The 43,611-nt window shown below is 67.6% G+C and carries 39 protein-coding genes (1 of these 39 cut by a window edge); 22 read left to right on the top strand and 17 right to left on the bottom strand.

Translation table 11 applies throughout. The features are described from left to right. From HW466_RS09820 to phaR, 3 genes are all read left to right on the top strand, one after another. A partial coding sequence (locus HW466_RS09820; RefSeq protein ID WP_481968797.1) for a thiolase family protein occupies positions 1–474 on the top strand: 474 nt, incomplete at its 5' end. Between the two features lie 118 nt (positions 475–592). Further along, positions 593–1,333, top strand: coding sequence for a 3-ketoacyl-ACP reductase (locus HW466_RS09815; protein ID WP_059451434.1), 741 nt, complete (start codon positions 593–595; stop codon positions 1,331–1,333). A 118-nt stretch (positions 1,334–1,451) separates the two neighbouring features. Then, positions 1,452–2,018 (top strand): polyhydroxyalkanoate synthesis repressor PhaR, encoded by a 567-nt coding sequence (gene phaR / locus HW466_RS09810; RefSeq protein ID WP_011549704.1) that lies wholly within the window; start codon positions 1,452–1,454, stop codon positions 2,016–2,018. A 156-nt stretch (positions 2,019–2,174) separates the two neighbouring features. On the opposite strand, the gene HW466_RS09805 is transcribed toward phaR, so the two are convergent. Beyond that, entirely contained in the window at positions 2,175–2,429 is a 255-nt protein-coding gene (locus tag HW466_RS09805) for a hypothetical protein (protein WP_059451433.1), read from the bottom strand. A gap of 215 nt (positions 2,430–2,644) precedes the next feature. On the opposite strand from HW466_RS09805, the gene rimO reads away from it, so the two are divergent. The 4 genes from rimO to HW466_RS09785 all read left to right on the top strand — a co-directional run bounded on the left by rimO (position 2,645) and on the right by HW466_RS09785 (position 6,793). Then, complete coding sequence (rimO, locus tag HW466_RS09800; protein WP_059451432.1) at positions 2,645–4,006, top strand: 30S ribosomal protein S12 methylthiotransferase RimO; 1,362 nt, start codon at positions 2,645–2,647, stop codon at positions 4,004–4,006. Positions 4,007–4,009: 3 nt separating this feature from the next. Continuing rightward, the gene (locus HW466_RS09795; RefSeq protein WP_174905800.1) at positions 4,010–4,936 is read left to right on the top strand and encodes a sugar kinase; all 927 of its coding nucleotides are present in this window, start codon (positions 4,010–4,012) and stop codon (positions 4,934–4,936) included. A 16-nt stretch (positions 4,937–4,952) separates the two neighbouring features. Next, complete coding sequence (locus HW466_RS09790) at positions 4,953–5,495, top strand: hypothetical protein (RefSeq protein ID WP_059544752.1); 543 nt, start codon at positions 4,953–4,955, stop codon at positions 5,493–5,495. Between the two features lie 113 nt (positions 5,496–5,608). Continuing rightward, positions 5,609–6,793 (top strand): cystathionine beta-lyase, encoded by a 1,185-nt coding sequence (locus HW466_RS09785; protein WP_059502161.1) that lies wholly within the window; start codon positions 5,609–5,611, stop codon positions 6,791–6,793. Between the two features lie 84 nt (positions 6,794–6,877). Here HW466_RS09785 and serB read toward each other — a convergent pair whose 3' ends face one another. Together serB and HW466_RS09775 are read right to left on the bottom strand one after the other, a co-directional pair. Next, positions 6,878–7,723, bottom strand: a complete 846-nt coding sequence (gene serB / locus HW466_RS09780; protein ID WP_059502159.1) for a phosphoserine phosphatase SerB — start codon at positions 7,721–7,723, stop codon at positions 6,878–6,880. A gap of 189 nt (positions 7,724–7,912) precedes the next feature. Further along, on the bottom strand, positions 7,913–8,854 hold the full coding sequence (locus HW466_RS09775; protein ID WP_060346299.1) for a LysR family transcriptional regulator: 942 nt from the start codon (positions 8,852–8,854) through the stop codon (positions 7,913–7,915). 123 nt (positions 8,855–8,977) lie between these two features. Between HW466_RS09775 and HW466_RS09770 the strand changes: the two genes are divergently transcribed. From HW466_RS09770 to HW466_RS09760, 3 genes are all read left to right on the top strand, one after another. Continuing rightward, a complete protein-coding gene (locus HW466_RS09770) occupies positions 8,978–9,994 on the top strand; it encodes a zinc-binding alcohol dehydrogenase family protein (protein WP_151006661.1) in 1,017 nt (338 codons plus the stop codon). Between the two features lie 248 nt (positions 9,995–10,242). Then, positions 10,243–10,794, top strand: a complete 552-nt coding sequence (locus HW466_RS09765; RefSeq protein WP_059544796.1) for a DUF6013 family protein — start codon at positions 10,243–10,245, stop codon at positions 10,792–10,794. Positions 10,795–11,055: 261 nt separating this feature from the next. Then, positions 11,056–11,529, top strand: coding sequence for a PliI family lysozyme inhibitor of I-type lysozyme (locus HW466_RS09760; RefSeq protein WP_060127644.1), 474 nt, complete (start codon positions 11,056–11,058; stop codon positions 11,527–11,529). A gap of 31 nt (positions 11,530–11,560) precedes the next feature. Here HW466_RS09760 and HW466_RS09755 read toward each other — a convergent pair whose 3' ends face one another. Next, the gene (locus HW466_RS09755; protein WP_059502150.1) at positions 11,561–12,364 is read right to left on the bottom strand and encodes an ABC transporter permease; all 804 of its coding nucleotides are present in this window, start codon (positions 12,362–12,364) and stop codon (positions 11,561–11,563) included. Then, entirely contained in the window at positions 12,361–13,062 is a 702-nt protein-coding gene (locus HW466_RS09750; protein WP_151006808.1) for an ABC transporter ATP-binding protein, read from the bottom strand. The genes HW466_RS09755 and HW466_RS09750 overlap by 4 nt, the downstream gene beginning before the upstream one ends. 153 nt (positions 13,063–13,215) lie before the next feature. Here HW466_RS09750 and HW466_RS09745 point away from each other — a divergent pair, with 153 nt between their 5' ends. Continuing rightward, positions 13,216–15,522 (top strand): AsmA family protein, encoded by a 2,307-nt coding sequence (locus HW466_RS09745; RefSeq protein ID WP_174905801.1) that lies wholly within the window; start codon positions 13,216–13,218, stop codon positions 15,520–15,522. Between the two features lie 131 nt (positions 15,523–15,653). Then, the gene (locus HW466_RS09740; protein WP_059451421.1) at positions 15,654–17,246 is read left to right on the top strand and encodes an ABC-F family ATPase; all 1,593 of its coding nucleotides are present in this window, start codon (positions 15,654–15,656) and stop codon (positions 17,244–17,246) included. Between the two features lie 225 nt (positions 17,247–17,471). Here HW466_RS09740 and HW466_RS09735 read toward each other — a convergent pair whose 3' ends face one another. After that, positions 17,472–18,518: a zinc-dependent alcohol dehydrogenase family protein gene (locus HW466_RS09735; protein WP_059502146.1), complete on the bottom strand. Its 1,047-nt coding sequence runs from the start codon at positions 18,516–18,518 to the stop codon at positions 17,472–17,474. A 133-nt stretch (positions 18,519–18,651) separates the two neighbouring features. Here HW466_RS09735 and HW466_RS09730 point away from each other — a divergent pair, with 133 nt between their 5' ends. Next, the gene (locus tag HW466_RS09730; protein ID WP_059451419.1) at positions 18,652–19,116 is read left to right on the top strand and encodes an Lrp/AsnC family transcriptional regulator; all 465 of its coding nucleotides are present in this window, start codon (positions 18,652–18,654) and stop codon (positions 19,114–19,116) included. A 34-nt stretch (positions 19,117–19,150) separates the two neighbouring features. Here the strand turns inward: HW466_RS09730 and HW466_RS09725 are convergent, their stop codons facing one another. Beyond that, on the bottom strand, positions 19,151–19,516 hold the full coding sequence (locus HW466_RS09725) for a hypothetical protein (protein ID WP_059451418.1): 366 nt from the start codon (positions 19,514–19,516) through the stop codon (positions 19,151–19,153). 268 nt (positions 19,517–19,784) lie between these two features. Here HW466_RS09725 and HW466_RS09720 point away from each other — a divergent pair, with 268 nt between their 5' ends. The 3 genes from HW466_RS09720 (at position 19,785) to HW466_RS09710 (ending at position 23,248) form a co-directional block, all read left to right on the top strand. Next, a complete protein-coding gene (locus HW466_RS09720) occupies positions 19,785–21,221 on the top strand; it encodes an aldehyde dehydrogenase family protein (protein ID WP_059798158.1) in 1,437 nt (478 codons plus the stop codon). 129 nt (positions 21,222–21,350) lie between these two features. Further along, positions 21,351–22,541: an NAD(P)H-dependent flavin oxidoreductase gene (locus tag HW466_RS09715; RefSeq protein ID WP_059451607.1), complete on the top strand. Its 1,191-nt coding sequence runs from the start codon at positions 21,351–21,353 to the stop codon at positions 22,539–22,541. 65 nt (positions 22,542–22,606) lie between these two features. Then, positions 22,607–23,248 (top strand): OmpW/AlkL family protein, encoded by a 642-nt coding sequence (locus tag HW466_RS09710; protein ID WP_059451416.1) that lies wholly within the window; start codon positions 22,607–22,609, stop codon positions 23,246–23,248. Positions 23,249–23,323: 75 nt separating this feature from the next. Here HW466_RS09710 and HW466_RS09705 read toward each other — a convergent pair whose 3' ends face one another. After that, positions 23,324–23,527, bottom strand: coding sequence for a DUF1289 domain-containing protein (locus tag HW466_RS09705; RefSeq protein WP_027784516.1), 204 nt, complete (start codon positions 23,525–23,527; stop codon positions 23,324–23,326). 361 nt (positions 23,528–23,888) lie between these two features. Here HW466_RS09705 and HW466_RS09700 point away from each other — a divergent pair, with 361 nt between their 5' ends. The 4 genes from HW466_RS09700 to HW466_RS09685 all read left to right on the top strand — a co-directional run bounded on the left by HW466_RS09700 (position 23,889) and on the right by HW466_RS09685 (position 27,974). Continuing rightward, the gene (locus HW466_RS09700) at positions 23,889–24,983 is read left to right on the top strand and encodes a polyamine ABC transporter substrate-binding protein (protein ID WP_059544735.1); all 1,095 of its coding nucleotides are present in this window, start codon (positions 23,889–23,891) and stop codon (positions 24,981–24,983) included. A gap of 86 nt (positions 24,984–25,069) precedes the next feature. Beyond that, on the top strand, positions 25,070–26,230 hold the full coding sequence (locus HW466_RS09695) for an ABC transporter ATP-binding protein (RefSeq protein ID WP_059451414.1): 1,161 nt from the start codon (positions 25,070–25,072) through the stop codon (positions 26,228–26,230). Then, positions 26,227–27,156 carry an ABC transporter permease subunit gene (locus tag HW466_RS09690; RefSeq protein WP_059451413.1) on the top strand — a complete coding sequence of 310 codons (930 nt, stop codon included), beginning with the start codon at positions 26,227–26,229 and terminating at the stop codon, positions 27,154–27,156. Before HW466_RS09695 ends, HW466_RS09690 begins: the two co-directional genes overlap by 4 nt. Next, complete coding sequence (locus HW466_RS09685) at positions 27,153–27,974, top strand: ABC transporter permease subunit (RefSeq protein ID WP_059451412.1); 822 nt, start codon at positions 27,153–27,155, stop codon at positions 27,972–27,974. Before HW466_RS09690 ends, HW466_RS09685 begins: the two co-directional genes overlap by 4 nt. An 85-nt stretch (positions 27,975–28,059) precedes the next feature. Here HW466_RS09685 and HW466_RS09680 read toward each other — a convergent pair whose 3' ends face one another. The 4 genes from HW466_RS09680 to HW466_RS09665 form a co-directional block, all read right to left on the bottom strand. Then, complete coding sequence (locus tag HW466_RS09680; RefSeq protein ID WP_174905802.1) at positions 28,060–29,670, bottom strand: RICIN domain-containing protein; 1,611 nt, start codon at positions 29,668–29,670, stop codon at positions 28,060–28,062. 138 nt (positions 29,671–29,808) lie between these two features. Continuing rightward, positions 29,809–30,615: a sulfite exporter TauE/SafE family protein gene (locus HW466_RS09675; RefSeq protein WP_059502141.1), complete on the bottom strand. Its 807-nt coding sequence runs from the start codon at positions 30,613–30,615 to the stop codon at positions 29,809–29,811. A gap of 18 nt (positions 30,616–30,633) precedes the next feature. Further along, positions 30,634–32,325 (bottom strand): bifunctional protein tyrosine phosphatase family protein/NAD(P)/FAD-dependent oxidoreductase, encoded by a 1,692-nt coding sequence (locus tag HW466_RS09670; RefSeq protein WP_174905803.1) that lies wholly within the window; start codon positions 32,323–32,325, stop codon positions 30,634–30,636. A gap of 27 nt (positions 32,326–32,352) precedes the next feature. Further along, positions 32,353–33,237 carry an MBL fold metallo-hydrolase gene (locus HW466_RS09665; protein WP_059451408.1) on the bottom strand — a complete coding sequence of 295 codons (885 nt, stop codon included), beginning with the start codon at positions 33,235–33,237 and terminating at the stop codon, positions 32,353–32,355. Positions 33,238–33,486: 249 nt separating this feature from the next. Between HW466_RS09665 and HW466_RS09660 the strand changes: the two genes are divergently transcribed. Further along, the gene (locus HW466_RS09660; protein WP_151006305.1) at positions 33,487–34,899 is read left to right on the top strand and encodes a sigma-54 interaction domain-containing protein; all 1,413 of its coding nucleotides are present in this window, start codon (positions 33,487–33,489) and stop codon (positions 34,897–34,899) included. A 69-nt stretch (positions 34,900–34,968) separates the two neighbouring features. Here HW466_RS09660 and HW466_RS09655 read toward each other — a convergent pair whose 3' ends face one another. From HW466_RS09655 to HW466_RS09640, 4 genes are all read right to left on the bottom strand, one after another. Next, on the bottom strand, positions 34,969–35,997 hold the full coding sequence (locus HW466_RS09655) for a MerR family transcriptional regulator (protein WP_059502134.1): 1,029 nt from the start codon (positions 35,995–35,997) through the stop codon (positions 34,969–34,971). 123 nt (positions 35,998–36,120) lie between these two features. Beyond that, a complete protein-coding gene (locus tag HW466_RS09650) occupies positions 36,121–37,707 on the bottom strand; it encodes an efflux transporter outer membrane subunit (RefSeq protein ID WP_174905804.1) in 1,587 nt (528 codons plus the stop codon). A 2-nt stretch (positions 37,708–37,709) separates the two neighbouring features. Further along, complete coding sequence (locus tag HW466_RS09645; RefSeq protein ID WP_151006353.1) at positions 37,710–40,856, bottom strand: efflux RND transporter permease subunit; 3,147 nt, start codon at positions 40,854–40,856, stop codon at positions 37,710–37,712. Next, positions 40,853–41,962 carry an efflux RND transporter periplasmic adaptor subunit gene (locus HW466_RS09640; protein ID WP_174905805.1) on the bottom strand — a complete coding sequence of 370 codons (1,110 nt, stop codon included), beginning with the start codon at positions 41,960–41,962 and terminating at the stop codon, positions 40,853–40,855. The genes HW466_RS09645 and HW466_RS09640 overlap by 4 nt, the downstream gene beginning before the upstream one ends. 195 nt (positions 41,963–42,157) lie before the next feature. Between HW466_RS09640 and HW466_RS09635 the strand changes: the two genes are divergently transcribed. After that, positions 42,158–42,778, top strand: a complete 621-nt coding sequence (locus HW466_RS09635) for a TetR/AcrR family transcriptional regulator (protein ID WP_059451402.1) — start codon at positions 42,158–42,160, stop codon at positions 42,776–42,778. Between the two features lie 82 nt (positions 42,779–42,860). Here HW466_RS09635 and HW466_RS09630 read toward each other — a convergent pair whose 3' ends face one another. Beyond that, positions 42,861–43,611 carry the 3' portion of a ClcB-like voltage-gated chloride channel protein gene (locus HW466_RS09630; protein WP_196483220.1) on the bottom strand. The gene runs 983 nt beyond the window's last position, so the window shows 751 of its 1,734 coding nt (coding positions 984–1,734); its start codon lies off the right edge, out of view — the gene reads right to left on this strand; its stop codon occupies positions 42,861–42,863.

Here is a 43,611-nt window from a genome sequence, read left to right as displayed (position 1 = left end):
GCGAAGGACGGCTCGGTGACGGCGGCGAACGCGTCGGGGCTGAACGACGGCGCGGCGGCGGTGCTGGTGATGTCGGCGCAGAAGGCGGCGGCGCTCGGGCTGACGCCGCTTGCGCGGATCAAGGCATACGCGAACGCGGGCGTGGATCCGAGCGTGATGGGCATGGGTCCGGTGCCGGCGTCGCGCCGCTGCCTGGAGCGTGCGGGCTGGACGCCGGGCGACCTGGACCTGATGGAAATCAACGAGGCATTCGCGGCGCAGGCGCTGGCGGTGCACAAGCAGATGGGCTGGGACACGTCGAAGGTGAACGTGAACGGCGGGGCGATCGCGATCGGTCACCCGATCGGCGCATCGGGCTGCCGGATCCTGGTGACGCTGCTGCACGAGATGGTCAAGCGCGATGCGAAGCGCGGGCTGGCGTCGCTGTGCATCGGCGGCGGGATGGGCGTCGCGCTCGCGGTCGAGCGTCCGTAACCGTTCTTCGTCACCGTCAAACCAATCCGGGCACCGGCCGATTGCTGCTTCGGCCGGCGCCACGTGAAGTCAGAGGGGCCTGCGGCGGCTCTCGAAACCAAAAAATGGAGTGAGATTTATGTCTCAGCGAATTGCGTACGTAACGGGCGGGATGGGCGGCATCGGCACCAGCATCTGCCAGCGTCTGTCGAAAGACGGCTTCAAGGTGGTCGCAGGTTGCGGCCCGAATTCGCCGCGCCGGGTGAAATGGCTCGAGGAGCAGAAGGCGCTCGGCTACGATTTCATCGCGTCGGAAGGCAACGTGGGCGACTGGGACTCGACCAAGGCAGCATTCGACAAGGTCAAGGCCGAAGTCGGCGAGATCGACGTGCTGGTCAACAACGCGGGCATCACGCGCGACGTCGTGTTCCGCAAGATGACGCACGAGGACTGGACGGCCGTGATCGACACGAACCTGACGAGCCTGTTCAACGTGACGAAGCAGGTGATCGACGGGATGGTCGAGCGCGGCTGGGGGCGGATCATCAACATTTCGTCGGTGAACGGCCAGAAGGGGCAATTCGGCCAGACGAACTACTCGACCGCGAAGGCCGGGATCCACGGCTTCACGATGGCGCTTGCGCAGGAAGTCGCAACGAAGGGCGTGACGGTCAACACCGTGTCGCCCGGCTACATCGGCACCGACATGGTGAAGGCGATCCGCCCGGACGTGCTCGAGAAGATCGTCGCGACGATCCCGGTGCGTCGTCTTGGCGCGCCCGAGGAAATCGGTTCGATCGTCGCGTGGCTCGCGTCGAACGATTCGGGTTTCGCGACCGGCGCCGACTTCTCGCTGAACGGCGGCCTGCATATGGGCTGAACGCCCGGCTGCGCGCGCCGCTTCGGCCGCGCGGCCTGGCGTTTCCGAAGGCCCCCGCCTCCCGGAACCGGGCGGCGGGGATTCGTCACTTGCGCTACGCTGCACTCAAAGGCGTTACATGACTACTACAAAGAAAACGGCCGAGCGGCTCATCAAGAAGTACCCGAACCGCCGGCTCTACGATACCGAGACGAGCACGTACATCACGCTGACCGACGTCAAGCAGCTCGTGCTGGAACAGGAGGACTTCAAGGTCGTCGACGCGAAATCCAACGAAGACCTGACGCGCAGCATCCTGCTGCAGATCATCCTCGAGGAAGAGAGCGGCGGCGTGCCGATGTTCTCGTCGTCGATGCTGTCGCAGATCATCCGTTTCTACGGTCATGCGATGCAGGGCATGATGGGCACGTACCTGGAAAAGAACATCCAGGCGTTCATCGACATCCAGAACAAGCTCGCGGATCAATCGAAGAACCTGTACGAAGGCAACGCGATGAATCCGGAAGTCTGGTCGCAGTTCATGAACATGCAGGCGCCGATGATGCAAGGGATGATGACGAGCTACATCGAGCAGTCGAAGAACATGTTCGTGCAGATGCAGGAGCAGATGCAGAACCAGGCGAAGTCGATGTTCAGCACGTTCCCGTTCAAGCAACCGGGCGCGCCGGAGCCGGAAAAGAAGTAATTGCGACGCTTGCGCGGCAGGCCGGTCGGGGCGGCACATGCCGCCACCCGACGGCTCGCGTGCGCGACGCGCGGCGCCGTGATGCAGCCGCTCGCCGTTGCGTCTGGGCACGTCGCGATGCGTAGCGGCAAAGCCCGCGCGGTTCGCCGGGCGGGCTCAAAGTGCCGGATCGAAATCCTGGTGGTCGTCAGCGGGAGGAAGATCGAGCACGAGCTTTACCGCGCAGTAGTTCGCCTTCAGCGAAAACACGCGGCCGATCACCAGAAACGTCTGGTGCGAATTGTCGAGTTCGACGAAGTCGCCCGGCTGCGGCACGTGGGCGCCCTGGTCATAGGAAAAGCTGGTGCTGGTCTGCTCGCCGATGGTCTCGGCGGCGTGCTCGGTGAATTCGATCGTGATGTGGGTGGTCATGCGAACCCCGTTGGGTAAGTGAAGAGAATTGACGGTGCGATTTTCGCATAGGGGCGTGGGGAGGCTTCGGCGATCGTTGTGCGCGACATGCGGTGATCGTGCCCGTCGTTTCGTCATCGTCGGTCTGAAAGGGCTCGATCAGCGGCCGGTTTTGCCTCGCTGACCCATAAATAGCTGTAAACTCACGCTTTTGCCGCCACGCCCCCACATTCCAGATGTCCCAGTCCCCCAAAGTAGGCTTCGTGTCGCTCGGGTGCCCGAAGGCGCTCGTCGATTCCGAACAAATCATCACCCAGCTGCGCGCCGAGGGTTATGAAATCTCCGGCACTTACGACGGTGCCGACCTCGTCGTCGTCAACACCTGCGGCTTCATCGACGAAGCGGTGCAGGAAAGCCTCGACGCGATCGGCGAAGCGCTGACCGAGAACGGCAAGGTGATCGTCACCGGCTGCCTCGGCGCGAAGTCGAGCGCCAGCGGCTCGAACCTCATCGAGGAGGTCCACCCGAAGGTGCTCGCCGTCACCGGCCCGCACGCGGTGGGCGAAGTGATGCAGGCCGTGCACTCGCACCTGCCGAAGCCGCACGATCCGTTCGTCGACCTCGTGCCGGCCGCCGGCATCAAGCTCACGCCGCGCCATTACGCATACCTGAAGATCTCCGAAGGCTGCAACCACCGCTGCACGTTCTGCATCATCCCGTCGATGCGCGGCGACCTCGTGTCGCGTCCGGTCGCGGAAGTGATGCTCGAGGCGGAGAACCTGTTCAAGTCGGGCGTGAAGGAACTGCTCGTGATCTCGCAGGACACGAGCGCGTACGGTGTCGACGTGAAGTACCGCACGGGCTTCTGGAACGGCAAGCCGATCAAGACGCGCATGACCGATCTGGTCGCCGCGCTCGGCGAACTCGCCGCGCAGTACGGCGCCTGGGTGCGCCTGCACTACGTGTATCCGTATCCGAGCGTCGACGAAGTCATTCCGCTGATGGCCGAAGGCCCGTTCAAGGGCCACGTGCTGCCGTATCTCGACGTGCCGTTCCAGCACGCGCATCCGGAAGTGTTGAAGCGCATGAAGCGCCCGGCGAACGCCGAGAAGGTGCTCGAGCGCGTGCAGAAGTGGCGCGAGATCTGCCCGGACCTGACGATCCGCAGCACGTTCATCGCCGGCTTCCCCGGCGAGACGGAAGCCCAGTTCGAAACGCTGCTCGACTTCATCCGCGAGGCGGAACTCGATCGTGTCGGCTGCTTTGCGTATTCGCCGGTCGAAGGCGCAACCGCGAACGAGCTCGACGGCGCGCTGCCGGACGACGTCCGCGAAGAGCGTCGCGCGCGCTTCATGGAAGTCGCCGAGGAAGTGTCGGCACGGCGCATCCAGCGCAAGGTCGGCAAGACGCTCAAGGTGCTGATCGACGAAGTCGGCGAGGAAGGCGGCATCGGTCGCACGGCGGCCGATGCGCCGGAGATCGACGGCGTGGTCTACGTCGAGCCGGCGACGAAGGCGTCGAAGCGCTACAAGGTCGGCGATTTCGTGTCGGTGAAGATCACCGGCGCGGACGGCCACGACCTGTGGGGCGAGGTCTAAGCGATGTCCGCAGCATTCCCGCAGATCCTCGCGCTCGGCGAGGCGATGATCGAGTTCAACCAGTCGCAGCCGGGCCGTCCCGAATTCCTTCAGGGCTTCGGCGGCGACACGTCGAACTTCTGCATCGCCGCAGCGCGCCAGGGTGCGTCGACGGGCTTCGTGTCCGCGATCGGCGACGATCCGTTCGGCCGCCTGCTGGCCGACATGTGGACGGCCGAGCAGGTCGACACGACGTACGTGCGGACCGACCGCTCGGCGCCGACCGGCGTGTATTTCGTCACGCACGGCGCTAACGGCCATCAGTTCGACTATCTGCGCGCGGGCTCCGCGGCGAGCCGCTACTCGGTGGCCGACCTGCCGTTCGACGCGCTGGCCGCGGCGAAGGCCGTTCACCTGTCGGGCATCAGCCTCGCGATCAGCACGAGCGCATGCGACGCCGCGTTCGCGGCGATCGACCATGCGCGCAGCAACGGCGCGCAGGTCAGCTTCGACACGAACCTGCGCCTGAAGCTGTGGCCGCTGCCGCGTGCCCGCGCGGTGATTCGCGAGGCGCTGCGCCAGACGGACATCTGCCTGCCGAGCTGGGACGACGTCACGGCGCTCACGGGCGCGAACGATCGCGACGCGATCGTCGATGCGATGCTCGAACATGGGCCACGGGTCGTCGCGCTGAAACTCGGCAAGGAAGGCGCGTACGTCGCGACGCCGAACGAACGGCGCGTGGTGCCGGGCTTCGCGGTCGAGGCCGTCGACGCGACGGGCGCGGGCGACTGCTTCGGCGGCGCGTTCGTCGCGCGGATCGTCGCGGGCGACGATCCGTTCGCGGCCGCGCGCTACGCGAACGCGGCCGCGGCGCTGTCGACGACCGGTTACGGCGCGGTCGCCCCGATTCCGTACCGCGAAGCGGTGGAACGCCTGATGCAGGGCTAGCAAGGAGCAATACAACGTGGGTCGATATTCGGAATGGCAACGGGCGCTGGTGATCGCGGGGGCGTTGGCGGTGGGCTTCACGATGCCGGGCGTGGTTGCGGCGCAGGCCGGCGCGCCGAACGCGCAGCAGGATGAAGCGGCGCCCGCGCGGCCGCTGCGGCCGAATCCCGAGTTCGCCCGCCTGCCGCGCTACGAGGGCACGCTCGGCGACAGGCCGATCGTCGTGCATCTCGGGCCGAAGACGGACGAGGAGGGCGTGCACGGCGAATACCAGTTCGCGGACACGGGCGAGGTGGTATTGCTCGCCGGCGATCGCGACGGCGACACGCTCGAAATCGAGGAATCGAACGACGGCACGAACATCACGGGCGTGTGGATCGGCCGCTTCGACGCGACGGGCGACCTGAAGGCCGACCGGATGAACTCGGACGAATCGGATCCGCAACCGGTCGTGCTGCGCCTGGCGCCGGGCAAGCGGGCGGCGCTGCAGGTGCGCGATGGCCGCGTGCGGGAGATCGAGACGGTCGGCGGCATCGTCAACCTGCGCACCGACGACTGAGCGCGCGCTGGCTCGGTGCGCGCGGCGCGCATTGTACCGGGCCAAGCACGCCGATTTTGGCTACCCTAGCGCTATATTCCGCAACCGAACGGCCTTTCGCCGGGCCTCCTGCCATGACAGCATCCACTTCGAAGCGCGCACTCCAGACCCGCATCGTTCAACCCGACGACAACATTCCGGAAGGCTTCCGCTCGTTCGTCCCGCCGGTCGAGCGTGCATCGACGGTCGTGTTCCCCGATCTCGCGACGATGCGCGCGCTGGTGTGGCACAACGACAACCAGTGGCGCTATGGACTGCACGCGACGCCGACGTCGCTCGCGCTCGCGCAGCGGCTCGCCGAGATCGAGGGCGGCACGCATGCGCTGCTGCAGCCGTCGGGCCTCGCGGCGATCATGAACGTCTATTTCGGGCTCGTGAAGGCGGGCGACGACGTGCTGATCCCGCACAACGTGTACGGGCCGAACGCCGATTTCGGCAACTGGCTCGCGAAGGATTTCGGCATCACCGCGCGCTTCTACGATCCGCTGGTCGGCGCGGGCATCGCCGAGCTGATCCAGCCGAACACGCGGCTGATCTGGATCGAGGCGCCGGGCTCGGTGACGATGGAAGTGCCCGACGTGCGCGCGATCACGACGGTCGCGCAGGCGCACGGCATCGTCACCGCGATCGACAACACGTATTCGGCCGGCCTCGCGTTCAAGCCGTTCGACCATGGCGTCGACATCTCGGTGCAGGCGCTGACCAAGTATCAATCGGGCGGCAGCGACGTGCTGATGGGCGCGACCATCACCGCGAACGCGGCGCTGCACGCACAACTGAAGCTCGCGCGCATGCGTTGCGGCATCGGTGTGTCGGTCGACGATTGCTCGCTCGTGCTGCGCAGCCTGCCGAGCATGCAGGTGCGCTTCGATGCGCATGGCAAGAGCGCGCTCGCGCTCGCGCAATGGCTGAAGGCGCGCCCGGAGATCGCGGCCGTGCTGCATCCGCAACTGCCGGACTGTCCGGGGCATGCATCGTTCATGCGCGACTTCACCGGCGCGGGCGGGTTGTTCTCGGTGGTGTTCGACGAACGCTACAGCAGCGAGCAGATCGATCGTTTCGTCGAGGCGCTCGAGCTGTTCGCGATCGGCTGGAGCTGGGGCGGTGCATGCAGCCTCGCGATGCCTTACGACGTGGCGTCGATGCGTGCGGAGTGGCCGCATCGCGGCACGCTGGTGCGCTTCTACGTCGGTCTCGAAGACGAAGCCGACTTGCGCGCGGACATCGAGCGCGCGCTGCAGGCTACGCTCGGCAAATAACGGAACCGAAGCGAAAAACGAAACGCCCGCGCGATGCCATGTCGCGCGGGCGTGTTTTCTTGGGCGGCGTTCGCCGACCGGAAATCAGAACAGCCGCAGCAGCCCGTCGAGGCCGACGTGGTCGAATGCGACGGTAGCCGCATCGCGCACGACCGGCTTTGCGTGGAACGCGACCGACAGCCCGGCTTCGGCCATCATCTTCAGATCGTTCGACCCGTCGCCCATCGCGATCGCGCGGCTCGGCTCGATGCCGAGCGATGCGCAGGTATCGCGCAGCATGCGCGCCTTCACGTCCGCGTTGACGATTTCGCCGAGCACCTTACCGGTCAGCTTGCCGTCGACGATCTCGAGCGTGTTCGCGTGCGCGTAGTCGAGGCCCAGGCGCGCCTTCAGGCGCTCGGTGAAGAACGTGAAGCCGCCCGATACGAGCAGCGTCTTCAGTCCCGCGGCTTTCACGCCGGCGAGCATCGTCTCCGCGCCCGGCGACAATTGCAGCCGCTCCTCGTACACGCGTTCGAGTGCCTGCGCGTCGAGGCCCGCGAGCAGCGCGACGCGGCGCGTCAGGCTCTCGTTGAAGTCGCGGATCTCGCCGCGCATCGATGCCTCGGTGATCTCCGCGACCTGCGTCTTCAGCCCGCAGAAATCGGCGATCTCGTCGATGCACTCGATCGTGATCAGCGTCGAATCCATGTCCATCACCACGAGCCCGAACTCGCCGAGCGTGCGGCCTGCTTCGACGAAACCGAAGTCGAGCGCGTGCGTGCCGCAGTACGCGTCGATGTCGAGCCGCTGCGCGGGGTTTGCGTTCTCGATACGCAGCGCGTGATCGTCGGTCTGCACGATGCGGGTGCCGCGCGACAGCGCGAGCAGCGGTTTGTGGTGCGCGTCCGACAACGGCGCGAGACTCTGGATGACGAGGTTGTGGGTCATGACGGAATGATTGGAAGCGAATGAAACGCGTGCGTGGCCGGTGTGCGGCCGCCTGCGAGCGCGGGGCCGGTCAGGCGTCGGGCCGGCGCGTCGCGAACGCGCCATTGTAGCCGGTTGGTGTCGGCGCGCGACCGGATCGCCGCCGATGCCCGGCCGGGGCCGCCGCATGCTCTGCTCACGGGATGGCGCCTAGCGTGCGTCCGCGCGATCCCAGTACGGCGGATCGCCGAAATGCTCGGCCAGGAACGCGATGAACGCGAGCGTCTTGAGCGGCACGTGCGCGCGGCTCGGATAGACGGCCCAGATCGCGACGTCGTTCGCGAACGGGTAGTCGTCGAGCACCGTGACGAGCGCGCCGCTCGCGAGCAGAGGGCCGACGTCCCAGGTCGACTTGATCGCGATGCCGAAGCCGTCCACGAGCGCTTCGCGGATCGCCTCGCCGTTGCTCGCGACGAGGCGGCCGCCGACCCGCACGGTGAGCGGGCCCTGCGGCGTGACGAACGACCAGTCGCGCTGGTCGCCGAGGATCACGCATTCGTGCTGCGCGAGGTCGGCCGGGTGGCGCGGCATCCCGTGTTCGGCGAGATACGCGGGCGAGCAGCACAGCACGCGCCGGTTGGTGGCGAGCTTGCGCGCGACCAGCGTCGAGTCCTTCAGCGCGCCGAGGCGGATCGCGACGTCGTAGCCGTCGTCGACCAGGTCGACGATCTCGTCGGACAGCCGCAGGTCGAGCGACACGGACGGGTAGCGCCGCAGGAACGCGGGAATCACGGGCGCGACGTGCTGGCGTCCGAACGACGACGACATCGACACCTTCAGCCGTCCGTAGGGCTCGCTGCGGCCGCGACCGACCGATGCGCGCGCGGCGTCGGCCGCCGACAGCAGCGCCTCGGCGCGCGCCATGAAGACCTCGCCGTCCTGCGTGAGGCTGATGCGGCGCGTGGTGCGATGCAGCAACCGCGCGCCGAGCTGGCGCTCCAGCTGCGCGATGCGCGCGCTCGCGACCGCGGCCGACACGCCGAATTCGCGGCCGGCCGCGCTCACGTTCGCGAGCAGCGCCGCGCGCACGAACAGGCCGACGTCGAGCAGGTCGAGCGGCTTGTCGGGGGCCGGAATCGGATCGGCTGCCATTGTTCTGAAATTCCTGAAAATGTTTCAGGAAATATAGCGGTTTTCTCGAAGGATCGGGGAGCCTACGATGGCATGCAAGGGGTCGCGCCGCGGCCCGCCCGATTATCGTGAAGGAGTTTCGTGATGAAAGCCGTTGGACTGACCCGTTATCTGCCGATCGACGACCCGCAGGCGCTCGTCGACGTTGAACTGCCGCAACCCGTGCCGAGCCCGCGCGACCTGCTGGTGAAGGTCGAGGCGATCTCCGTGAACCCGGTCGACACCAAGGTGCGCGCGCCGAAGCCGCAGGTCGAGCAAACCCCGCGCGTGCTCGGCTGGGATGCGGCCGGCACGGTCGTCGCGGTCGGTGCCGAGGTGACGATGTTCCGCCCCGGCGACGAGGTGTTCTACGCGGGCAGCATCACGCGCGCCGGCGCGAACAGCGAATTCCACACGGTCGACGAGCGGATCGCGGCGATCAAGCCGCGCTCGCTCGACTTCGCGGCGTCGGCCGCGTTGCCGCTCACCGCGCTGACCGCGTGGGAGGCGCTGTTCGACCGGCTGCGCGTGTCGCCGCAGGGCGCGGACGCGGGCAAGTCGGTGCTGATCATCGGCGGCGCGGGCGGCGTGGGCTCGATCGCGATCCAGCTGGCGAAGACGCTCGGCAAGCTGCGCGTGATCGCGACCGCGTCGCGGCCGGCATCGGCCGAATGGGTGCGCTCGCTCGGCGCTGACGACGTGGTCGACCATTTCGGCGACCTGCCTGCGCAACTGCGCGAAATCGGCCATGCGAACGTCGACTACGTGCTGATCTTCAACGACACGGATCGTCATTTTCCTGCCGCGGCGGAAATAATCCGGCCGCAGGGCGGCATTTGCACGATCGTCGAGAACGACAAGCCGATTCCGGTCGAGTTGCTGAAGGCGAAGAGCGCCGCGTTTCACTGGGAGTTCATGTTCACGCGTGCGATGTTCGAGACGCCGGACATGATCGAGCAGCACAAGATCCTGAGCGAGGTGGCGAGGCTCGTCGACGGCGGCACGCTGCGCACGACGCTCGGCGAGCAGCTCGGCCCGATCAACGCTGCGAACCTGCGGCGCGCGCACCAGCTGCTCGAGGCCGGGCGCGCGATCGGCAAGCTGGTGCTGAGCGGCTTCTGAGTGCTTCCGGGCCGGTTGCTTTTCGCCCGGCCGACGAAGGGACTTCCTTCGCGGCGGAAACCTCGAGCGGCCCTGCGTTTTTCCGACACGCAAGCTTGCCCGTACGGGATAGGGCGTCGCGAACGCAAGCGGGGTAACACCCGATGCGTTTGCGGCGCACTGCATGCCGCTTGGCGGTAGACTGACGACGCATCATGCATCGAAAACCGCGCGGCACGCGCGTGCCGCCGCATTACAAGGAGGTCAGCATGAGCCATCGCAGCTTGTCAGTCGCCGTATCGTGGTCTGCCGTGTTCGCGGCGGCGTGCGTGAGCGCGAGCGTATTCGCGGCGCCGCCGGTCAAGGGCAGCCTGAAGGGCGGCGGCACGGGGCAGCTCGAATACACCGTCAAGGTCGACTCGAAGACCTTCGGCAATACGCAGGAGACCCGCAAGATCCGCTCGGGCGAAACGGACGACTTCAACTGGAAGTCGGTGCCGCCGGGCGGCGCGGTCGCGATGCCTGACGGTTGCCCCAACGCCGACAACCTGCCGCGCGACGCGAACGGCGCGATGGTGCGCCAGACCCAGGTGCGGCTCGCGCCGTCGGTCGACGCGAAGGGCATCGCGAACGTGCAGATGAGCTTCCAGGCCGCCGCGCCGAAAGGCACGCGCAACGTGAGCGCGGGCGGCAAGTCGCTGCAATGCCCGGACGTCGTGTCGGTGAGCCAGGTCAAGTGGGTGTCGCTTTCGACCAATGGCGGGTCCAAGTCCGTCACGATGAGCGACGGCACGAAGGTGACTGTGTCGATCAAGCGCTGAGCGGGCGCGCGCGGGCCGGTGACGCACCCGGTGCGCGCGCAACCAGTCGCGGTGCGCATTTACGCGATTCGGGCATGGTTGCGCGTTGCGGATTCGTGGCGCGCGCGTCGGACCTTTCCACCGACGGACCTTCGATCTCGTCACGCGTCGTACGCGTGGTGCGGGCCGGCAGCGTGGCCACACGCGCGTGGCGGTTTGCGTGACGTCACGCGGATGTCACGTTATCCTGCCGCATTCTCCATCTTCCCTGAACGACATTCCATGAAACATTGCATGCGCGTGCTGCTGTCGGCTGCTGCGTTCGTTGCCGCCCATGCGCAGGCGGCCGACGATTGCAGCTTCGTGAAGAAGGTCGAGCTGCCGTCGCGACAGCAGATTGCCGTCGTGTCGAGCGGCGCGCTCGAACCGTGCTCGACCGGCAGTTATGCGGTGCGCGTGTATTCGACCGCGCATGCCGCACCGGGCTTCGATACGGACGACTACGTAACGGGCGTGCTGCATGCGCGCGACGGCACCGTCGCCGATGCATTCACGGCCGACCTCGGCGCGCGTGCGCCGCAGGCGCTCGTCGTCACGACGCGCTCGGCCGGCAGCGGCGGTTACGTCGGTGCGCAGGCCTATGTGACGACGCCGCGCGCGGTGCGGCTCGTCGCATCGGTCGACGGGCTTGCGCCCGACGCCGACGTCGCGGCCGCGTTGCGCCAGGCCATTGGCAAACGCCGCGCCGCACGCTGAGCGGACGCCGCGTGCATCGCGGCGGCGCCGGTCAATGCGCGCGTTCCTCGAGGCGCGATGCAAGAAAGCGGTGATCGGCCGAGAACAACCGGCGATACGTCATCAGCACCGCGCCAACGGTGCCGAGCGCGGACGCCGCGGCGATCAGGAACATGATCACGATCTGGTAGCGCACGGCCTGCAGCGGCGACTGGCCCGCCAGCACCTGGCCGGTCATCATGCCGGGCAGGCTCACGACGCCGACGACGGCCATCTGGTTGAGCGTCGGCAGCATGCCCGCGCGCACGGCCTGCCGCGCGGCGTCCTGCGCGGCTTCCCAGCGTGTCGCACCAAGCGCCAGCGCCGTCTCGACGCGGTCGCGTCGTGCGGTCAGTTCTTCCATCATCCGTTCGACACCGAGTGACACGCCCGTGAGCGTATTGCCGAGGATCATCCCGAGGATCGGGATCGCATATTGCGGCGTGTACCAGGGATGGATGCGGATCACGACGAACAGGCCGACGGCTGCGACGAACCAGCTGCTGAACCAGATCGACGCGATGCTGTCGACGCGCTGTCCGCGATAGGTGCGCTTGCCTCGGCCGGCGCCCGCGAAGCCTGCAATGAGCGTCATCAGCGCGGTGAGCGGCAGCACGACGGTCCAGTGCGGATGGCCGAACACCCAGCCGAGCACGTAGCCGATCGCCAGCAACTGCACGACGGTGCGCACGGCGGCGAGCGCGAGCTTGCGGCCGAGGCCCAGCGACAGCGCGGCCGAGATCGCGCCGTTGACCGCGACGAGCGCGGCGGCGATGCCGACGTCGACGAGACTCAGGTCCTGCAGTGCCGGGCTCATGGCTGCGCCTCCGTCGCGTTCGCGGCGTGCAGCACGCCGGCCTGCATCACGAGCCGCGTCGTGCCGATCCGCGCGGCTTGCGCCGGATCGTGCGAGATCCACATGTACGCGCGTGCATCGGGTGCCGCGTCGAACCACGCGCCGACGAGCGCTTCGATCGCGCGCGTCGAGTCGGGGTCGAGCGCGGACGTCGGCTCGTCGAGCAACAGCACGTCGGGGTCGAGCTGCAGCACGCGCAGAAGTGCGGCGATCTGCGCTTCGCCGCCCGACAGTTCGCTCGCCCGCTTGTCGAGGAAATCGGCGCCGCGACCGGCGCGAGCCGCGAGCGCTTCCGCGCGGGCGCGATCGAACGTCACGTCGCGATAGATCGCGAGTGAATACGGATAGCGCAATTGCGCTTCGACGGTCCCGTCCATCTGCGCGGGCCGCTGGCGCACGTAGGCGACGCTGCGCCGGTAGCGCGGAATTGCCGCGCGCCTGATCCGCTTGCCGCGCCACAGGATATGACCGCCGTCGAGCGGGTCGAGCAGCGCGAGTGCGCGCAGCAGCACGCTCTTGCCGGAGCCCGACGGTCCCGTGATAGCAATTCGCGATCCCGCGGCGAGGCTGAAATCGGTCGGCGCGAGCAGCGTCTTGCCGCTGCTGGCGTCGCGGCGCGTAATGTGCTGCGCATCGATGATGCCGTTCGAGGCTGTCATGTCACAGATGAAAAAAAGCGTTAACGGCGCCGAAGCGTTGCCGCGGCGTGCGCCATAATACCCATTGAAAAGCCGCCGGTGTCGTGCTTCGTTCGCTCACGCAAGTGAGCCCGACATGGCGTGCAAACTTTGCAGAACAACAACGGAACCGCCATGACGCTAGCACGAGCCATCGGCAAATCGGCTGCCTGGATCGTCGGTATCGTCGCACTGATCATCGCGGCGGCTGGCATCTTCATCGTCACGTTCGACTGGAACCGCGCGAAACCGTGGGTCAACGAACATGTGAGTACCGCACTTGGCCGCCCGTTCGCGATCAACGGCGATCTCAAGGTCGGCTGGCGCCGCCCCGACGGCGAGACCGGCTGGCGCGCATGGGTGCCCTGGCCGAGTTTCTCCGCCACGCAGCTCGAGATCGGCAACCCCGACTGGGCGAAAGGGCCCAAGTTCGTCACGCTCGATGCAGCGCATTTCGATCTCGCGATTCTTCCGCTCCTCGCGCACGAAATCGTCATTCCGTCGATCAACGTCGTCAATCCTGCCGTCGACCTCGAGCGGCTCGCCGACGGCCGCAATACGTGGACTTTCCAGTTCAAGCAGTCGTCGCAGCCGTCGCCGTGGAAGGTGCGGCTCAACAGATTCGGTTTCGCGAAGGGCGTCGTCACGTATCGCGATGCGATCACGAAGGCCGATCTGACGGTCGCGATCGATACGCTCGGCCAGCCGATTCCGCTGGGCGACGTGCTGAAGGAGCAGGAGCAAACGTCGCGCGCGGCATCGGCGCAGCGCATCGGCAAGAGCGGTGCCGCGCGAATGAGCGCGAAGGCGAAGGCCGAGGCCGCGTCGGGTGCGTCGGGTGCGTCGGCGGCGCCAGGCACGAGCGCGGCATCGGCCGCAGCGGCGCCGGGTGCGTCCGCTGCCGCGCCGGCTTCTTCGGGTTCGTCCGCGTCGAAGACCGCAACGGCGTCCGGCGCGAGCGGTGCGTCCGGTGCGTCGGGCGCCGCTGCGCCCGCGAAGCCGGCGGGCCCGACGTATGCGTTCGGGTTCAAGGTCGACGGCCGGTACAAGAACGTGCCGATCAGCGGCACCGGCAAGGTGGGCGGCGTGCTGGCGCTCGAGAACACGACGCAACCGTTCCCGCTGCAGGCCGACGTGAAGGCCGGCGACACGAGGCTCGCGATCGTCGGCACGCTCACCGATCCGACGCATCTCGCGGCACTGGACCTGCGTCTGTGGCTGCAGGGCACGTCGATGTCCCACCTCTACCAGATCACCGGCATCACGCTGCCGGACACGCCGCCGTATGCAACCGAGGGGCGCCTGATCGGCAACATCAAGCAGCACGCGAGCACGTTCCGCTACGAGGACTTCAACGGCCGCGTCGGCGGCAGCGACCTGCGCGGTACGCTCACCTGGGCGCAGCGCGAGCCGCGGCCGAAGCTGTCGGGCGAACTCGTGTCGAATCTGTTGCAGTTCTCCGATCTTGCGCCGGTCATCGGCGCCGACTCGGCCGCGAGCAAGGCCAAGCGCGGCGACACGACGCGCCAGCCGCCGGACCGCGTGCTGCCGGTCGCGACGTTCCGCACCGAGCGCTGGAGCGCGATCGACGCGGACGTGAAGTTCACCGGGCGCAAGCTCGTGAAGAGCGCGCAGCTGCCGATCACGAACCTGTACACGCACATCCTGCTGCAGGACGGCGTGCTGTCGCTCGAACCGCTGCAGTTCGGCGTCGCCGGCGGCACGCTCGCGACGAACGCGCAGCTCGACGGCAGCCGCACGCCGCTCAAGGGCCGCTTTACGCTGGCCGCGCGTCACCTGAGGCTCAAGCAGTTGTTCCCGACGCAGAAGGTGATGCAGACCGCGCTCGGCGAAATCAACGGCGACGCGTCGCTATCGGCGACCGGCAACTCGCCGGCGGCGCTCGCGGCGACATCGACCGGCGAAGTGAAGGCGCTCGTCACGAACGGCCGCATCAGCCTGCTGCTGATGGAGGCGGCTGGCCTGAACGTCGCCAACGTCGTGTACGAAAAGCTGTTCGGCACCCGCGACGTGAACATCAACTGCGCGGCGATGGACTTTGTCGCGAACGACGGCATGCTCGAGCCGAAGGTGTTCGCGCTCGATACGGACGACGCGCTGATCAACGTCGACGGTCCGATCAACCTGCGCGACGAATCGATCGACCTGAAGATCCATCCGCATACGAAGGGTTTCCGTGTCTTCTCGTTGCGCTCGCCGTTGTACGCGAAGGGCACGTTCAAGAACCCGAAGGTCGGTGTCGATGCAGGCGCGCTCGCGCTGCGCGCCGGCGCGATGGTCGGGCTGGGCCTGATCAACCCGTTCGCGGCGCTGATTCCGCTGATCGCGCCGAGCAACAACCGCGACGTGCCGTGCTCGGAGCTGTTCGGGCAGATGAAGGCCAAGGCGGCGCAGAAGGCGGCGGTGAAGGCCGGCAAGTGACGTGGGCGAGGCAGGGTCGGTGCCACACGCGCCGGCCCGGCTGGCGGGGCCGGATCGGGGTGGTCGGCAGTTTCTCCGACACCTGCTAAAATACACGGTTTTCCGTCGATTTCTCTCTTACGGGACCTGCCGTGCTTTCTACTGCCAACATCACGATGCAATTCGGGCCGAAGCCCTTGTTCGAGAATATCTCGGTCAAATTCGGCGAGGGCAACCGCTACGGTCTGATCGGCGCGAACGGCTGCGGCAAGTCGACCTTCATGAAGATCCTGGGCGGCGACCTCGAGCCGAGCGCCGGCAACGTCGCGCTCGAGCCGAACGTGCGCCTGGGCAAGCTGCGCCAGGACCAGTTCGCGTATGAAGACGTGCGCGTGCTCGACGTCGTGATGATGGGCCACACCGAGATGTGGGCCGCGATGACCGAGCGCGACGCGATCTACGCGAATCCGGAAGCCACCGACGACGACTACATGCACGCGGCCGAACTCGAAGGCAAGTTCGCCGAATACGGCGGCTACGACGCCGAGGCGCGCGCGGGTGCGCTGCTGCTCGGCATCGGCATCGAGGAGAAGTTCCACAACGGCACGATGGCCGACGTCGCACCGGGCTGGAAGCTGCGCGTGTTGCTCGCGCAGGCGCTGTTCTCGAAGCCGGACGTGCTGCTGCTCGACGAACCGACCAACAACCTCGACATCAACTCGATCCGTTGGCTCGAGCACACGCTCAACGAGTACAACTCGACGATGATCATCATCTCGCACGATCGTCACTTCCTGAACTCGGTGTGCACGCACATGGCCGACATGGACTACGGCACGCTGAAGGTCTGGCCGGGCAACTACGACGACTACATGCTCGCATCGGCACAGGCGCGCGAGCGCCAGGCCGCGGCGAACGCGCGCGCGAAGGAGCGCGTGGCCGAGCTGCAGGACTTCGTGCGCCGCTTCTCGGCGAACAAGTCGAAGGCTCGCCAGGCAACGAGCCGCGCGAAGCAGATCGACAAGATCAAGATCGAGGAATTCAAGCCGTCGTCGCGCCAGAACCCGTTCATCCGCTTCGAGTTCGACAAGAAGCTGCACAACGTCGCGGTGGTGGCCGAAGAGATCACGAAGAAGTACGAGCGCACGATCTTCCAGAACTTCAACCTGTCGGTGCAGCCGGGCGAGCGCATCGCGATCATCGGCGAGAACGGCGCGGGCAAGACGACGCTGCTGCGCTCGCTGCTCGGCGCGCTGCCGCTCGATCACGGCACGGTGAAGTGGTCCGAGAACGCGAATGTCGGCTACATGCCGCAGGACACGTACGAGGAGTTCCCGGACGACATCACGCTGATGGACTGGATCGACCAGTACCGCAAGGACGGCGACGACGAAACGATGGTGCGCGGCACGCTTGGCCGCCTGCTGTTCTCGTCCGACGACATCAAGAAGTCGGTGAAGGTGCTGTCCGGCGGCGAGAAGGGCCGCATGATCTGGGGCAAGCTGATGCTCGGCCGCCACAACGTGCTGCTGATGGACGAGCCGACCAACCACATGGACATGGAGTCGATCGAGTCGCTGCAGATCGCGCTCGAGCAGTTCGAAGGCACGCTGATCTTCGTGTCGCACGACCGCGAGTTCGTGAGCGGGCTGGCGAACCGGATCATCGAAGTGCGCACGGACGGCACGCTGTTCGACTTCGGCGGCAATTACGAGGATTTCCTCGCGAGCCAGGGGCAGGAGTAATTGCCCGGGCTGCCAGGCCCGATCTGATGTACCGGAAGCCCGCCACGCGTAAGCCTGGCGGGCTTTTTCGCAACTGGGCCCGGCCGCCCGTCGAGCATCGTCGAATCCATGGCGAATGGGCGTTGCGAACCGTTCGTGCGCGAAACGCAAAACGCGGAACGGGCTGGGGCGGCGACGGCGACGGAAGTAGGCTGTCGCCATCGCCGGCGTTAATGCCCGGCCGCGTCAGCCCGAAAAGTCCGTCACGACCGTTACGCCGGCGCCTTCGAACCGGTTCATGTTCATCAGCGCGTCGATCGACTGGCCGAGACTGATTTTCTTGCCGATCAACCGGCTCGGCGCGAGCGTGCCGGCATGAATCATGTCGAGCATCGCGTCGTATCGATGCGCCTGCATCCCGTGGCTGCCGAGAATCTCCAGCTCGTGCGCGATGACCTTGCTCATCGGCACGGCCGGTGTCGCATGCTCACCGAGCATCAGCCCGACCTGCACGTGCTTGCCGCGCCGGCGCAGATTGCTGATCGAATTGAAGCAGGTGGTCGGATGACCCAGCGCATCGAGCGACACGTGTGCGCCGCCGCGTGTGATTTCCCTGACCGCATCGACGACGTCGGCGACTTGCGACGCATTGACGGTCGCCGCTGCGCCGACCGATCGCGCGAGCGCGAGCGCCTCGTCCGAAATGTCGATCGCGACGACGTTCGCACCGATCGCATGCGCGATCATGATCGCCGACAGACCCACGCCTCCGCAGCCGTGCACGGCGACCCATTGGCCGGCGGACGTGCGGCCCTGGTCGACCACCGCGCGAAACGACGTCACGAAGCGGCATCCGAGGCTTGCCGCGGTCGGAAAGTCGAGCGCATCGGGCAGGCGCACGAGATTCAGGTCCGCGTGATGGATGCCGACGTATTGGGCGAACGAGCCCCAGTGCGTGAAGCCGGGCTGGAACTGCTGCTCGCAGACCTGCTGGTTGCCCGAGTGGCATTCCGGGCAGCGGCCGCAGCCGGCGACGAACGGCACCGTGACGCGGTCGCCGGCTTTCCAGCGCGTGACCGCTGCACCGGTGGCGACCACGACGCCGGCGAGTTCGTGGCCCGGCACATGCGGCAGCACGATGTCCGGATCGTGCCCCATCCAGCCGTGCCAGTCGCTGCGGCACACGCCGGTCGCTTTCACTTCGATCACGACGCCGTCGGGTGCCGGCGTCGGATCGTCGACGTTCATCAGCCGCGGCGCGGCGCCGAACGCTTCGTAGACAACTGCTTTCACGATCTCCTCCTGAGTCGAATGACTCTTTCAATATATCGTGGAAGAAGCGGGTTTATCTTTCGTTTTTCGATTGAGAAGCGGCGGTTTGTGAGATAGCCTTGCGATCATCGCGCGATTGCCGCAAGGAATTTTCATGGAACAACTCGACAGGATCGATCGCGGCATGCTGGACATGCTGCAGCAGGACGGGCGCGTGTCGAATGCGCGACTCGCCGAAGCGTTCTCGCTGAGCGAGACGTCCTGCTGGCGCCGCCTCAGGCGGCTGGAGGAAGCGGGGTTGATCGCGGGCTATCACGCACGGCTCGACCGCAGAAAGCTCGGGTTTGGCGTGATGGCGTTCGTGCAGATCGTCTGCACGCAGCACGGCGAGGAAGTGACGGCCGAGTTCGAGCGCCTGATCCAGGCCAGCCCCAACGTGCTCGCGTGCGACAACACGACCGGCGAGGCGGATTTCCTGCTGCAGGTGGTGGCAGCCGATCTCGACGACTACAGTCACTTTGTCGAACGGGTGCTGCGCAAACTGCCCGGTGTGCTGAGCATTCGGTCGAACCTGTCGCTGCGGCAGCTGAAGTCGACGCAGCGGTTGCCGATCGCGTGACGGCGCGCAACGGCGCTCGCGCGTGCGCGAGCGGTCAGTCGGCCAGCCGCTTGTCGGCGAGCGCCTTGCAGCAGTCGTCGTACACCCACTGCACGAGCTTCGCCCGGTAGTCGAGATCGTCGGTATCGACGATTTCCTCGACCGCGTCGCGCGCCCACGACGCGTCGACGAAATCGGCGTGCCGCTTGGCGATGTCCTGTGCCAGCGCGGCCAGCTTCGCGATCGCGAGCCAGTCGCATTGCCGATGGTGGCGGTCGAGCCAGCGGTGCGCGGCCTTCACCTGGAACGATGCGTCCGGCCAGGATTCGTTCAGGTAAAACGCCCCGAGATTGCCGCAGGTGAGCCAGCACAGCAGCTCCAGGCGATCTTGCGAACCGAGGTTGTTGGGTGCATCGGTCATGGCAGCGCTCACGAAAGCATCGATTCCGGATGGCGCGGGCTGCAGCAGCCGGCGCCGATAGTAAAAACATAGCACGATGGTGGCCGCGTGGCGCGGCCTCGTGGTGCCAAGGCGTGGCGCGGATGCCGAGGTTGCCGGCGGCGGGCGCCCGCCGCTCGATCGCCGGCGTCCGCGCGGGCCGTTCGGCGACGCGCGAGGCCCCGTTTCGCGTCGTCGCCGCGCCATGCCGCAGTCGTTAGAATGGCCGTTTTCCGGGAGACAGGAAGCGATGAAAATCTACGATCAGTTCTATATCGACGGTGCATGGCGCAAGCCGGCCGGAACGGGCACGATCGACGTGATCGACTCGGGCACCGAAGCCGTGATCGGCCGGATTCCCGAGGGCGTGGCGTCGGACGCGCAGGACGCGATCCGTGCGGCGCGCGCGGCGTTCGACGCATGGGCCGCGACGCCGGCCGCGACGCGCGCGGGCTATCTGCGCAAGATCGTCGAGCGTCTGCAGGCGCGCAGCGAGGAACTTGCGCAGTCGATCACCGGCGAAGTCGGGATGCCGATCAAGCTGTCGCGCGCGATCCAGGTCGGCGGCCCGATCTACAACTGGAAGGCCTACGCGAAGCTCGCCGAATCGTTCGAATTCGAAGCGACGGTCGGCAACTCGCTGGTCGTGCGCGAGCCGGTCGGCGTCGTCGCGGCGATCACGCCGTGGAACTACCCGCTCAACCAGATCACGCTGAAGGTCGCGCCGGCGCTCGCGGCCGGCTGCACGGTCGTCCTGAAGCCGTCCGAAGTCGCGCCGCTCAACGCGTTCATGCTCGCCGAGGCGATTCACGAAGCGGGGCTGCCGCCGGGTGTGTTCAACCTCGTGTGCGGTTTTGGCCCGGTGGTCGGCGAGGTGCTGGCTAGCGATCCGGACGTCGACATGGTGTCGTTCACGGGTTCGACGCGCGCCGGCAAGCGCGTGGCCGAACTGGCGGCCGCGGGCGTGAAGCGCGTCGCGCTCGAACTGGGCGGCAAGTCGGCATCGGTGATCCTCGATGATGCGGATTTCGCGGCGGCGGTGAAGGGCACGGTGAACGCGTGCTACCTGAACGCGGGCCAGACCTGTTCGGCGCACACGCGGATGCTGGTGCCGCAGGCCCGCTACGACGAGGCGCGCGCGATCGCGAAGGCGGCGGCCGAAGCGTATGTCGCGGGCGATCCGCGCCTGGAAACGACGCGCCTCGGCGCACTCGCATCGGCCGCGCAGCAGCAGCGCGTGCAGGCCTACATCCAGCGCGGAATCGACGACGGCGCGGAACTCGTGACCGGCGGCACGGGCCTGCCGGAAGGGCTCACGAAGGGCTTCTTCGTGAAGCCGACGGTGTTCGGCCGCGTCGATCCGAAATCGACGATCGCGCAGGAAGAGATCTTCGGGCCGGTGCTGTCGATCATCACGTATCGCGACGAGGACGAAGCCGTGCGCATCGCGAACGATTCGCCGTACGGGCTCGGCGGCGCGGTATGGGCCGGCAGCGACGAACGCGCGATGCGCGTGGCGCGCCGCATCCGCACGGGCCAGGTCGACATCAACGGCGGCACGTGGAACGGCGCCGCGCCCTTCGGCGGCTACAAGCAGTCGGGACACGGCCGCGAGAACGGCGTGTACGGGCTCGAAGAGTATCTCGAGTACAAGTCGATGCAGTTCAAGCCGGCCAGTCCAGCCTGAGCGTTTCGCCGCGCATGACCCGCAACGGCACGCTCGCGTGCCGTTTTTTTATTGACGGCCGTCAAGGTGCGCGCCGGTGGATGCGTCGATCATCGCGTTTCCGATTTCCGATGTTTCGACGAGGTTCAGATGACCGCACGCACTTCCTTCCCGCCGCTCACGATTCGCGGCCGCACCTTGCTGCCCGTGGTGCAGGGCGGCATGGGCGTCGGCATCTCCGCGCACCGCCTCGCGGGCAGCGTCGCGCGCGAAGGCGCGCTCGGCACGATCGCGAGCATCGACCTGCGCCACCATCACGCGGATCTGCTCGCGCGCTGTCGCGCGAACCCCGACCGGGCGACGCTCGAGGCCGCGAACCTCGACGCGCTCGCGCGCGAGATTCGCCTCGCGAAGACGTACAGCGAAGGGCGCGGAATGATCGCGGTCAACGTGATGAAGGCGGTGAGCGCGCATGCGGACTACGTGCGCGTCGCGTGCGACGAAGGCGCGGACGCGATCGTGATGGGCGCCGGCTTGCCGCTGGATCTGCCCGATCTCACGCACGGCCACGACATCGCGCTGATCCCGATCCTGTCGGACAGCCGCGGGATCGCGCTGGTGCTGAAGAAGTGGATGAAGAAGGGCCGGCTGCCCGATGCGATCGTGATCGAGCATCCCGCGCATGCGGGCGGCCATCTCGGCGTCACGCAGATCGACGACATGCACGATGCGCGCTTCGATTTCGCGCGCGTGCTCGACGAGACCGCGCAGGTAATGGCGTCGCTCGGCCTCGCGCGCGATGCGATCCCGCTGATCGTCGCGGGCGGGATCAACAGCCACGACACCGTGCGTGCGGCGCTTGCGGCCGGTGCGAACGGCGTGCAGGTGGGAACGCCGTTCGCGGTGACGGAGGAAGGCGATGCGCATCCGAACTTCAAGCGCGTGCTGGCCGATGCGCTGCCCGAGGACATCGTCGAATTCGTGAGCGTGACGGGGCTGCCGGCGCGCGCGGTGAAGACCCCCTGGCTCGATCGCTATCTGCGCAACGAAACGCGCATTCGCGACAAGCTCGGCGCGTTCAAGCAGCGCTGCCCGACCGCGCTCGAGTGCCTGAGCGTCTGCGGGCTGCGCGACGGCATCGAGAAGTTCGGCCATTTCTGCATCGACACGCGGCTCGCGGCCGCGCTGCGCGGCGATGTCGCGAACGGGTTGTTCTTCCGCGGCCGCGAAGCGCTGCCGTTCGGCAACGCGATCCGCAGCGTGCGCGATCTGCTCGACCTGCTGCTGACCGGCCGTGCGGCGGAGCCTGCGACAAACCGTCCAATGTTTACGCTGGCTTGACGGATATCAAGACGACCCAAAGACCCTACGTGGAGAATGGAATACATTCTACAGGGGTCCGTATCATGCAAAAAACGATTCGAACATGTGTCACCGCTGCCGCAGTCGCGGCGAGCCTCGCCACGATGCCGTCGCTGTCGCACGCGGCGTCGCCGGGCGACGGGATCAACCAGGGTGACGTACTGGTCCGGCTGCGCGCGATCAGCATCCAGCCGAACGAGCGCGGCAGCGACACGCTCGGCGCGATCAACACCGGCGTGAACAACGCGATCGTGCCGGAGCTCGACTTCACCTACATGATCCGCGACTACCTCGGCGTGGAACTGATCCTCGGCACGTCGCGGCATCAGATGACGTCGAGCCTCGGCAATCTCGGCGGCGTGGGCGTGCTGCCGCCGACGCTGCTGCTGCAGTACCACTTCAATCATGCCGGCAAGGTGCGGCCGTACGTCGGCGCGGGCCTGAACTACACGTACTTCTACAACAACGGGCTCAACGTCGGCGGGGAAGGCGTGTCGATCAACAAGAGCAGCTTCGGTCCCGCGCTGCAGTTCGGCGTCGACGTGCAGTTGACGAAGAAGGTGTTCATGAACGTCGACGTGAAGAAGATCTGGATGAGCACCGATGCAACGCTCGGCGACAAGGGCATCGGCACGCTGCACATCGATCCGCTGATCGTTGGCGTGGGCGTCGGGATGAAGTTCTAGACGCGAGCGAAAAAGAACAGAGTTGGGGTTGGCGGCATGGCAGTCGGCATGCCGCTCTTTTTTTGTCCGGCGGGTTTACAGCTTGTCGTACTGAAAGCGCATCGCGGTGCCTTCGCGCGTGATGCGTTCCCACACCGCGCGTTTCTCGTCGTCGCTCAGGAACACCCAGTTCGACACTTCGCCGGCCGTGCGGCCGCAGCCCTTGCAGACTTCGTCGAAGAGGGTCGAGCACACGCCGATGCAGGGGCTGTCGGGCAGGTCGTGGAGATTGGAGGCCATCGGAAGGGTTCGCGCGTTGAATCGTCAGGGCGTCATTTTAATGCATCGGGGTGACGCGGCCCGGCCGCGATGCCGGCGGTGCGGCGCCGGCCCGTCCGGACGGTTTCGCGGCCGCCTTCTTTTCCCGATGGACAGACGCCGATTACCCGATAGAATTCCCCCGGAGCGCCCCGCTGCGCGGGCCGTGCGAGCGGCCGGCGGCGCGAATCTGTTCCGTTTGCGCGACACCGGCATGATTTTTTTGTGACGGAGCGCGAATGGTGGTAGCGTTCGGGGTTTTCGAGGGGCGGCGCGCCTGAACGCGCCGCCATGACGAGGCAGACGGCAGCCGGGCGACGCGTCCGGCCGGAGGGAGAACGGGATGAAAGCAAAGGTAGTGGGCCGGTTCGCAGCGCTTGCGCTGTGTGTGGGTGCATCGGCGGCGGCGGCGAAGGATACGCAGCTCAATGTCTATAACTGGTCCGACTACATTGCGAAGGACACGATCCCGAACTTCGAGAAGCAGACGGGCGTCAAGGTTCGCTACGACAACTACGACAGCGACGACACGCTGCAGGCGAAGCTGCTCACGGGCAGCTCGGGCTACGACATCGTCGTGCCGACCAGCAACTACGCGGGCAAGCAGATCGCGGCGGGCATCTTCACGCCGCTCGACAAGTCGAAGCTGCCGAACCTCAAGTACCTCGATCCGCAACTGATGGCGCTCGTCGCCGGCGCGGACCCGGGCAACAAGTACGCGGTGCCCTGGGCATACGGCACGACCGGTCTCGCATACAACCTGACGAAGGCGCAACAAGCGCTCGGCAAGGTCCCGCTCGACAACTGGGACATCCTGTTCAAGCCGGAAAACATCTCGAAGCTGAAGACCTGCGGCGTATCGGTGCTCGACGCGCCGGACCAGATGTTCGCGGCGGCGCTGCACTACATCGGCAAGGATCCGATGAGCACGAACCCGGCCGACTACAAGGCCGCGATGGACGTGCTCAAGAAGATCCGCCCGTACATCACCCAGTTCAACTCGTCGGGCTACATCAACGACCTGGTCGGCGGCGACATCTGCTTCGCGTTCGGCTGGTCGGGCGACGTCGTGATCGCGAAGCATCGCGCGATCGAGGCGAAGAAGCCGTACAAGGTCGAGTACTACATTCCGAAGGGCGGCGCGCCGGTGTGGTTCGACGTGATGGCGATCCCGAAGGACGCGAAGAACAAGGAAGCGGCGCTGCAGTGGATCAACTACATCGAGGATCCGAAGGTGCACGCGGCGATCACGAACGCCGTGTACTACCCGAGCGCGAACGCCGAAGCCCGCAAGTACGTGCGCCCGGACGTCGCCAACGACCCGGCCGTCTACCCGCCGGCCGACGTCGTGAAGACGCTGTTCCTGCTCAAGCCGCTGCCGCCTGAAATCCAGCGCCTGCAGACGCGTCTGTGGACCGAGTTGAAGTCGGGCCGCTGACGCGAGCCGGAGTGAGCCAGCAGTCATGAAGCCCCTGGTGCCCCCGGGGGCTTTGTTCGTCAAACGCAGGAGAGAAGCAGCACATCATGAATAGCCAGTCGGGCGTGCCGGTTGCGGGCGCGCCGTCCTTCGTTCCTTCGTCCGGCGCCGATGCGCGCGCCGAGAACTTTGTCCAGATCGTCGACGTCGTCAAGAAATTCGGCGAGACCGAAGTGGTGCGCAACGTGAACCTGACGGTTCGGCAGGGCGAGCTGTTCGCGCTGCTCGGCAGCTCGGGTTCCGGCAAGTCGACATTGCTGCGGATGCTTGCCGGCCTCGAGACGGTCACGTCGGGCAAGATCCTGATCGATGGCGAGGACCTCGCGCAGATGCCGCCGTACAAGCGGCCCGTAAACATGATGTTCCAGTCTTATGCGTTGTTCCCGCACATGTCGGTGGAATCGAACGTCGCATACGGCCTCAAGCAGGAAGGCACGCCGAAGGCCGAGCTGAAGGAGCGCGTGGCGGCTGCGCTCGAACTCGTGCAGATGAGCAAGTACGCGAAGCGCAAGCCCCACCAGCTGTCGGGCGGCCAGCAGCAGCGCGTCGCGCTCGCGCGCTCGCTCGTCAAGCGCCCGAAGGTGCTGCTGCTCGACGAGCCGATGTCGGCGCTCGACAAGCAGATCCGCCAGCGCACGCAGATCGAGCTCGTCAACATCCTGAAGAAGGTCGGCGTCACCTGCATCATGGTCACGCACGACCAGGAAGAGGCGATGACGATGGCGAACCGGCTCGCCGTGATGAGCGAAGGCCAGATCGTGCAGATCGGCACGCCGAACGAAGTCTACGAATATCCGAACAGCCGCTTCTCGGCCGAATTCATCGGCTCGACGAACCTGTTCGACGGCGTCACGGTCGAGGACGAACCCGACCATGTCTACATCGAATCGCCGGAGCTGCCGAGCCGGCTGTACGTGAGTCACGGCATTACGGGCCCGCTGGGGATGCCGGTCACGGTGTCGGTGCGCCCCGAGCGGATCGCGCTCACGCGCAAGCCGCCCGAAGGCGCGTTCAACTGGGCGCGCGGCAAGATCACCAACGTCGCGTACATGGGCGGCTATTCGCTGTATCACGTGAAGCTCGACGCGGGCAAGACGGTGATCGCGAACGTGTCGAGCCTCGCGATCACCGAGCTCGACACGCCGGCGCTCGGCGACGAGATCTACGTGCGCTGGAGCGCGACCGCAGGCGTGGTGCTGACGTCATGAACGCGCTCAAGTCCCTGCTCGCATGGCCGGTGCGGCGCTTCAACCTGACCGGCGGCTCGGCGGTCGTCGCGGGGCCGTATACGTGGCTCGTGCTGTTCTTCCTCGTGCCGTTCGTGCTGGTCGTGAAGATCAGTTTCGCGGAGCTGCAGCTCGGCATTCCGCCGTATACGGAACTCGCGTCGTACGCGGACGGCGTCGTGCACATCGCGCTGAACCTGTCGCACTACGCATTCCTGCTGTCGGACAGCCTGTATTTCGCGACCTACGTGAATTCGGTGGTGGTCGCGGCGATCACGACGCTGCTGTGCCTGCTGATCGGCTATCCGATGGCGTACTACATCGCACGTTCGAACCCCGCGACGCGCAACCTGCTGATGATGGGCGTGATGCTGCCGTTCTGGACGTCGTTCCTGATCCGCGTGTACGCGTGGATCGGGATCCTGAAGAACAACGGTCTCCTGAACAACTTCCTGATGTGGATCGGCCTGACGCACACGCCGATCGAGCTGTATCGCACCAACTACGCGGTGTACATCGGGATGGTGTATTCGTACCTGCCGTTCCTCGTGATGCCGCTGTACGCGCATCTCGTGAAAATGGACCTGCGTCTGCTCGAAGCCGCGTACGACCTCGGCGCGAAACCGTGGAAGGCGTTCGTGCAGATCACGCTGCCGCTGTCGAAGAACGGGATCATCGCGGGCTGCCTGCTAGTGTTCATCCCGGCGGTCGGCGAGTACGTGATCCCGGAACTGCTCGGCGGCGCGAACACGCTGATGATCGGCCGCGTGATGTGGAATGAATTCTTCAACAACGCAGACTGGCCGATGGCGTCGGCCGTGACCTGCGCGATGGTGCTGCTGCTGCTCGTGCCGATGGCGATGTTCCAGCACTTCCAGGCGAAGGAGCAGGAGGGCCGCCGTCGATGAAGCCGAATCGTTACCTGCAGTTCGCGGCGCTGTTCGCCGGCTTCGCGTTCCTGTACATCCCGATCATCAGCCTGATCGTCTATTCGTTCAACGAGTCGAAGCTCGTCACCGTGTGGTCGGGCTTCTCGTTCCGCTGGTATTCGGCACTCGTGGAGGACGACGAACTGTTGACGGCCGCATGGCTGTCGCTGAGGATCGGCGTGCTGACCGCGTTCGCGTCGGTGTTCATCGGCACGTGGGCCGGCTTCGTGCTCGCGCGGATGGGCCGCTTTCGCGGCTTCGCGCTGTTCAGCGGGATGATCAACGCACCGCTGGTGATCCCCGAGGTGATCCAGGGCATCTCGTTGCTGCTGCTGTTCATCGAACTGGCGAAGTGGATCGGCTGGCCGGCCGAGCGCGGCGTGTTCACGATCTGGCTGGGCCACGTGATGCTGTGCATCTCGTACGTCGCGATCATCGTGCAGTCGCGCGTGCGCGAACTGAACCCGTCGCTCGAGGAGGCCGCGCTCGATCTCGGTGCGACGCCGCTGAAGGTGTTCTTCACGATTACGCTGCCGCTGATTTCGCAGGCGTTGATCGCGGGCTGGCTGCTGTCGTTTACGCTGTCGATCGACGACCTCGTGCTGTCGGCGTTCCTGTCGGGCCCCGGCTCGACGACGCTGCCGCTCGTCGTGTTCTCGCGCGTACGCCTCGGCCTGAACCCGGAAATGAACGCGCTCGCAACGCTGTTCATCGTCGCGGTGACGGCCGGCGTGGTGATCGCGAACTTCGTGATGCTGCGCCAGGAACGCAAGCGGACGATGTCGTTCGCGACGTAACGCGCGCGGCTGTCGCCATAAGAAAACGCCCGGTGCCGACGTCGAGTCGGCCCGGGCGTTTTCCTTATGTACCGCGCCGAGGCGCTCAGTACGTGAAGCTCTTGCCGGGCGTCCTCCACACGGCCGTGGCCGCCGAGCATGCCTGCAGCGTCAGCGCGCTGCCGGCCGGCGCGAGGCAGCGGCCGGTGGCCTGCGACACGAGTTGCGCGGTGCCCGGCAGCGTGCCGGCCTTGACCTGCCACTGCGGGCTCGCCGTACCGGGCACGCAGGTGCGCAGCAGCGCGCCGTTGGCCGAGCCGGGCGCCTGCGCGGTGAGGCAGTAGCTGTACTTGGTCTGCAGCGTGCCGTCGCCCGCGACGACCCACAGTTGCGGATTGAAGTGCGTGCCGCCGGATGCGCGCACCGATGCGAGCGTCGGGCACGTGCCGAGCGTTGCGACGCTGCCGTCGGCCAGGCCGCCCGACGCCGTCAGGCACGCGCCGCCGCTTTTCACGAGGCCGGCGGCCGATTGCTGCGGCCCGCCGATGAGCGTGGCGACGCCGTTCGCTTGCGACGCGTTTGCATAGCTCGCCGGACACGACTTGTTGACCGTGACCGAGGGTGCCGGGACCGGCACCGCGTTGCCGATCGCGTCATACGCGCGAATGCTGAACTGCGCGTCCGTATGCGCGATCGACGCGCAGCTCGTGCGGCTCGAGTTCCAGTCGAAATATTCGACCCACTGGCTGATCCAGCCGACGGGCACCTGCGTCTGCGTGGTGCCGACGTAGATGCTGCCGATATCGAAGCTGTCGCCGGTTGTACCGTTCGTCACGTCCGTCACGTTGCTCTTGAACCAGCCGGGGCCCTGGCTCGTGTCCGGCGTGATGCGGAACCGGTACGTGTGGCCCGCGTGCCACTCGTAGCGATAACGGCATTGCGCGCCGGCGCTGCCGTCGGTTGCCGAGCCGCTGACCGTGCAATAGCTGCCCGCGCCGATGCCCGCGCTCGCGGGCGTGCCGGGTTTGGCGGCGGTCGCGCCCCACAGGCTGAACAGGAACTGCTTGCCGACGCCTTCGCTGGCCGACACCAGCTCGGTCGACTGCAGGCCGGTGTAGCCGTTGAGCGAACCGATCTGGTTCGACCAGAAGACGTTCGAGTTCGGGCCCGGGTCCGTTGCCGGCGTGATGAACAGGTCGAGCGTGCCGACGCTGCGTACCGTCGACGGGAACCACGTGTCGCTGTAAAGCCCCGGCGTCGAGCCGAGGAAGCCGGACAGCGTCGGCGCGCTGGCGGCCGTCAGCGTCGCGAGCCCTGCGGCCGTATCGGCCGTGATCGTGAAGCTGCGCGCGCCTGCCGGCGGCAACGCCGCGACCGGCGGCACACCCAGCGTGAAGCCGAGCGTGCACGTGCCGCCCGCCGGCACCGTCATGCTCGACAACGCGATGCGCGACTTGCCGTCGTCGGTGAGCGTGCCGCCGCACGTGCTGGTGAGGCTGCTCGCGCTGAAACCGGATGGCATGCCGATGAAGAGCCCGGCGGCAGCGGGCGCTGTGCCGGTGTTGGCGAGCTTGAGCGTTGCCTTGTCGGTTCCGCCGACCGACGGGGAGAGACTGGCGAGCGTCAGCGTCGCCGTATAGGCGGATGCGGCTAGCGCGGTGAGTGGCGTCAACAGCAGCGCGGCAAGTGCCGCGCTTCCTCGTTTACCGATGTGCATGACCGGACTCCATTGTTCTTGTTGATGTCGACGCGCCGGGCAGCAGCGCGCGGGGAGTCTAGCATGCGGATCGCGGCGGTTTTGCGACGGCGGGGGCGGCTCCGGCGCCGGACGCGGAGGCGATTGCCGCGCCCAGGTTCATGCGCCGAACGCGGCCTTCGCGAGCAGACCGAGCGCGACGCAGACGAGCACGGCCGCGAAACCTGCCTGCACGTGGCGCGCGGACAGGTGCCGCGACGCGTTGCGGCCGATCGCCATCCCGACGGCGGTCGCGACGGTGAACCACAGCATCATGTCGAGCGGCGCGCGCGTGCCCGACACGAGCGTCGCGAGCACGCCGCCGGTGCCGACCAGCGCGATCACCATCAGCGACGTCGCGACCACGCCGTGCATCGACACGTTCGTGAACTTGCGCAGCATCGGCACGATCACGAAGCCGCCGCCGACACCGAGCAAGCCCGTCATCAACCCCGTCACCGCACCGGTCGACGCGAGCGCGAGCCCGACCGGCCAGGACCACACGAGCCGGCCGGTATCGGGATTCACGCGGCCGACGCACAACCGCGACTCGTCCGCGTCGCCGGGCGCGCGGCGCAGTGCCTGCCGCAGCAGGCGGCCCGCGACGACCAGCATCGTCAGCGCGAACAGCGCCAGCAGCACGCGTTGCGGCAGCACGTGCGCGAGTTTCACGCCGAGCGTCGTGAGCGGCACCCCGGCCACGGCCATCAGCAGCGCCGCCCGATAGCGCACGAGCCCGCGGCGAAACCCTTCCAGCGCGCCGAGCGCGGCGCTGCCCGCGACCGCGACGAGCGCGACGGGCGTGGCCTGCTGCATCGGCCAGCCCATCCCGACGACGAGCGCGGGCACCGCGAGAATGCCGCCACCCGCGCCGGTGAGGCCGAGCACGGCGCCGACGAGGCTGCCGAGTACGAGGGAAATCAGCATGGTGTCATCGAGCTCCGGTCAACGGGCGATCGCGGGCTTCGCGAGCCATTCGCGGCCCTTGAGCATCGCCTTCCAGTAGAGCGGTGGCAGCAGGCGCTCCTTGAGCAGCCACGCGAGCCGGGACGGACGCCTGCCGTCGATCAGCCACGCGGGGAAGGTCGGCGCGACCTTGCCGCCGTACAGGAATTCGGCGAGCACGATCTTGCCGCGCTCGACGGTGAGCGGGCACGACCCGTAGCCGTCGTACGTAGCGTCACCGCGCACGCGGCCGAGCGACGCGAGCACATTGTGCGCGACGACCGGCGCCTGCTTGCGCGCGGCCGCGGCGGTCTTCGCGTTGGTCGTGTTGGTGACGTCGCCGAGCGCGAAGATGTCCGCGAACTGCTTGTGCCGCAGCGTCGCCGGGTCGACGTCGATCCAGCCGGCTGCATCGGCGAGCGGGCTCGCGCGCACGAAATCGGGCGCCTTCTGCGGCGGCACGACGTGAATCATGTCGAAGGTTCGTTCGACGGTTTCCGTGCCGCCGTCGGGCAACGCGCGCCGGAACGTCGCACGCCGCGCGGGCCCGTCGATCGCGACGAGGTTGTGGCCGAACGACAGCGCGATGTCGTAGCTCTTCACGTATTCCATCAGCGCGGGCACGTAGTCGGCGACCCCGAACAGCGCGGCGCCCGCATTCAGGAACTCGACGTTGGCGGCACCGAGACGGCCCGTGCGCCGCCAGTGATCGCACGACAGGTACATCGCCTTCTGCGGCGCGCCCGCGCACTTGATCGGCATCGGCGGCTGCGTGAACAGCGCGTTGCCGCCGCGGAACGCCTGCACCAGTTCCCACGTGTACGGGGCGAGATCGTAGCGATAGTTCGACGTGACGCCGTTGCGGCCAAGCGTTTGCGCGAGACCATCGATCGCGTGCCAGTCGAGCTTCAGCCCCGGGCACACGACCAGCTTCCGGTAGCCGATGCGCCGGCAGCCGTCGAGGACGACCGCATGCGCGTCGGGCTCGAAACCGGCGACGGCGGCCTGGATCCATTTCACGCCACGCGGCAGCAGGTCGGCGATCCGGCGCGCGGTCGTGTCGGGCCGGAACACGCCCGCGCCGACCATCGTCCAGCCGGGCTGGTAGTAGTGCGTATCGGCCGGGTCGATCACCGCGATATCGAGCGATGCGTCGCGCGCCAGCAGGCTCGACGCGACCGCGACGCCGGCCGCGCCCGCGCCGACGATCACGATGTCGTGCCGTGCGTCGACGGCGGGCGTGGCGTGGCGCCCGTGATGCGCGACATCTTGCGTCGAACCGCGTGTCAGACGCGGCGCGAGCGCGCCGAGGTCGTAGCCGGCCGCGGCGGCGATCGCGACGATGTCGCCGACCGGACGCCTGCCGGCCTGCGACAGCGCCCACAGCGTCGCCGAACGCGTGCCGCTGCGGCAGTATGCGAGCACCGGGCCGGCGAGCGACGCGACGAGCGCGTCGAATTGCCGGGCCTGCTCGTCGGTGACCTTGCCGGTATCGACGGGCAGGTAATGGACGGCGATGCCGAGCGGTGCGGCGGCGGCGCGGATCTCGGCGACGTTCGGCTGGTCGGCGCCTTCGCCGTCCGGACGATTGCAGACGATCGTGCGGATGCCGGCCGCGTGAAGCGCGGGCAGGTCGGTCGCGGCGATCTGGGGCGAGACCGACAGCAGGTCGGTCAGCGGGCGGATGGTCATGTCGGGGTCTCCGGTCGGGGTGGCGTGTCAGATCGCGTCGAGCGGGATCTTCAGGTAACGCACGCCATTGTTTTCGGGCTCGGGCAGGTGCCCGGCACGCATGTTCACCTGCACGGACGGCAGCATCAGCACCGGCATGTCGAGCGTCGCATCGCGCGCGGTGCGCATGGCGACGAAGTCGTCCTCGGTCACGCCGTCCTTCACGTGCACGTTCGCGCGACGTTGCTCGGCCACCGTCGTCACGAACTGCACGTCGCGGCCGCCCGGCTGGTAGTCGTGGCACAGGTAGAGCCGCGTGTCGGGCGGCAGGGCGAGCACGCGCGCGATCGAGCGGTACAACGTGCGCGCGTCGCCGCCCGGGAAGTCGCAGCGGGCGGTGCCGTAGTCGGGCATGAACAGCGTGTCGCCGACGAATGCCGCGCGCTGCGTCGCGTCGTCGACGCAATAGGTCAGGCACGCGGGCGTGTGGCCCGGCGTGTGCAGCGCGCGGATCGTCAGCGCGCCGAGCGCCAGCGTGTCGCCGTCGTCGAGCAGGCGGTCGAACTGGCTGCCGTCTTGCGCGAAGCCCGGGCCCGCGTTGAACAGCGTGCCGAACACATGCTGCACGCGGCGCACGTGCGAGCCGATCGCGATCTGCCCGCCGACATGCGCCTTCAGATACGGCGCGGCCGACAGGTGGTCGGCGTGCACGTGCGTCTCCAGCAGCCAGTGCACGGTCGCGCCGAGTTCGGCGACGCGTGCGATCAGCCGGTCGGCGCTCGCGGTGCGCGTGCGGCCCGATTTCGGGTCGTAGTCGAGCACGCTGTCGATCAACGCGCACGCGCGGCTCGCGGTATCGAGCAGCAGATAGCTGACGGTGTGGGTGGCCGGGTCGAAAAAGCCTTCGACCGACAGCTTGGGGGTTGGGCTCACGGGATGTCCTCGATCGGGTTCTGCATCTGCAATCGGGAATTCCATGATCAAGAAGCATGCCAGGCGCCAACGCGATGCCGGGCGATCTCGCAGGTGTTTGATTCGGTTCGGATTTCAGGCGCGTGCTGCGGATGCGGCGCACATCGCAGGCAGCGCGTCACCGATGTCGACTGCCACATCTGGCAGTGATGTGGCAGAATTGGCAGTCATTCTGGCAGTCCGGCTGCCCATCCGCTCCCGAGCCTCCTCATGAATCCGCATGCCACCATTCCGATCGTTCCTGCGCCGCCGCGCGACGTGATGCCCGACGTGCGCGCGCTCGTCGCGTATCTGGAGCACGACCCGCAGCCGATGATCGTCGTCGATCCCGACTACCGCATCCTCGCGGCGAACGATGCGTACCGGCGCCAGTTCGGCGTGGCGGGCGTCGAGCATGTCGGCCGGCGCTGCTTCCAGGTCTCGCATCACTACGACGTGCCGTGCGATCAGGCGGGCGAGCATTGCCCGATGAAGCAGGCGCTCGAGTCGCGCAGCCTGAACCGCGTGCTGCACATTCACCATACGCCGCGCGGCCCCGAGCACGTCGACGTGGAGTTGCGGCCCATCTTCGATGCGCGCGGCGACGTGATCGCATACGTCGAGCGGCTGACGACCGTGCGCAGCGCGTCCGCGCAGCCGAGCGCGGAAGGGCTCGTCGGCGGCGCCGATGCGTTCAATGCGGCACTCGGCGCGCTGCAGCGCGTCGCGCCGTCAATGCTGCCCGTGCTGCTGCTCGGCGAATCGGGTACCGGCAAGGAACTGTTCGCGCGGGCGCTGCACGAGGCGAGCGAGCGTGCGCTGGGGCCGTTCGTGGTCGTCGACTGCTCGGGCATTGCCGAGACGCTGTTCGAGAGCGAACTGTTCGGCTACGAGAAGGGCGCGTTTACCGGCGCGAACCAGCGCAAGCCGGGCCTCGTCGAAACCGCGCAGGGCGGCACGCTGTTTCTCGACGAGATCGGCGACGTGCCGCTGCCGATGCAGGTGAAGCTGCTGCGGCTGATCGAGTCGGGGACGTTCCGGCGCGTCGGCGGCGTCGAGGCGCTGCGCGCGGATTTCCGGCTCGTCGCGGCGACGCACAAGCCGCTGCGCGAGATGATCGACGACGGCCGGTTCCGGCAGGATCTGTACTACCGGATCAACGCGTTTCCGATTCCGCTGCCGCCGCTGCGCGAGCGGCGCGGAGACGTCGCGCTGCTGGCCGAATCGATCCTGCGGCGCATCGCGAACGCGCGTGCCGGCGCGGCGGACGCGAGCGGTCGACCATTCGCGGCCCGGCCATTCGCGGCCCGGCCATTCGTGCTGACCGAGCAGGCGCGTGCGTGCCTCGACGCGTATGCATGGCCGGGCAATATCCGCGAGCTGCGCAACGTGCTCGAACGTGCGTGCCTGTTCGCGGACGACGGAACGATCCGCGTCGAACATCTGCCGGCCGAGCTGGTCGCGGCGTCGGCTGCGCCGCCGCCGCGCGCGATGGATGCGCGCGGCCTATCGGACGCGGAGCTCGTGCGGATCGCGAGCACGTTCGCCGGCACGCGCAAGGCGTTGGCCGAGCATGTCGGAATGAGCGAGCGCACGCTGTACCGGCGGATGAAGGCGCTCGGGCTTGGAGTGCGCGACCGGTGAGCGCCGGCCGCGCCGGCCCGCGCGGGCAGCGCGTGAAACCGCCATGCGCTGCCCGCGTCGGCTACGCCATCAACGCGCCGGCGCCGACTGCGCCATCGCGTCGCGGATGAAACCGATCAGCGTGTCGTCGACCCACGAATCCTTGGTCAACGCCGGCTCGGTCATCATCGCATGCCGGAATTTCGCGTGCGTGGCCGGATCGTTGCCCGCATAGCTGCGAAACAGGTCGAGCCAGCGTTGCGCGAGCGCGCGGCCTTCCGGTGAATCGGGCGTCGCGCCCGCGTCGATCGCGTCGCGCACGTCGGCCATCAGTTGCGGCCATTCCATCGCGCGTTCGCCGTAGTGTGCCCGCATGAAGCGGATCTCGTCCGGCGCCAGATACTTCTCGAAGATCCGCATCTTCGTTTCGGCGGACGCGCGCAGCACATAGTCGCGCAGCGCGGTCGAGATGCCGAGCTTCGATTGCATCGCGGGCTCGCGCTCGTGCATCAGGTTCAGCTTCGCGAGCATCCGCGGATCGTTGTTGGTGTCGCGCACCAGCAGCGCCATCCAGCGGCCGGCAAGCGCACGCGCGCGCTCGTCCTCGGGCGGCACGCCCGCGTCGTGCAGCGCACGCACGTCAGCGACGAGCGCGATCCATTCTGCGTCGCCCGTCTGGCTCTTGCGGTACATCGGCAGGCGCGCGAGTTCTTCCTCGGAAAAATATTTGTCGTACACGGTCATCAACTCCAGTGTGGTGAGCCAATCGGCCAGCTCCGGCTCGGTGCCCGCGGCGAGTTGCGCGTGCAGATGCACGAGCCGCTCGCGCAGCTGCGCGGCCTGCGCGAGCTGGTGGTCGAGCGACGCGATCTGCTTCGCGACGAGCTCGACGAGCGGGGTGCCGGGCTGGTTCAGGTAGTCGCCGATTTCGGCGAGCGACAGTCCGAAGCGACGCAGGGCCTGGATCTGGTGGAGCCGGGCGACGTCGTCGCGGTCGTACAGCCGGTAGCCGTTGTCGGCACGCGCCGAAGGCGTCAGGAGGCCGATCGCGTGATAGTGATGAAGCGTGCGGACGGTCAGGCCGCTGCGTTTCGCCAGTTCTCCCACTTTCAGCCGCATGATGTCCTCCGTTCGGTGCGCACACTGGAGTCTCGAACGTTACGCTACGTGAGGGTCAAGCGGAAGATTGCGGATCGGCGCGCGGGGCGATTCCGCGCGCCGTGCGCCCGGTGTCCGGGCGAGTCATTGCGATGACGGCGTCGCGTCGGACGTGGCCGCGCGTGCCTGCGTGGCGGCGCGTTGATCCGCGCTGCCGGTGTGGGCCGCCGTGTCGGCATTCGCGGGCGTCGCAGCGTTGCCGGCCGGCGCCGGCGGCGGCGTGCCCATCGCCTGATAAAGCCGTGCGGTATCCGCCAGCCGCGCGCCGGTCGCGCGAATCTCGTCGAGCCGCGCGTTGCGGTACTGCAGCTCGCTCGCGCGCGCGGCCGATGGCGGCAACGCGCCGAGCCGCACGCGCGCGGCGGCGTCGTCGTACGCGCCGCGCGCGGACAGCGCGGCACGCGACGACGCATCGAGCGCCTCGGCGTCGTGCTCGAGCGCGGCGAGCGAATCGGCGACGTTCTGGAACGCGCCCAGCACGGTCTGCTTGTACTGGTCGACCGCGGCTTCGTAGCTCGCCTTCGCCGCACGGCGCTGCGCGAGCAGCGCGCCGCCGTGGAACAGCGGCTGGCTCAGCGACGCGCCGACATTCCAGATCGCACCGGCGCCCGACAGCATCGTCGGCCAGCTGAAGCCGCCTTTGCCCATGGCCGCCGACAGCGACAGCTGCGGGAACAGCTGCGCGGTCGCGACGCCGACTTCGGCAGCGGCCGCCTTCAGCCCTGCGTCGGCGGCCTGGATGTCGGGGCGGCTTTGCAGCAGGTCCGACGGCACGACCACGGGCACCTGCGCGGGCAGGTGCAGGTCGGCGAGCGCGAGGTCGGCGGGCGGTTGGTCGGGCGTGCGGCCGACCAGCACGGCCAGCGCGTGGCGCGCGGAATCGCGCTGCTGGCGCAGCGCGGGCAGGCTCGCGGCGAAGGTGTCCGCGCTTTGCCGTGCGCTCAGCGCGTCGCTGCGCGATGCCGAGCCGAGCGCAAAGCGGCGTTGCGCGTCGTGCGCCTGGTCGTTCGCGAGCGCGACGAGCCGCTCGGTCGTCGCAATCTGCGCGTTGAGCACCGCCACCGTGATCGATGCGGTGACGATGTTCGCGGCGAGCGCGCGGCGTGCCGATTCGAGCTGGAACGCGCTGACGTCGACGCGTTTCGCGAGCGCGCGGTTCGCGAAGCGCGACGCACCGAACAGGTCGATCGTATAGCTCGCCTGCAGTTGACCGACGAACGTGTCGTACAGCAGCGTCGGCGCGCCGAGCGCGGGAATCGGCACGCCGAGCGCGCGCTGGCGCGCGGCCTGAGCGCCCGCGTCGATCGACGGCAGCATCGAGCTGCCGATCTGGGCGCGCAACTGCTCGCGCGCGGCATCCAGCGAGTGCGAAGCCGCGCCGAGCGTCGGGCTGTTGCGCAGCCCTTCGTCGACAAGTGCCGTCAGCGCATCGGAGCGGTACTGCGTCCACCAGTCGGGCACGGGCTGTGCGCCGACATCGAACTGCTGCGCGACACCTTGCGCCGCGACGGTATGCTGCGCTTGCGGCGCGGCGCCGTAATGCGCGGGCGACGGCATCGCGGGCGGCTCGCCGCTCGGCGCGAACCATGCGCAGCCGGCGAGCGGGGCGGCGAGGCTTGCGGCCGCGAGCGCGCGCGCGGTCTTCGTTTTCAGGTTCATCGACAAATCCATGATCAGGCTCCCGACGGCGCGGCAGGCGTGCCGTCGTGCGGCGGGCCGTCGCGCGGATCGCGTTCGTCGCGCTTCACGCGGAACCACGCGGCGTACAGCGCGGGCAGGTAGAACAGCGTCAGCACGGTCGCGCTCGTGATCCCGCCCATCAGCGCGGTCGCCATCGGCCCGAAGAAGTTCGAGCGCAACAGCGGGATCAGCGCGAGCACGGCGGCCGCGGCCGTCAGCGTGATCGGCCGGAAGCGGCGCACGGTCGCGCCGACGATCGCGTCGAAACGGCCGTGGCCGGCCGCGATGTCCTGCTCGATCTGGTCGACGAGAATCACCGAGTTGCGCATGATGATCCCGAACATCGCGATCACGCCGAGCATCGCGACGAAGCCGAACGGCTGCCCGAACAGCAGCAGCGTGCCGACCACGCCGATCAGCCCGAGCGGCGCGGTCAGCACGACCATCAGCACGCGCGAGAAGCTTTGCAGCTGGATCATCAGCAACGTGAACACGGCGATCGCCATCAGCGGCATCTGCGCGTTGATCGACGTCTGCGCCTTCGCGCTTTCCTCGACCGACCCGCCGATGTTGATCTGGTAGCCGACCGGCAATTGCGTGCGCAGCGCATTCAGCTTGCCGTCGATCGCATGCGTGACGTCGATGCCCTGCGCGCCGGCGCGTACGTCGGACTGCACGGTGATGGTCGGCTGGCGATCGCGCTCCCACACCACGCCGTATTCGAGCGTCGGCGTGAAGCGGCCGAGCGAGCCGAGCGGCACGGCGCCGTTCGGCGTCGGCATCGCCAGGCCCGCGAGCTTCGCGGGATCGACGCGATCGGCGCGCGGCGCACGCAGGTCGACCGCGATCAGTTTGTCGCGTTCGCGATACTGCGTGACGGTCGTGCCCGACAGCGTCATCGCGAGGAAGCTCGACACGTCCTGCGACGTGACGTTCAGCTCGCGCGCCTTCTTCTGATCGAGCTCGAAGCGCACCGAGCGCTCGGCCGGCTCGTCCCAGTCGAACTGCACGTTCACCGTGCGTGCATCGCCGCGCATCGTCGCCGCGACCTTCTCGGCGATCGCGCGGACCGTCGCGATGTCGTCGCCGCTCACGCGGAACTGCACCGGGTAGCCGACGGGCGGCCCGTTCTCGAGCCGCGACAGGCGCCAGCGCACGGCCGGGAAGCGGTCGCGCAGCGTGGTCTCGAGCCAGGTCGCGAGCTTCTCGCGATCCTCGACGGATTTCGCGGTGACGACGAACTGCGCGAAATTGGGCAATTGCAGCTGCTGGTCGAGCGGCAGGTAGAAGCGCGGCGCGCCGCTGCCGACGAAATTCACCGAATGGTCGATCTCGGGCCGCTTGTCGAGCACTTTTTCGAGGCGTTCGGTCTCGCGCAGCGTCGCCGCGAACGACGCACCTTCGGGCAGTCGCAGGTCGACCAGCAACTCGGGGCGGTCGGAGCTCGGGAAGAACTGCTGCGGCACGAGCGAGAAGCCCATCAGCGCGACGACGAAAAGCGCGCCGGTGATCAGCAGCACGACGAAGCGGCGCTCGATGCACCAGTCGATCCAGCCGCGCAGGCGCGCGTAGAAGCGCGTGTCGTAGATGTCGTGCTCGTGATCGTCCGGCAGGTGAGCTTCGTGCGCGTGCTTCTTGCGTTCGGGCAGCAGGTGATAGCCGAGCAGCGGAATCAGCACGACGGCCGCGAACCACGACGCGATCAGCGCGATCGCCGACACCTCGAAGATCGAGCGCGTGTACTCGCCGGTGCTCGACTTCGCGAGCGCGATCGGCAGGAAGCCCGACACCGTGACGAGCGTGCCCGTCAGCATCGGGAACGCGGTGCTCGTGTACGCGAACGCGGCGGCACGCGCGCGGCTGTAGCCCTGTTCGAGTTTCACGGCCATCATTTCGACCGCGATGATCGCGTCGTCGACGAGCAGCCCGAGCGCGAGCACCAGCGTGCCGAGCGATACCTTGTGCAGCCCGATGTCGAACAGGTACATGAACAGGGCCGTGACGGCCAGCACGACCGGAATCGAGATCACGACGACCATCCCGGTGCGCAGGCCGAGCGACACGAGACTCACGACCAGCACGATCGCGACCGCTTCGGCCACCGCTTCGAGGAAGTCGTCGACCGAATGCGACACCGCGTGCGGCATGCTCGACACCAGCGTCAGCTTCAGGCCGGCCGGCAACTGCGCCTGCAGGTTCTTCGATTCGGCGTCGAGCGCCTTGCCGAGCCGGATCACGTCGCCGCCCGGTTGCATCGTCACGCCGATGCCGAGCACCGCGTGGCCGTTCGCGCGCATCTGCGTGACGGGCGGATCGTCGTAGCCGCGCGTCACGGTCGCGAGATCGCCGAGCCGGAACGTGCGGCCGTTGATGCGGATCAGCGTGTCGGCGATCGCGGCGACGTTGTCGAACTGGCCGCTCGGCCGCACGAACACGCGGTCGTCGGCGGTCGTGAGCACGCCGGCCGACGCGATGTCGTTCTGCGCGTTGATCGCCTGCGCGAGCTGCTGCGGCGAGATGCCCAGGCGCGTGAGCTTCGTGTTGTCGGCCTCGATGAAGATCCGCTGGTCCGGGTCGCCGAAGTAGTCGACTTTCCCGACGCCCGGCACGCGCAGCAGCACGGTACGCAGCTGGTCCGCGTAGTCGTGCAGTTGCGCGGGCGAGAAGCCGTCGCCTTCGAGCGTCCAGATGTTGGTGTAGACGTCGCCGAACTCGTCGTTGAAGAACGGGCCCTGCACGCCGGGCGGCAGCGTGTAGCCGATGTCGCCGACCTTCTTGCGGATCTGGTACCACGTCTCGGGCACGTCCTTCACGGGCGCCGAATCCTTCATCGTGAAGAAGATCAGCGATTCGCCGGGCCGCGAATAGCTGCGCAGGAAGTCGATGGCCGGCGTTTCCTGCAGCTTGCGGCCGATCCGGTCGGTCACCTGCTCCTGCACTTGCCGCGCACTCGCGCCAGGCCAGAACGTGCGGATCACCATCACGCGGAACGTGAACGGCGGGTCTTCGGATTGCGCGAGCCGCGTGTACGCGAGGATGCCCGCGAGCGTCGCGAGCGCGATCAGGTAGACGACCAGCGCCTGGTGGCGCAGCGCCCATGCCGACAGGTTGAACCGGCCTTCTTCGCGGGGGCCGCTCATGACGCGAAGTCCTCAGGGTGCAGCGGTGCGATCGGCCGCACGTTCTCGCCGGCGCTCACCGTGTGCACGCCTTGCAGCACGACGCGCTCGCCGGGCTGCAACCCGCGCGACACGGTGACGGTGCGTTCGTTGAAGCGCGCGACGTCGACGCGACGCAGCTCGAGCGTGTCGTCCTTCGCGCGCACGACCCACACGGCCGGATGCGGGCCGTCGTGGAACAGCGCGGTCGCGGGCAGCGTGACGCTCGGCGCGTTGCCGTCGACCGGCGCACCGTCGAACGCGACGTTCGCGGTCATCCCGAGGCGCACGGCCGGATCGGGCGCGGCGAGCGTGAGCTTCACGCGCCAGGTGCGGCTTTGCGGATCGGCGGCCGGCGCGATTTCGCGGACCTTCGCATCGAACTGGCGGCCCGGCAGCGACGGCAGCGTGACGCGTGCCGCGTGACCGGGCGCGAGCGATGCGAGCGCGGCCTCGGGCACGTCGCTGACGACATCGACGTCGCCCGACCACGCAAGCTGGTAGACGGCCTGACCGGCCGAGACGTTCTGGCCGGTGTCGGCCTGTTCGGCGGTGATGGTGCCCGCGTGATCGGCGACGAGCGTCGCATAGTGGAGCTGGTTCTTCGCGAGCGCGAGCTGCTGCTGCGCCTGGTCGCGCTGCGCGAGCGCGGACGTGTAGCTGTTCTCGGTCTGTTCGAGTTGCGCGGTCGCGATCAGGTTCTCGCGCGCCTGCGCGCGATCGCGGTCGAGTTGCTGCTTCGCGAACGCGAGGCTGTGCGACGCCGCATCGAGTTGCGCCTGCGCGCTCGCGACGTTCTTCTCGACGTCGGACGGATCGAGCAGCGCGACGATCTGGCCGGCCTTGACCGTGTCGCCGAGCCGCACCTTGCGCTCGACGATCTTGCCCGCGATGCGGAACGACAGCGGTGTCGCGTAGCGCGGCTGGACCTCGCCGGGCAGCGTGGCGACGGCCGGCGCGCCGTCGGCGTGCGCGGGCAGCGCGACGACCGGGCGCGGTGCGGGCGACGCGGCTTCCTTCGGGTGACAGGCGGAGAGGACGAGCGCGGTGCCGACCAGCAGCACGGCGCGGGAACCGGAGCGATTCACGAAACCCCCAAGATGAGGTGAGAGCGGAACGAAGCCGGCAAGCGCGGCGGGCGCTTGCCCCGAGTGGCGCCGGCCCGGCGCACACGAATACAGCCGAACGGGACCGTCGTTCGGAAACTGTGGCGGATTCTAATACACACCTGTATCCGAATGCAAAGATGAATTCGAAAGGGAGTTGGTGCTAGACTGCGCGCCATGAAACCACAGCGCTTAACTCGCGAGCAGAGCAGGGACCAGACGCGCGAACGTCTGCTGACTGCCGCGCACCGCATTTTTATGAAGAAAGGCTATGTCGCCGCGAGCGTCGAGGACATCGCGGCGGCGGCCGGCTACACGCGCGGCGCGTTCTACTCGAATTTCCGCAGCAAGTCGGAACTGCTGCTCGAGCTGCTCGAGCGCGACCATGATTCGGTGCGTGCCGATTTCGAGGCGATCTTCGAGGAAGGCGGGCCGCGCGAACAGATGGAGTCGATGGCGCTCGCGTACTACCGGACGCTCTTTCGCGACGACGAATATTCGCTGCTGTGGGGCGAGGCGAAGCTGCAGGCGGCGCGCGACGCGAAGTTTCGCGTGCGTTTCAACCAGTTCCTGCACGGCAAGCGCTTGCAGATGGCCGAATTCATCCAGCGCTTCGCCGAGCGCGCGGGCACGCCGCTGCTGCTGCCGGCCGACACGCTCGCGTTCGGGCTGATGTGCCTGTGCGACGGCGTGCAGTCGTACTACACGGCCGATCCGCAGCACGTGTCGGCCGACGTCGCCGAAGCGGTGCTCGCGGGGTTCTTCGCACGGGTCGTGCTCGGGCGCGCGCCGGACTGAACGAGCCGGTGGCGCTCGGCGCCGGGTGGCGCCGCGCGCGACGCTGCGGCGACGCCGTATCGCGTGCCGCACGCCGCATCGGTCAGCGCTCGCCGGTCATCCGCCGGTATGCGTCGAGCAGCGACGTTTTGTACACGACGCCCGCGAGCGTCGGCTCGGCCTCGCTTTCGATCACCGGCAGCCGTTCGCCCTGGAATGCCATGAAGCGTTCGAGTGCGGTCGCGAGCGGCATGTCGGGCGTGAGCAGCGGAAACGGCGTGTGCGCGTAGTGCGCCGCCGTCTTGTCGGTCGTGTCGCGCTTCTCGAGCAGGTCCGACGTGATGTCCTTCAACGCGACCGCGCCGCGAAAGCGCCCGGCGTCGTCGGTCACGTACAGATACTTCACCGGATACTCGAGAAACACACGCGTCATGTCGGTGACGCTCGCGGTGAGTGGCACGACCGTCTGCGCGGGCTGGATCAGCTCGCGCATCTGGGTGGTGCGCAGCCGCAGCCGTTCCTGCGCATCCTGGTGGTGGCGCAGCGTGATCTCGTACATCGACGTCGTGCCGGTCGCGCGCGCGACGAAATACGCGAACACGCACGACACCAGCAGCGGCAGCACGACCTGATAACTGAGCGTCATCTCGAAGATCATCAGGATCGCCATCAGCGGCGCCTGCGTGGCGCCGGCCATGAACGCACCCATGCCGACCATCGCATAGGCGAAATACGCGGACGTGTGGCCGGGCCAGAGCGCATTCATCGCGAGCCCGAACAGCGAGCCGAATACGGCGCCGACGAACAGCGTCGGCGTGAACACGCCGCCGACCGCGCCCGAGCCGGCCGTCGCG

The organism is Burkholderia territorii, from assembly GCF_902833055.1.
Classification (GTDB): domain Bacteria; phylum Pseudomonadota; class Gammaproteobacteria; order Burkholderiales; family Burkholderiaceae; genus Burkholderia; species Burkholderia territorii.
Note: the sequence above shows the minus strand (reverse complement) of the source record. Positions and strands in the feature narration are given on the sequence as shown.

Coding starts and splice junctions, on each gene's coding strand:
- HW466_RS09815 (WP_059451434.1), top strand. CDS start 593: ATGTCTCAGCGAATTGCGTACGTAACGGGCGGGATGGGCGGCATCGGC.
- phaR (WP_011549704.1), top strand. CDS start 1,452: ATGACTACTACAAAGAAAACGGCCGAGCGGCTCATCAAGAAGTACCCG.
- HW466_RS09805 (WP_059451433.1), bottom strand. CDS start 2,429: ATGACCACCCACATCACGATCGAATTCACCGAGCACGCCGCCGAGACC.
- rimO (WP_059451432.1), top strand. CDS start 2,645: ATGTCCCAGTCCCCCAAAGTAGGCTTCGTGTCGCTCGGGTGCCCGAAG.
- HW466_RS09795 (WP_174905800.1), top strand. CDS start 4,010: ATGTCCGCAGCATTCCCGCAGATCCTCGCGCTCGGCGAGGCGATGATC.
- HW466_RS09785 (WP_059502161.1), top strand. CDS start 5,609: ATGACAGCATCCACTTCGAAGCGCGCACTCCAGACCCGCATCGTTCAA.
- serB (WP_059502159.1), bottom strand. CDS start 7,723: ATGACCCACAACCTCGTCATCCAGAGTCTCGCGCCGTTGTCGGACGCG.
- HW466_RS09775 (WP_060346299.1), bottom strand. CDS start 8,854: ATGGCAGCCGATCCGATTCCGGCCCCCGACAAGCCGCTCGACCTGCTC.
- HW466_RS09770 (WP_151006661.1), top strand. CDS start 8,978: ATGAAAGCCGTTGGACTGACCCGTTATCTGCCGATCGACGACCCGCAG.
- HW466_RS09765 (WP_059544796.1), top strand. CDS start 10,243: ATGAGCCATCGCAGCTTGTCAGTCGCCGTATCGTGGTCTGCCGTGTTC.
- HW466_RS09760 (WP_060127644.1), top strand. CDS start 11,056: ATGAAACATTGCATGCGCGTGCTGCTGTCGGCTGCTGCGTTCGTTGCC.
- HW466_RS09755 (WP_059502150.1), bottom strand. CDS start 12,364: ATGAGCCCGGCACTGCAGGACCTGAGTCTCGTCGACGTCGGCATCGCC.
- HW466_RS09750 (WP_151006808.1), bottom strand. CDS start 13,062: ATGACAGCCTCGAACGGCATCATCGATGCGCAGCACATTACGCGCCGC.
- HW466_RS09745 (WP_174905801.1), top strand. CDS start 13,216: ATGACGCTAGCACGAGCCATCGGCAAATCGGCTGCCTGGATCGTCGGT.
- HW466_RS09730 (WP_059451419.1), top strand. CDS start 18,652: ATGGAACAACTCGACAGGATCGATCGCGGCATGCTGGACATGCTGCAG.
- HW466_RS09725 (WP_059451418.1), bottom strand. CDS start 19,516: ATGACCGATGCACCCAACAACCTCGGTTCGCAAGATCGCCTGGAGCTG.
- HW466_RS09720 (WP_059798158.1), top strand. CDS start 19,785: ATGAAAATCTACGATCAGTTCTATATCGACGGTGCATGGCGCAAGCCG.
- HW466_RS09715 (WP_059451607.1), top strand. CDS start 21,351: ATGACCGCACGCACTTCCTTCCCGCCGCTCACGATTCGCGGCCGCACC.
- HW466_RS09710 (WP_059451416.1), top strand. CDS start 22,607: ATGCAAAAAACGATTCGAACATGTGTCACCGCTGCCGCAGTCGCGGCG.
- HW466_RS09705 (WP_027784516.1), bottom strand. CDS start 23,527: ATGGCCTCCAATCTCCACGACCTGCCCGACAGCCCCTGCATCGGCGTG.
- HW466_RS09700 (WP_059544735.1), top strand. CDS start 23,889: ATGAAAGCAAAGGTAGTGGGCCGGTTCGCAGCGCTTGCGCTGTGTGTG.
- HW466_RS09695 (WP_059451414.1), top strand. CDS start 25,070: ATGAATAGCCAGTCGGGCGTGCCGGTTGCGGGCGCGCCGTCCTTCGTT.
- HW466_RS09690 (WP_059451413.1), top strand. CDS start 26,227: ATGAACGCGCTCAAGTCCCTGCTCGCATGGCCGGTGCGGCGCTTCAAC.
- HW466_RS09685 (WP_059451412.1), top strand. CDS start 27,153: ATGAAGCCGAATCGTTACCTGCAGTTCGCGGCGCTGTTCGCCGGCTTC.
- HW466_RS09680 (WP_174905802.1), bottom strand. CDS start 29,670: ATGCACATCGGTAAACGAGGAAGCGCGGCACTTGCCGCGCTGCTGTTG.
- HW466_RS09675 (WP_059502141.1), bottom strand. CDS start 30,615: ATGCTGATTTCCCTCGTACTCGGCAGCCTCGTCGGCGCCGTGCTCGGC.
- HW466_RS09670 (WP_174905803.1), bottom strand. CDS start 32,325: ATGACCATCCGCCCGCTGACCGACCTGCTGTCGGTCTCGCCCCAGATC.
- HW466_RS09660 (WP_151006305.1), top strand. CDS start 33,487: ATGAATCCGCATGCCACCATTCCGATCGTTCCTGCGCCGCCGCGCGAC.
- HW466_RS09655 (WP_059502134.1), bottom strand. CDS start 35,997: ATGCGGCTGAAAGTGGGAGAACTGGCGAAACGCAGCGGCCTGACCGTC.
- HW466_RS09650 (WP_174905804.1), bottom strand. CDS start 37,707: ATGGATTTGTCGATGAACCTGAAAACGAAGACCGCGCGCGCGCTCGCG.
- HW466_RS09645 (WP_151006353.1), bottom strand. CDS start 40,856: ATGAGCGGCCCCCGCGAAGAAGGCCGGTTCAACCTGTCGGCATGGGCG.
- HW466_RS09635 (WP_059451402.1), top strand. CDS start 42,158: ATGAAACCACAGCGCTTAACTCGCGAGCAGAGCAGGGACCAGACGCGC.